Source organism: Desulfovibrio sp., assembly GCF_041907885.1.
Classification (GTDB): domain Bacteria; phylum Desulfobacterota; class Desulfovibrionia; order Desulfovibrionales; family Desulfovibrionaceae; genus Desulfovibrio.
Window position 1 is genome coordinate 57,672 of sequence record NZ_JAYRGM010000001.1, and the last position, 57,671, is coordinate 115,342.

The window sequence follows — 57,671 nt, forward strand, 5'->3', positions numbered from 1 at the left end:
AGCCGCCGTAAGCTGTACGGGCAGGGGCGAGCCGTCGGCCATGGCCAGCAGATGCGGCCAGCGGGTGGCGGCTTCGGGCTGGGCTATGGAGGCGTGGGCTTCCTTGGCAAGGCGCAGTACTTCGCGCAGCGCCCAAAAGGCGTCCACATCGGGCTGAAAGGCATGGGCACGGCTGGTTGATGCGGCGCGCAAGAGGCCGCTCACATCAGGAAAGGAGCCACCGCTAAAAACCGCTCCGCCCGGTACGGGGCGGCTGGCCCAGTCGGCGGCTTCTTCATAGATGCGGGTGGCAATGGTTACCGCTTCTGCATCTTCCAGCGGGGCAATGGCCTGCGCGCGGTCGCGCCCCACGCCAGAGAGGCACAGAGCGGCGAGGTGGTCAGCAATGCGGTGAAATTCAAGGGCATTGAGCGTGCGGGCGTGGATCATGCGGTAACTGCCTTAAAGCGTTGGGGTTGCGCGAACAAACACGCTTGCCCGTGGAGCGGTCATAAAGGTCGAAAATCGGTAGGACTCAGGCGCACACAAATACACAGCCGCCCAGCGGACGCACCAAAACATTCGGCGCACAGCCGGTCAGCCGCCCCAGAGGCGTGGTCAGTCGGTGCAAGGCTGTTGCTCCAAGACGAAACGACTCCCGCAAGATTGCATGCCAACTCAAAACGGGACACCGATGGGGGATAGCCCCCGTGGAAAAGTGGCCGAAACCTAGGGCTGCAAGCGTTTTTTGACCGCTTCAGAAAGGGCTTTGCCGTCAACACGGCCCTTGTGGCCCGCCATGATGGCAGAAATGACCTTGCCCATATCCTTGGGCGAAGTAGCGCCCACCTCAGCCACGGTGGCGTCGATGAGGGCCGCAAGTTCATCCGCCGAAAGGGGCTTGGGCATGTATTCTTTAAGAATGACAAGTTCCGCAGCTTCCTTGTCGGCCAAATCGGTACGGCCTGCCGCCGTGAACTGGTCGATGGAATCCTGCCGCTGCTTGCCTTCCTTGATGATGAGGTCAAGCATTTCCTCATCGGCAAGGCTGCCGCCGGGGCGTCTGAGATCCACCAGGCGATTTTTTACCGCCGTCTTCAGGAGGCGCAGCACGGTAAGGCGCACGCTGTCCTTGGCTTTGTAGGCCGTGATGTAGTCTTTGTCGATCTGCTCAAAAAGCGTGGTGGTGACGGTCATGGCGGTGGTGGGGTGGAGGGTGGAGAAAAGCAGAAAACGCGGGAAGCCCTGGGGGCCTCCCGCATAACTGGCCGAATGAACGGAGCGATGGCTGGCATCGCACGGCCTGCCCATTGCCGAGCTGGCTCTGCAATGGGCACAGGGCATTGCTGCCTAGGCCATGTTCATCTTCCTGATTTTTTTCATCAGCCGCTTCCGGGCGGCGGCCTTCTTCTTTTTACGCATAACGCTGGGCTTTTCGTAGTGCTGGCGCTTCTTCATTTCAGAAAGAACGCCCGCCTTTTCTACCTGCTTCTTAAAGCGGCGCAGTGCGATGTCGAAGTTATAGTCGTCGTCGTTAAGAAAAACTCCGGGCAAGAAAATCACCCCCTTCGGCGGTGGGGCATGATCAATGACCATGGCCCTCAAAATATGAACTGCACTTGTAGCCTTCGCCGGGCAAAAAGGCAAGCCCAAAGTGCGGAAAAATGAATATTTTTCCGTAACCAGGGGTGTTGCCGCGCAAATATTTGCTCCAATGCCCTGAATGCTGCTGGCGTAGGCCGCAAGGGGCGGGCAGTGGCAGCAGATTACGCAACTGGCAAAAGCAAAAGCCAACAGCCCTGCGGCAGTTGGCACAAAAAAAGCCGTTACGCCCAGCGTAACGGCTTGCAGATCAGTTCAGGGAGTCTTTAAGCATTTTGCCGGGACGGAATTTGAGAATCTTGCAGGCGGGTATGGTGAGCGTGTCACCCGTGCGGGGATTGCGGCCCTGACGGGACTTGCGGGTTTCAACCGCAAAGGTGCCAAAACCCGTGAGGGTCAGTTTGGATTCTTCAACAAGCGCTTCTTCAACAGAACCAAGAAAAGCATTAAGGGCACGCTCTGCGGCAGCCTTGGTCAGATTTGCCTTGGCGGCAATTTTTTCAACCAGATCAGCTTTAGTCATCAGCACATCCTCCTGAAAAATTTCCCCGGCTTGAGTTTTCTGCCAGCAAGCAGCGGCGGCAAGAACCGCCGCGCATAACGTTTAAAAGACAGTGGCTAAACTCAAAACTTTTTATGCATTATTGTCAAGCTGCTCGGCCCAAAAAGCGGCCAGGGCCTGAAAATCTTTGTTGGCGAGGGCTTCGGGGCGCAGGCTTGGGTCGATGCCGGTTTTTTCCAGTGCGGCCTCCAGACCTGGCTGGCCGCTGCGCCGAAAAACACCGCCAAGCTGCTTGCGGCGCTGCTGAAAGCAAACGCGCAAAAGCCGCGCAAGCACCTTGGGGTGGGCGGGCCTGTGTTCTGGCGGCAGGGGTTCAAACGACAGCACCGCAGAATCCACCTTGGGCGGCGGGCTAAAGGCCCCCGGCCCCACAATAAATTCCATGCGCGGTCGGGCGTAGCTTTGCACCCATACAGAAAGCGCGCCATAGTGGTTGGTGTTGGGTTGCGCGGCCAGCCTCTGGCCCACCTCTTTTTGCACCATGAATGCCGCACGCTTCCAGCCCGTGGCACGCGAAACTATATCCCATATGAGGGGCGAGGCCACGTTGTAGGGCAGATTGCCAATGATCTTCCACGGGTTTTGCGGGGTGATGCGCCGCCAGTCAAAGCGCAGGGCATCGGTCAGAACCGCCTGGGTGCGGGCCTCGCCGAGCCGCTGGCGTTCTGCCGCCCAGTGGTTGTCTTTTTCAAGCAGCAGCAGGCGCGCGTGGGGCTGTTCCTCTATGGCGCGTGTGAGCGCGCCGGGGCCGGGGCCGATTTCCAGCACCATGTCGTCTGGCTTGGGCAACAGCAGCATGGCAATGCGGCGGCAGATGTCCTCGCGCTTTAAAAAGTGCTGGCCGAGGCTTTTTTTTGCGCGGGGCTGGCCGTGTGTGGATTCGTGTTGCTGCATAATACCTCAGGGCAGATCAAAGCGGTCAAAGGTCATTACCAGCCCGGTGCGGCCCTGGGTGACCGAACGCAGGGAGGTGGAAAAGCCGAAGAGACGGCGCAAGGGCGCAGTGCCGCGCAGGGTTTTGCGCCCGCCGTGGTCTTCCATGTCCTCAACCTTGCCGCCGCAGGTGGTGAACATGGTGATGGACGCTCCCAAGAAGTCCTCTGGCGCGGTGATTTCCACGCGCATGACAGGCTCAAGAACCACGGGAGTGGCCGCCGCCAGGGCTTCGCGCAGGGCCTGCCCCGCCGCCATGCGGGAACCGGGAACCGTGGTCACCCCCTCTTGCCGTTCCACAGCCGTGAGGGTCACGGCCACGTCTTCCACCGGGTAGCCGGTGAGGTCGCCCGATTGCAGGGCGTCGCGCACGCCTTCAAGGGCGGCATCGAGGTAAACCCTTGGCAGTATTTTGCGGGCCTCGGCGGCATCCTGCGGCAAAAAGTCGCCCACTTCAACAGTATTGCCCGTACCTCTGGCGCGAGGTGCCACGCGCAGGGCCACGGAACCCTGATGGCGTTCCTTGCCCAGTTCCTTATCAAACACCACGGCGGCCTCGGCCTCTTTGCGCACTGTTTCGCGCAGCACCACCTGCGGATTGCCAGCGCGGGGGCTGATGCCGTATTCGCGCTTCATGCGTTCCAGCAGCACATCCAGGTGCAGCTCGCCCATGCCAGAAACATTGCGCGTGCCGGTGTCGTCGTCCATCTGTGCCAGCAGGGTGGGGTCTTCTTCGGTATATCTGGCGAGGGCCTCATCCAGAATCTTGCTTTCGTCGGCATTGCGGGGTTCAATGGCGAGAGTGATGACCGGCGCGTAGGCGTCAATGCTCTCCAGCGCCAGCTGGCGTTCGCGGGCTGTGTAGGTTTCGCCCGTGTGGGCCGAACGCAGGCCAACTACCACCACGATTTCGCCAGCCTCGGCGGTTTCCAGCTGCTCGCGCCTGTCGGCATGGGGGCGGTAGATGCGGCCAAGGCGGTCGTCCTTGCCGCTTGCGGTATTGCGCAGATTTTCGCCCTCGTGGATGCGGCCCGCGTACATTCGTACAAAGGCCAGCTTGCGGCCATTTTCCATCAGTACCTTGAAAACCAGGGCCACCGCCGGGGCATCGGGCGTTGCCTCTACCACAACATCGTTGCCGTCGGCGTCGCGGCCCACAGGCGCGGCAACATCGGCGGGCGAGGGCAGCAGGCCGCACACGGCATCGAGCACCGGCTGCACGCCCATGTTGCGCAGGGCCGAGCCGCAAAATACGGGCGTGAGCGCGCGGGCAAGGGTGGTGCGGCGCAGGGCGGCCAGAACATCGGCCAGCGTAAATGCGCCCTCAAGGTAGGAATCCACAAAGGTATCGTCGGCCTCGGCCAGCTTTTCCAGCAGGGTTTCGCGCCAGGGAGCGGCCAGGGCGGCTTCCTCTGCCGTAAAGGGCGCGCGGTGTACCGTCTGGCCCTGGTCTGCCTGATCAAAGGTCAGGGTCTGCTCATTGACGAGATCGAGCACGGCGCTGAAATTTTCACCCTGGCCCATGGGAATGGTCAGTGCCACCGCATTGGTTTTCAGGCGCTGGTGCATGGCATCGAGCACGGCCTCAAAATCTGCGCCCAGACGGTCAACCTTGTTGATAAAAGCGATTTTGGGCACGCCAAAATCTTCTGACTGCCGCCAAACGGTTTCTGACTGCGGCTCAACACCGCCCACGGCGCAAAATACGCCCACGGCCCCGTCGAGCACGCGCAGCGAGCGCTCCACCTCAATGGTAAAATCCACATGGCCGGGCGTGTCTATCAGATTGATGGTATTTTCGCCCCACTGGCAGGTGGTGCAGGCAGACATGATGGTAATGCCGCGCTCCTGCTCCTCCGGCATGTAATCCATGGTGGCTGCGCCGTCGTGTACCTCGCCCATGCGGTGGATTTTGCGGCTGTAAAAAAGCATGCGCTCTGAAAGCGTGGTTTTGCCCGCGTCGATATGGGCAATAATGCCTATGTTGCGGATATGCTTGATGCTGGGCATGGTTTTGCTCCCAAGGCGAGGTGTTCAGATGATTACAGCTGGCACAGTTGTGTGCCGGGGCGCGTTGCAGCTCACAAATGCCCGGCCTCTGCGAAAGGCTACAGCAGGCCGAAGGCCTGACGCTGCACGCGGAAAAAATCGGGCGTGAGGCCGGGATGCAGCCAGAATCCCTCGCAGCCCGGCGTGAGCGCGGGGGCGCTACAATATGGGAAGGGGCCGGTGCGCCGTTCGCGGCAATGGCCCAGAGCCGCCACGGGCGCAAGGTAGGTGGCGTCGGGGGTGAGGCGCAGGGATGTGTCGAGCGCCGTTTCCAGAGCTTCGGCCTGCGCAAAGGCCAGCGCTTCAAGGTCAAAGGCTTCAGGTTTGGGCAGGCACAGGACTGGCGAGCGCCGCTCCTCATAACAGGGCAGCTCCAGCGCCCGTGCAGCCCCGGCCACGCCGTCCAGTTCGCCCCTGTGCAGCAGCACAAGCCGCCCCGGCCCCGGCTGGGTTTCTTCCAGCAGGGTGCAGAGGCCTGCGCTGTCCATGACAAAGATATCTTCCACCCCAGCCAGTTCCAGCGTGACAAGCGCGTTGTTGCCGGGTGCGCCGCCCACGCATACGGCCCCCACAAGGGGCACGCCGCCAAGCAGGGCGGGCATGCAGGCCGCCGCCAGGCGGGCCGCAGCGGCATAGGCTGGCGTAAAGGCAATGACCGCCCAGGGCGCTGGGTGCGCGATGGAGCGCCGCCAAAAGCCCAGATGGGTATTGCGTATTTCGTTGCGCTGGCTGGTGGTGCATTCGCCAAAATGCATGTGGGCCAGCGCCAGCCCTGTTTTGACAGCGGCACGCAGGTGTGCGGGCGTGGCCTCATACGCGGCGGCGGCAAGGGCATCGTCGAGCCGTGCTTCTTCCGTCCACTGGGGCCAGCACACGGCGGCGGGGGCTTCCGCCCCCGGTTCCTGCCGGTTTTCCATATCAAACAGGGACATGGCGTTCAGCTCCGTTGTTCAGGACTAATCCTTGCCCAGAATCTGGCCAAGCCATTCGCGCATCTGTTCAAGCTGGGCTTCCACAGAACGGGGGCCCGTGCCGCCGGGAGTTTCGCGGCGGCTCACAGCAGCGGCGTATTCCAGAATCGCGTACACCGAATCTTCGATACGCGGCTCAAGAGTCTGAAGTTCGCCAAGTGTGAGGTCTTCAAGCCCCTTGCCCGCCTTTTCGGCCATGGCCACGGCCTGACCGGTGATATGGTGCGCCTCGCGGAAGGGAATACCCTTGCCCACGAGGTAGTCGGCCAGTTCGGTGGCATTGAGAAAGCCCGCCTTGCAGGCCTCGCGCATGCGGTCGGTGCGGAAGGTGAGCTCTTCAAGCATGCCGGCCATGAGGCGCAGCGAGGCTTCCACCGTGCGGTCGGCATCAAGAAAACCTTCCTTGTCTTCCTGCATGTCGCGGTTGTAGGCCAGGGGCAGGCCCTTCATGACCGTGAGCAGGCCCGTAAGCGCGCCGTAAACGCGCCCGGTCTTGCCGCGCATAAGCTCGGCAACGTCGGGATTTTTCTTTTGCGGCATGATGGACGAGCCGGTGGAATAGCCGTCTGAAAGGCGCACAAAGCCAAAGGCTGGGTTGGCCCACAGGATGATTTCTTCGCACAGGCGCGAAAGGTGCATCATGATGGCCGAGCCGTCAAAAAGGGCCTCAAGCACAAAATCGCGGTCAGACACGGCGTCCATGGAGTTGGCGTAAATTTCGGCAAAGCCCACCTCGTCGGCCACGCTCTGCGGGTCGAGGGGGTAGGTTGTTCCGGCCAGGGCTGCCGCGCCAAGGGGAGAAATACGTACCCGTTCAAGGGTGTCCTCAAGGCGCATGGCATCGCGGCGAAACATGGAGGCATAGGCCAGCAGGTGGTGGGCAAGGCTTACGGGCTGGGCGGGTTGCAGATGGGTGCAGCCGGGCAGGATATCTGCCTTGTGCGCGGCTGCCTTGTCGGCCAGCACAGAGCACAGAAAGGCCGCGCGCTGCCGCCAGGTTTCAAGCCGGTCGGCCACAAAAAGGCGAAAGGTCAGACCCACCTGATCGTTGCGGCTGCGGCCCGTGTGCAGTTTTTTGCCCACATCGCCCACAAGCTCGGTGAGCCGCGCCTCAATATTCATGTGTACGTCTTCAAGTTCCGGCTTCCACACAAAGTTGCCAGCCTCGATTTCTTCGCGCACGCGGTCAAGACCGTTGACCAGAATCCGGGCCTCGCTCTGGCTGATGACGCCCTGGCGGCCCAGCATGCGGGCATGCGCCTGCGAAGCGCGGATATCCTGGGCGTAAAGCGCCCTGTCGTAGGATTGCGAATCCGTATACTGGGCCACGGCTTCCTTGGGGCCTTCGGCAAAGCGGCCGCCCCAGCTCTGGTTGGTCTTCATGGTCTGTCCGTTTTCAGTAAAAAATGAATCGGGGGAAGCCGCGTTGCCCGTGGCAAACGCCGCTTCCCCCGGAACCTGTTCCGTCAGTTTTCCGCAAAGCGCGCGGCTTTGTCGCCAATGGCCGAACCATTACGGCACAGGCTCCGGGAAAGGCGTACCATATTCCAAAAAACCGCATGCCGCCGCACAGGTGGGCAGCATGCGGCCTTGCAAGACTACTTGCCGAGCATGCCCTGCACGGCGGCGTGCAGGCGCAGGCGCAGGCTGTTGAGGCGGATAAAGCCAGCGGCGTCCTTGTGGTCGTAGTCGCCGCCTTCAAAGGTGGCCAGGTCTTCAGAGAAGAGCGAGTTGGCCGATGTGCGGGCCAGGGGCCACACGCCGCCCTTGTAAAGTTTGGCGCGCACCGTGCCGGTAACGCTCTCCTGCGACTTGTCCATGAAAACCTGCATGGCTTCGCGTTCGGGCGAGTACCAGAAACCGTTGTACACGCACTGCGAGTAGCGCACGGCCAGCATATCGCGGATGCCGAGCAGTTCGCGGTCCATGCAGATGCCTTCAAGGTCGCGGTGCAGGGCAAACAGCAGGGTACCGGCGGGGTTTTCGTACACGCCACGGCACTTCATGCCCACAAAGCGGTTTTCAACCATGTCGTCACGGCCAATGCCGTTGCGCCCGGCGATTTCGCTGAGGGTCTTGATGATGGCGGCGGGGGAGAGGCGTTCGCCGTTTACAGCCACGGGGTTGCCGTGCTCAAAGTCAACGCTGATGATCTCTGGCGTGTCGGGCGCTTCTTCAACCGGCACGCAACGCTGGTGGCACGAGGCGTCGGGCGCGTTGCCGGGATTTTCCAGCTCGCTGCCCTCAAAGCTCGTGTGCATCATGTTGGCGTCCATGCTGTAGCGCTTGGCATCACTCGAAATGGGAATGCCGTGCTTTGCAGCAAAGGCCGTAAGGGCCGTGCGCGACATGAGATCCCATTCGCGCCAGGGGGCGATAACCTTGATGTCGGGCGCAAGGGCGCTGACGGCAAATTCAAAACGCACCTGGTCGTTGCCCTTGCCGGTGGCACCGTGGGCCACGGCATCGGCGCCTTCCTTGCGGGCGATGTCCACAAGGGCCTTGGCGATGAGCGGGCGGGCAATGGAGGTTCCCAGCAGGTAGCGGTTTTCGTAGCGAGCCGCACCGCGCATCATGGGGAACACAAAATCCTTGGCCATTTCTTCGCGCAGATCAAGCACATATGCCTTGGAAGCGCCGGTTTTGAGCGCCTTTTCTTCCACGCCGGAAAGGTCTTCGGGCTGGCCGAGGTCGGCGGTAACGGCAATGACCTCACATTTGTAGGTCTCGATGAGCCATTTAAGGATAACAGAAGTATCAAGCCCGCCCGAATAGGCGAGAACGACTTTTTTAACGTCTTGCATGTATGGAGCCCCCTTGTGGATTCAAGAGAAAAATTATTGCGCAAAAAAATGTGCGAGGCAAGGGCTTTGTGCCGCCCGTTGGCAGTGCCCGCAGGGCCCGAAGCCGCAATGCAGGCCTGGCGCGCTTGAGAGGGGTTGCCTGGGGTGGCCCGCAAGCGCGTGTATTCATTTGGTCGAATGAAAAACTTGACTTTTATACCAGCTGTGGAATAAAAACAGTCGTTTTATGCAAATCGGCGCGCCTGTGCCGCGTCATTACCTCTGATCTCCAAATCCGCAGGAAAGTTCAATGCCCAAGCGTTCGGATTTACACAAAATTCTCGTCATCGGCGCGGGCCCGATCATCATTGGCCAGGGCTGCGAGTTTGACTACTCCGGTTCACAGGCTGTGAAGGCCCTCAAGGAAGAAGGGTACGAGGTGGTGCTGGTCAATTCCAACCCGGCTACCATCATGACCGATCCGCATATGGCTGACGCCACCTATGTGGAACCCATCGAGCAGGAAACCCTTGCCGCAATCATCCGAAAAGAGCGCCCCGACGCTCTCTTGCCTACGCTTGGCGGTCAGACGGCTTTGAACGCCGCTCTTGGGCTTGCCAAGAGCGGCGTTTTGGCGGAATGCGGCGTTGAGCTTATCGGCGCACGCGCCGACGTTATCGAAAAAGCCGAAAGCCGCGAACTGTTCCGCGCGGCCATGGAACACATCGGCCTCAAGATGCCCGCCAGTGGTATTGCCCGCACCATCGAGGAAGTGCGCCAGCTCGGCAATGTGCTGCCCTTTCCCCTTATTGTGCGCCCGGCTTTTACGCTTGGCGGCACGGGCGGCGGCGTGGCCTACAACATGGAAGACCTCGAATCCATCGCCGCCAGCGGCCTTTCGGCCAGCCCCACCTCTGAAGTCATGATCGAGCAGAGCGTGCTTGGCTGGAAAGAAATTGAAATGGAAGTGATGCGTGACGCCAAGGACAACTGCGTCATCATCTGCGCCATTGAAAACTTTGATCCCATGGGCGTACACACGGGCGACTCCATCACCGTGGCCCCGGTGCAGACCCTTTCTGATGTCGAATACCAGAACATCCGCGACGCCTCCATTGCCATCATGCGCGAAATCGGCGTTGAAACGGGCGGCAGTAACGTGCAGTTCGGCATCAACCCGGCCAACGGCGAGATCGTGGTTATCGAAATGAACCCCCGCGTGTCGCGTTCGTCGGCGCTGGCCTCCAAGGCCACGGGCTTTCCCATTGCCAAAATCGCCGCCAAGCTGGCCGTGGGCTACACCCTCGACGAGCTGAACAACGACATCACCCGCGAGACCGTGGCCAGCTTCGAGCCCGCCATCGACTACTGCGTGGTGAAGATTCCGCGCTTTACCTTCGAGAAATTCCCCGGTGCCAAGGACGAGCTCACCACCTCCATGAAGAGCGTGGGCGAAGCCATGAGCATTGGCCGCACCTTTAAGGAAGCCCTGCAAAAAGGCCTGCGCTCCATGGAAATTGGCGCCACCGGCCTTGGCTACAGCTTCCGTTCCGAGCTGCCCGACCGCGAAACCATTCTCGAATCGCTGCACCGCCCCAACTCGCGGCGCATGTTTTCGCTGCGTCAGGCCCTTGTGGCCGGTATCAGCGAAGAAGAGATTTTTGCGGTTTCGGCCATCGACCCCTGGTTTATCCGCCAGGTGCGCGACATTGTTGAAATGGAAAAGCGCATCAGCAACTTTGGCCTTGCCAACGACATGACCACCGCCAACAAGGCGCTGGCCGACATGCTGCGCGAAGCCAAGGAATACGGCTTTTCCGACCGCCAGCTTGCAGAAATGTGGAAGATGGCCGAGGCCGACATTCGCCGCATGCGCAAGGAAATGGACGTGCAGCCCACCTATTATCTGGTGGATACCTGCGCTGCCGAATTTGAGGCCTACACCCCGTATTTTTACTCCACCTACGAGCGCGGCGACGAGATCAAGATCGAAGACCGCCGCAAGGTGCTCATCCTTGGCGGCGGCCCCAACCGCATCGGTCAGGGCATCGAATTTGACTACTGCTGCTGCCACGCCTCGTTTGCCCTGCGCGACGCGGGTGTGATGGCAATTATGGCAAACTCGAACCCCGAAACCGTTTCCACAGACTACGACACCTCGGACAGACTCTATTTTGAGCCGCTCACCTTCGAGGATGTGATGAACATTGTGGAAAGGGAAAAGCCCGAGGGCGTCATTGTGCAGTTTGGCGGCCAGACCCCGCTGAATCTTGCCGTGCCGCTCATGCGTGCGGGCGTGCCCATCATGGGCACGAGCCCCGATGCCATTGACCGCGCCGAAGACCGCGAGCGTTTTCAGGCACTGATTGAAAAGCTTGGGCTGCTCCAGCCGCCCAACGGCACGGCCATGAGCCTTGAAGACGCCCTGGAAGTGGCCGACCGCATCACCTATCCCGTGGTTGTGCGCCCCAGCTATGTGCTGGGTGGCCGCGCCATGGCAGTGGTGTACGACGCCGCCGAACTGAAGGATTACTTCCACAATCAGGTTCCGCAAAAGCCGGAACACCCCATCCTCATCGACAAGTTCCTTGAGCATGCGGTGGAAGTGGACGTGGACGCCCTTTCTGACGGCAAGGAAGTGTACGTGGCGGGCATTATGGAGCACATCGAAGAAGCCGGTATCCACTCTGGCGACTCTGCCTGCGTGCTGCCCCCGTATTCGCTCTCTTACGACCATGTGGCCCGCATTGCCGTGCAGGCTGAGGCTCTGGCCCAGGAACTCAAGGTCGTGGGCCTCATGAACATCCAGTTTGCCATCAAGGGCGATGATATCTATATACTGGAAGTAAACCCCCGTGCCTCGCGCACCGCGCCCTTTGTTTCAAAGGCCACGGGCGTGCCCCTGCCGTACCTGGCCACCCAGGTCATGCTGGGCAAAACCCTTGAGGAACTGGACCCCTGGAGCATGCGCAAGGGTGGGTTTACCTGCGTCAAGGAAGCAGTGCTGCCTTTCCAGCGCTTCCCCGGCGTGGACGTGATTCTTGGACCCGAAATGCATTCTACCGGCGAAGTTATGGGCATGGGCTCAAACTTTGGCGAGGCATTTCTCAAGAGCCAGCTGGGCGCTGGCCAGGTGCTGCCGCAGGGCGGCAAGCTCTTCCTTTCGGTCAACGACCGCGACAAGCCCTATCTGCCCGAAGTGGCAGACATGTTTGCCAAGCTTGGTTTCCATCTGCTGGCAACGCGCGGCACTGCCGCCGTGCTGCGTGAGCACGGGCTTGAAGTAGAAGAAGTGCTGAAGGTTTACGAAGGGCGGCCCAACATTGTGGATCTGCTCATCAACCACGAGGTTGCTCTGGTTATCAATACGGCATCGGGCAAGCATACGGCCAAGGATTCCAAGGCCATTCGTCATGCGGCCCTGACATACAAGGTTCCTTACTGCACCACCATCTCCGCAGCGCGCGCCACGGCCACGGCCATCGGTTCGCGGCGGGCAGAAATCCATGTGGAAAGTTTGCAGGAATACTACGCGCGGGAAGCGCGGGGGTAAGTTATGAAAGCATTGCTGGTGCTGGAAGACGGATTTACGCTGGAAGGCAAATCCTTTACCGGAGATTTTGAAACCGGCGGTGAAGTGATTTTCACCACGGGCATGACTGGCTATCAGGAAGTGCTCACAGACCCCTCCTACTATGGGCAGATGGTCTGCATGACCTATCCTCTGGTGGGCAACTACGGCATTTGCGAGGCTGATATGGAATCGGCCCGCGTGCATTGCAGCGCCTTTCTGGTAAAGGAATGCTGCAAGCAGCCCTCCAACTGGCAGTCTGTGATGGCCCTGCCCGCCTTTTTGCAAAAATATGATACGCCTGGCATGGAAGGGCTCGACACTCGCGCCCTTACCCGCCATCTGCGCATCAACGGGGCCATGCGCGGCATGATTTCCACCAGGGAGCTGAACCCGGCTGCCCTTAAGGAAAAAGTGCTCGCCCAGCCCACCATGAAGGGCCGCAACCTTGTGCCCTTTGTGGCTGCGCAGGAGCCTTATGCGTGGTTTGACAACCAGCCGCAAAAGATAAGCCTTGGGGCCGACGGCGCGTATGCGTGGCGTGGTACGGGGCTGCCCCTGCTGGTGTACGACTTTGGCATCAAGTGGAACATTCTGCGCCGCCTGTGCGAGGCGGGCTTTGAACCCCTTGCCGTGCCGCCCAACTTCAGCGCCGCACAGGCCAAGGCCAGCGGAGCCAAGGGCGTGTTTCTCTCCAACGGCCCCGGCGACCCGGCAACCCTTACGGCAGAGATAGCCCTTGTGCGTGAGCTTGTGGGCATGTTCCCGGTTACGGGCATCTGCCTTGGCCACCAGCTTATCGGTCACGCCCTTGGCGGCAGCACCGACAAGCTCAAGTTCGGTCACCACGGCTGCAACCACCCGGTCAAAGATCTTACCACCGGCCGTATCGAGATATCGTCGCAGAACCATGGTTTCCATGTGGTGCTCGACGGCGTGAACGATGTGGAAGCCACGCACATCAACCTGAACGACAACACGCTTGAAGGCCTGCGTCACAAGACCCTGCCTGTCATGAGCGTGCAGTACCACCCCGAAGCGGCGGCTGGACCACGTGACGGACAGTACCTGTTTGGGCGTTTCCGCCAGTTGATCGGCGAGGCCGCTGGCGCGTAAGCACTATACGATCTTGAGGCGCGCCTGGCGTGCCTGATAAAAACCGGCTGTTTGCGCAAAACAGCCGGTTTTTTCGCGCTTGATATCTCGGTGGTGTTTTGGGTAAACTATAGTAAACGGTGGGGCCAACGCCCCAGCGGCTTTGCCGCAAAGGTCTGAACCGCTCAAGGGCAAACAATCCTGCGAGCGAACATCGCAAAGGGTTACTCAACTCAAGGAGCATATCGTGAAAAAGTCGGTTTTGTGTCTGGCCCTGAGCCTTGCACTTGTCCTGGCGTTCGCTCCGGTTCGCGCTACGGAAATCATGCCTGAAGCCGATACTTCCAAGGCCAATCCTGTGGATCAGCTTACGGGTGCAGTGTGGCAAAAAACCCCCGAAGCGGAAAAACTTGCCTTTCTTTTTGGTGTGGAAACCGCAATCACCGTTGAATATTTTGTAAACGGCAAGGTTGTGGAAAAAGCGACCAAAGAAGGCAAGCGCCCGGTGTACACACTTTCGCCCTTTGAAAAAGGCTGGATGAAGGCCTTCAAGGGCGTAAGCCGCACTGAGGTCATCAAGATGGTGGACGCCTGGTATGCGGCCAACCCGCAGCGCCTTGACCGCCCGGTGATGAATGTGATCTGGCGCGAAATTATCGAGCCCCGCCTGGATGCCAAGCAATAGCAAACCGTTGACTGACGGGTTTTCGGGAGAGCAGATATGAAAAAATTGTTGATCATCACATTGCTGGCGGCCATTTTTGCCAGCGGCATCGGCTGCACAAACATGAGCAAAACCCAGCAGGGCATTGCCAGCGGTGCGGCGCTTGGCGCGCTTGGTGGCGCGGGCGTTGCCGCCATTGCGGGCGGTTCCGCAGCCTGGGGCGCTCTGGCTGGCGCAGGCGTTGGTGCGCTTGCCGGCGGCATTGTCGGGCACGAGCAAAGCAAGGGCAAAGCCTGGTAGGGCGCTGTTTATCTGCGTCACGCATGCAGCGTAGTACCGCATAAATGATATTACAGCGGGCTGTACCAACGGCCCGCTTTTTCATGAACAGGAATGGGGGAGCATATGGCCGCAAACGTTCACGCAGTATATTTCAGCCCCACGGGCAGCAGCCGTGCCATGGCGCAGGAGGTGGCCAGTGTTCTGGCGCAAGATATGTCGCTGACGCATGCCGAGGACTGGGATTGGACGTTTCCAGAGGCGCGGGCTGCGGAATACAACGTAGGCGCGGGTGATGTGCTGGTTTTTGCCTTTCCTGTTTACGCGGGGCGCATTCCGCAACTGCTGCTAGAACCGCTGGCGCGGCTTGCAGGGCAGGGCGCATACGTTGTGCCGCTGGCCGTGTACGGTAACCGGCACTACGATGATGCCCTGCTGGAGGCGGTTGAACTTTTCTTTACCCGGCAGTTTTCTGTGCTGGCCGCAGGAGCCTTTGTGGCAGAGCACAGCTATACGCACAATGTTGGTACTGGCCGTCCCGATGCACAGGACATGCAAGCCCTGAACGCATTTGCCCACAGGGCCGCCAGCCGCATAGCCCAGGGTGCGGGAGAAAGAGTGCAGGTTCCCGGCAACCGTCCCTACAAGGCCCTGCCGCCTGCGGCGGACATTCGGCCCAAAACGCTCGATGTCTGTACACAGTGCGGGCTTTGCGCCAGCGTTTGCCCCGTGCGTGTTATCAGCGAAAATGCCCCACAGCTCACAGCCCAGGGCTGCGTGCGCTGCTGTGCCTGCATTAAGATTTGCCCTGAACAGGCCAGGATTTTTGATGACCCGCTGGTGAAAAAAATCGTGGGCATGCTTGAAGCCAACTGTGTTGCCCGCCGTGAACCTGAAACATTTTTTGCGGGCAGCTAGCAGCCTCAAGTGCCCCGATCTATGGGGTCAAAAAATTGCGGGCTTGGCATGCCGCCCGCCCAAATAAGTCAGGCCAGGCAGATACGCAAAAGCGTTTCTGCCTGGCCTGAAATGTTGTTGAGCCCTGCGCTGTTTTCAGCTGCTATTCGGGATGCGGCGTGTCCACGGCCAGATCCATGTCTACCATCTGGCCGATGGTTCCAGCGCCAAAGCCCCCAAACAGCGCGTTGGCCATTTCCTGGTCATAGCGCGGGTCGTTTGCCAGCTCCTTGGCTGCCGCAAGAATGTCCTTGGCTTTTCTGAACGGTCTTTCGCAGATCATGGCCGAAAAAGAATCCGCAACGGCGCACAGGCGGCCCGGCTTGGTGGACTGGCTGCTCTTGGTGCGCTGGGGATAGCCCGAACCGTCGAGCCGCTCGTGGTGCTCAAAGCAGGCCCGCAGCAGTTCTTCAAAGGCCACGTCCATCTTTTGCATCAGCCTGACACCCACGATGGGGTGGGGGATGATTTTGTCCCTTTCTTCCTGCTTGAGTGGGCCCGCCTTGTTGAGCAAAAAGGGCGGAACCTTGCACATGCCCACATCGTGCAGCAAGAGCGCCAGGGCCATGCGGTCCAGATCCTTGCGCTTCAGTTCTCCCACATTTTGCAGCCATACCCACAGGCCCACAATCATGGTATTGATGGAGTGCCGCGCCAGATGGTTTTTGCGAAACAGGCGGCGCATAAAGGTATTTATGTGGTGTTTGTCGTTCCACAGGTATTCGGTCACTACCATAACATCGCGGTACAGTGGTTCAAACAGCGCCTTGACGGGCTGGTCAAAGAATTCTGTACAGCGCATGAGCAGGGCGCGTATGCAGATATCTGCAATTTCGGCTTCTTTCAGGTTGTTGTCCTGCAATACCAGGTCGAGCTGCTTGACGATGTGGCGCGAATAAATGGGGTGGTCAGAGCGCGAAACAAACAGATCGCCCGACGCACACAGATTTGCCACCTCTTCAACCTGCTCGCTGCTCAGGCGCGCGCCCTTGATGCAGTAGGGCGCGAGCACGGCAATATCGTCACGAAAACTGAATAGATCCACTGGTGGCCGAAACTTGGGAAAGCTCGACAGAATTTCACCACTTATCTGGTAGTATTCTTCGTTGATGTTCATGGGAACATCCAGAACTTTCCTTTGCTCTGCGGCCATGTGCTACTTCCAGTAAATTTTTACAAGGTTCGTGCCGCGAGGGGTGGCTGACGACCCCTTGACCTGACCAGCGGTAATAACAGCGCAGTCATCCGGTTCAAAATCCGGGCTGTTGTGGATAAAGCTTTCGGCCCGGATAAGATGGCTGGGTTCATCCTGCGGATTGATAACAAATATGGGTTTTACGCCCCACACAAAGTTGAGAGCCTTGATGGAAACGGGATCGGGCGTGAGCGCGTAGATGCTCTGCGGGGGGCGTCGGGCCGAAACCTGCCGGGCCGAACTGCCCGTGAGGCTGTGCGAAACAATGGCCTTGGCCGAGGCCTTGTCGGCCAGCAGGCAGGCAGAATACGCCAGAAATTCGGGAATGCCCTTGTCGCTGTCGGGTTCTTCAAGCTTGCGGTTGAGCAGCAGCAGGCGTTCGGCTTCGTCCGTAATGCGGCGCATGTAGCGCACCGTTTCAACGGGGAAGTTGCCCATGGCTGTTTCTTCCGAAAGCATCACGCAGTCGGCCCCGTCAAGCACGGCATTGGCCACGTCTGTGGTTTCTGCGCGGGTGGGGGCAGGGCTGTTGACCATGGAGAGCAGCATTTGCGTGGCCACAATAACCGGCTTGGAAGCCTTGTTGCAGGCGCTGATGATGCGCTTTTGCAGGGCGGGCAGCAGGGGCAGGGGGCATTCTACGCCAAGGTCGCCGCGCGCCACCATGACCACGTCTGTTTCGTGCAGAATCTCGGCCAGGTTATCCACCGCGCTCTGGCGTTCAAGCTTGACCACCACGGGCACGCTTTTGCCCGCAGCCGCAATAAGCTCCTTGGCTTCGCGCACATCGTCGGCAGTCTGCACATACGAGATGGCTACGGCGTCAACACCCAGTTTGAGGCCGTCGGCAAGGTCTTTTTTGTCCTTTTCGGTCAGGGCGCGCACCTTGGTGGCCTTGCCGGGCAGGGCCAGGCCCTTGCGTGAGGTGACAATGCCCGAATTGTCGGCCTGAAGCAGCACCAGACCATCGGCCCGGCATTCGGTTACCACAAACTGAAGGCCGCCGTCGGCCAGCACCATGCGGTCACCAGGTTCGAGGCTTTCAAGAATAACCTCGTGGTCAAAGGGCAGATAGGGAAAATCGTCCGTGTGGCGTTCGCTTGGGCCAAGCAGCAGCTGCATGCCCTTGGTTACCGTAATGCTGGTTTCTGGCAGTACGCCAAGACGAATCTTGGGGCCGGAAAGGTCCTGCATAATGGTAATGGGCCGCCCAAGCGCGGCTTCTACCTCGCGGATGTGCTTGATTATGGCTACAAAATCCGCTGCTCCACCGTGTGAAAAGTTGAGGCGGAATACACTGACTCCGGCTTCAGCCAATTCATATAGTTTGTCTTTGCTGTTGGAGGCGGGACCGATAGTGGCGACAATTTTCGTTCTCATATCCGTTCCTTTGGCTGAAACCGATGGCGCAAGGGCGCAGGGTAAACGATCGGCAGTTCCGGCTTGAAACAAATAGTCTTGGTTTTCCCGCATATTGTCAAGGCATTCACCCGGAATGCCCCAAACTGCGCCTGTTTTTCCACGTATAGGCTGATTTGCGTGGTGCGAACAGGGGTTGTGGCTCGTTTTTGCGGCTGCCGGTGGAAGGTTGTGGTAAATTACCACCTTTTACCACCCCGGCGCACGTTACAAAAAGCAGGAAAAAGAGTGTGGTAATTGCCATTTTAGCCGCAGATGAAGCCAATTTTGCGACATTGCTTGACACGGGGTAGGGCTTGGGGCATAAGTGGGAAAAAGTGGTAACGAGTAGTAAAAAGTGGGAAATTGTGAAAAAACTGTTCACTAAAAGCCTTTCCCGCAGCCTTGACCCCAAGGGGCGACTCATGCTGCCGCCGGAATACCGCGATGGTCTCAACGCGGACGGCGGCTCTGGCACGTTTTGGCTTACCGCTTTTTACGGAAGGCTTGTTGGGTATCTGCCCGCCGACTGGGATCTGATTACCGAGCAGCTCTGTAGCATTCCCATGCCCTCGCCCCGGCTTTCGCACTTCAAAACAAAGGTCATGGGCCTGGCCCATGAGCTCGAACCCGATGCCCAGGGCCGGGTGCGCATCCCTCAGGTGCTCATGCACGAGGCGAAACTGCACAAGGACGTAATGCTGGTGGGCATGGCGAACAAATTTGAAATCTGGGATCAGGCCAGCTTCAACGCCCTGACGTTTGAGGACGTTTCCGAAGAGCTTTCGGGGCTTGGCGTCAATCTTAGCCTATAGGCCTGTCATGACAGAAATCTTGAACCATACTGCAGAACCCGTACGGCACGTGCCGGTGCTTCCTGCTGAAACGCTGGATGCCCTTTCTCCGCACGCTGGGGGCCGGTATCTGGATGGAACCCTGGGGCTGGGCGGCCACGCCTCGGCTGTGCTTGGCACTGCCCCCGATATCGAACTGTGCGGGCTTGACCGCGATGAAGATGCCATGGCTCTGGCAAAACAGAGGCTGGCGGTTTTTGGCAAGCGCGCACATTTTTTTCACAGCAATTACAGTGACTTTGCTGGCCCGTTGGCAGAGCTTGGCTGGGACAGGATAGACGGCGCGCTGCTGGATATCGGCGTTTCGTCCTTGCAGCTTGATGAAGCGGGGCGCGGCTTCAGTTTTATTGGCGACGGCCCCCTTGATATGCGCATGGACCAGAATTCTGGTCAGCCCTCGGCCTGGCACTGGGTGAACCGCGAGAGCTTTGCCAAGCTTAAGGAATGCATAGCCATGCTGGGTGAAGAACCCCAGGCAGGCCGCATTGCCCGTGTGATTGTTGAAGCGCGCCAAAAGGCCAGCATCGACACCACCGCAGAGCTGGCCGCACTGGTTGAAAAGGCCTATCCCGCCGCCTGGCGCGCCAAGGCCCGCCGTCACCCTGCCACGCGCACCTTTCAGGCGCTGCGCATGGCCGTAAATGACGAGCTGGGCGAGCTGCGCCGTTTTCTCGATGCCATTTTGGGCTATCTGCCCATTGGCGGCAGGCTTGCGGTAATCACGTTTCATTCGCTTGAAGACCGTATGGTCAAGCAGACCATGCGCTACTGGGCAGAGGGCTGCCGCTGCCCGCGCCATGTGCCGGTATGCGTGTGCCATCACCAGCCAGAGGTGCGCATTCTGTTTAAAAAACCCGTAACGGCAACGCCGGAAGAACTGGCCGTCAACCCGCGTTCAAGCAGCGCCAAGCTGCGCGCTGTGGAAAAAATAGCCGAGGCGACCGGGTCATGAAGCGCAATAATGCCATCGGCCAGCACGGCGGCAGAGGCTGGTTGCTGGCGCTGGTGCTGGGTGTGTTGAGCTGTATGGTTATGGGCCTTGTGCTTGTATGGAGCAACATCGAGCGCATGGACACAACCTATTTTATCAATATTCAGCAAAACACCGTTCGCGAACGCCAGGCCCTGAGGGCCAAGCTTGAAGTAGAACGTGAACGGTTGCTTTCTCCTTATGAGCTGCGCCGCAAGGCAGACGAGTTCGGCATGCGCGAACCCAAGCCCGGCCAGATCAGACGCATGGAAATACAGTAAAAACTCCGGATAATCTCCATGCCTGACCCGCATCGTCAGGCCCGGAAAAAGCCCGGCGTCATCACGGCGACGCCATGGTTGGAAATGCCATGTTCAAACTCAGCTCTCGCAAACGCAACGTATCCAGCGCAGCCCCCACGCGTGCTTCCAAGCCGCAGGCCAGCCGCAATGTGTCGTCAGACAGGCTTGCCGGCCTGAAGCCAGCCTGGGTGGGCAATGTGGACTGGGGCCGGGCCCGCATCAAGATGGTTGTCACCATCTTTTGCGTGCTTTGGGTCGGCCTGTGGGGGCGCGCATGGTATCTGCAAATGATGGAAGGCCCGCGCCTGGCCGAACGTGCGCGCAGGCAGCACACCGCCACAGAGCTGGTTACAGGCCGCCGGGGCATGATTTTTGACCGTAATGGACAGGTGCTTGCACGCAGTGTGGAAGCAAAGTCTGTCTACGCCCGCCCGCAGGACATTTCTGACTTTCAGGCCATGGCCAATACTCTTGGCCCCATTCTGGGCGTGGAACCGCAAAAGCTGTACGACGAACTGGCGCAGACCAAGCGCCGTTTTGTGTGGCTGAAGCGCAAGGTTGACGACTACACCGCCGAGGCTGTGCGCAAGGCCAATATCAACGGCATTGGCCTGAGCAAGGAATACGACCGTGTGTATCCCTTCAAGCACATGGCTGGTCAGCTGCTGGGCTTTGTGGGGCTGGACGACAAGGGGCTAGAAGGTCTGGAGCGTTCGCTCGATGGGCGTCTTGGCTGCATTCCCACCCGTCAGATCGTGCAGCGCGACGCCATGGGCCGCCGTTTTTATCTGCACGAGGAAGGTCAGAGCGAGCCGGTGGGCCAGGATTTGACCCTCACAATCGACATGCAGATGCAGTTTTTTGTGGAAGAAGCCGTTGCCCGTACCGTGCGCGAATACGATGCCCGCTGGGGCGGTGCTCTGGTGGTGGATGTGGCCTCTGGCGAAATTATGGCCTGGGCGCAGTATCCTTTCTTCAACCCCAACAACTACAAAGACTTTTCGCCGCTGGTGTACCGTAACAGGCTGGCTGCCGACGCGCTGGAGCCGGGTTCTACCTTCAAACCCTTTGTGATGGCGGCTGCCATTCAGGAGCACAAGGTCACGCCCAACACTCTCATCGACTGCGAGGGCGGCAAGTGGGTGGCCAAGAACTTCACCATCCGCGATACGTCGCGTCAGGGGATTCTGCCCGCCTCCAAGGTGCTGCGGTATTCCTCCAACATCGGCATGGCCAAGATCGGTTTGTCCATGGGCGCACCAACATTTTATAAATACTTGCATGCTCTGGGCTTTGGCCAGCGTACTGGCGTGCCCGTGTCTGAAAGCCGGGGCATTCTGCGCGCTCCCCGTGACTGGAGCGAGGTCGATATCATGTCCACATCGTTTGGGCAGAGTATTTCGGTTACCGGCCTGCAAATGGCACAGGGCTACCTGACCCTGCTCAACAACGGTGTGTACAAACCCCTGCGCCTCACGCGTGAAGACGGCGTGGTGGATGAAGTGCATCCCCGCGTGTACTCCGAAACCGCCGTGCGCGAAGTCATGCATATGATGCGCGATGTTGTTGAAGAAAGCGACGGTACGGGCAAACGCGCCCGTGTGGACGGCATTGATGTGGGCGGCAAGACCGGCACGGCACAGAAGGCCGACCACAGGTCTGGCACTTACGGCAGCAAGCGTCTGGCCTCGTTTGTGGGCTTTTTCCCCGCCGAAAAACCCAAGTATTTTGTGCTGGTGATGGTCGATGAACCCACGCGCAACCAGTTTGGCGGCGTGGTGGCCGCACCAGTGTTCAAGGAAGTGGCATCGCGCATGGTGACCTACACCGGCATGTTTAACGAAACCAAGATCGCCGAGGCGGAAAAGAAGGCCGCAACGGGCGAAGCACCAGTGGTAAAAACCCGCCAGCGCGGGCTCAAACTTGCGGTGCTGGATGCCCCCTATGTTGCCGAACCCAGAAAGGTTGACGCCCCGCAGCAGGCAGACGGCATGCGCCTGCCAGGGCATCTGGCCAAGGCGAGCAGCCGTGTACCCGATGTGATGGGCAAATCGGTGCGCAATGCGGTGGAACTGTTTGCCCGCGCCGGTGTTGTGCCAGAGCTCAAAGGCTCGGGCAGCAGAGTGATAAAGCAAAGCCCGGCGCCAGGGGTTGCCTGGCCTGAAGAAGGCAAGAATATCGAATACATTCTCTGGCTCTCAGAACGGTAAAATTGTCTGGTTGCTTCCGGCTGGCGCACGCGTCGCGCGCGGGGTTGCGGGTTGATAGGCGCGCGCCGCCGGAATAATTCAAGGGGCATAAGCCCCGGTTAGGAGTGAGGTTGGTATGGAACGGGAATTTGCAGCCCTTCTTGAACAGTGCAGACTCGGCGGCATTGAAGTGCGCGTTGATTCGCGTCAGGTATCCAGCGGCGACATTTTTGTTGCCGTGCCTGGCGTTAACGAAGACGGGGCCCGTTTTATTCCCGCCGCAGTGGCAGCTGGTGCTTCCATTGTTGTATGCCGCCCCGGTGGCGCGGAAGAAGCCGCAGCCCTTGCTGGCGGGTGCCGCGTGGTTCACCATTCTGACCCGCGTGAAGCCCTGTGGCGTCTGGCCGAGGCCCGCTGGCGCACCAGCGAGCTGCCGCTCAAGATTGTGGGCGTTACGGGAACCAACGGCAAGACCACCTGCTCCTACCTTCTTGAACAGCTTTTTGCGCAGGCCGGGCACAAGCTCGGTGTTATGGGCACTGTCAGCTATCGCTGGCCGGGGCATAACGAGGCTGCGCCCCTCACCACCCCCGATGCCCTGAGCGTTCACGCCATGCTGGCCGCCATGGCAAAGGCCGGCGTTGACGTGGCAGTGATGGAGGTTTCCTCGCACGCCATCGACCAGCAGCGGGTGTGCGGTGTGCCGTTTTCTGGCGCGGCCTTCACCAATCTGACGCAGGACCATCTTGACTATCACAAGAATATGGAGAGCTATTTTCAGGTCAAGGCCCGCCTTTTTCTGGAATTGCCGCGTCCCGACAAGGCCATGGCCGTCAATGCCGACGACCCCTGGGGCCGCCGCCTGCTCGAACTTTGCCCAACGGCCCTTTCATTCGGTCTGCAAAAGGGCGCACTGAACAAGCGCCACCTCTGGGGCGAGCTGCTTTCGGCCGGTACAGAAGGCTGCCACATGCGCATGCACCTTGAGGGCAGCAAGTGGGAGCTGCGCTCGCCGCTGGTGGGCGCGTTCAACGCATCAAATCTGCTGGCAGTGCAGGCCGTAGCTCTTGAGATGGGCATTGAACCCGATGCCTTCAAATCTCTAGAAAGTTTTACTGGGGTGAGTGGCCGCCTTGAAAGGGTTGAAAATCCTCAAGGACTTAACGTGTTTGTGGATTATGCCCACACTCCGGATGCCCTCGAAAACGTTTTGCAGGCCCTGCGCGGGGCTGGATTCAAACGCGTTGTTACGGTATTTGGCTGCGGCGGCAATCGTGACCGCACCAAGCGCCCGCTCATGGGTGAGGCCGTGGCCAAGTGGTCGGATGTGGCCGTGCTCACCTCTGACAATCCGCGTTTTGAAGAGCCGGAAGCAATTTTGCAGGATGTTCTGCCCGGCCTCAAGACCGCCCGCGAGGTGGTTGTAGAGGTTGACCGCCGCGAGGCGACCATCAAGGCCCTGAAAATGCTTGGCAAGGACGATGCCTTGCTTATTGCAGGCAAGGGCCATGAGGATTATCAGATCATCCAGGGTGTCAAACACCACTACAGTGACCAGGAAGTAGTTAGGGAGTTTTTGCATTGCGCCTGACCTACAATGAAATTGCCGCCCATCTGGGCCAATCCGCACTGGAGAGCGACCTCGAGCTGACTGTTGCCGTAACAGACAGCAGGGAAGCCGCACCCGGTGCGCTGTTTGTCTGCATACCCGGCAGCAGGGTTGACGGGCACGATTTTGTGCCTGCGGCGGTGTCGCTTGGCGCTTCGGCCATTCTGGCCTCCAGAGCCTTGCCCGATGCGGGCGTGCCTGTGCTGCTGGTTGAAGATACCGTCAAGGCTCTTGGCAGCATCGCGGCCCTGTGGCGCGACAAAACCCGCGCCAAAGTTGTGGGTGTAACCGGCACTGCTGGCAAGACCACTCTCAAGGAAGTTCTGGCACAGGTGCTCTCCGTGCGGGGCAAGACCGCAAAAAATGCCCTGAACAACAACAACCAGATCGGCATGCCCCGCGCCATGCTCGCCACCGATGGCGACGAGGATTTTTGGGTCATGGAGGCTGGCATCAGCCACGAGGGCGACATGGAAGAACTTGCTTCCGTGCTGCGGCCCGATATTGGCCTTATTCTCAATGTGGGAGCGGGACACACCGAAGGGCTTGGCAAAAAAGGCGTTGCCTGGCACAAATCGCGCCTGCTCGCCAATCTGGCCCCCGGCGGCATTGGCCTAGTCTGCGCCGATTATCCCGATCTTGTGCGCGATGCCAGGGCAACCGGGGCCGAGCTGCAATTTTTCAGCGCCACGGGCAGAGCGGTGCAGTACAGGGCTTCGTATGCCGGGCCTGCACCCGCTGCCGAGTCTGTTCCGGCTGCCGAGTCTGCCACGCCGGGCACAACTGATGCGCCCGACGACCGGCGCGGCCTTTACCACCTCTGGCTTGACGGTACGCGCTGCGTGGTGACTGCCCCCTTCAGGGGCGAATACGGGGCAGAAAACGTCATTGCCGTGGCGGCGGTGGCGCATCTGCTTGGTCTCAGCAATGCCGAAATTGCCCAGGGGCTGGCACAGAGCAGCCTGCCGGTGCAGCGCTTTAACCAGACGCGCGTTGGCCAGTGGCTGTTGATTGATGATACCTACAATGCCAATCCGCTCTCCATGCGCCGCATGCTTGATGCTGCGGCAGAACGCGCCGCCGGACGGCTTTTTGTGCCTGTGCTTGGCGAAATGCTTGAGCTCGGTTCGCAGGCGGCAGAAGAGCACGAGGCCCTTGGCCGACATTTGGCAGACCTTAAGCCTGCGGCAATATTCTGGAAAGGCGGCCACGGCGAAAATATTCGCGCGGGGCTGACCTGTGGGGGCTATACAGGCCCATGGTTCGAGGTGTATGACGCTGCGGCTTTTGCATCTGAATGGGCACAACTGGTGCAGGGTGCATTTGCGGCCAACAAAACCGGTGGCGTCATGCTTTTCAAGGGTTCCCGGGGCAACAGGCTGGAATGTCTGCTGCAAACGCTTACCGGGCCGGAAGCCGTGCGGGGCTGAAGGCGATAATCGGCAGTGCTGCCTGCGGGCGGCTGGTAACACGGTCTGCGCACGACCATAAGCACGGATTAGCTGCATGTTTTATAATCTCTTTGTCCCCCTTGCGTCCGAATGGACGGTACTCAACGTTTTTCGGTACATCAGCTTCCGCTCGTTGGCCGCGCTCATCACTGCACTTGTGCTTTCCATATTCATTGGCCCACGTTTCATTGCCTGGTTGCGCAGCCTCAAGTGCGGCCAGTATATTCATGAAGACGTGGCCGCCCATGCCTGCAAGGCAGGCACGCCCACCATGGGCGGGCTGCTGATGCTGTTTACCCTTTCCATCAGCCTGCTCTTGTGGTCAGACCTTAATAATCCTTACATCTGGCAGGTATTTTTTGTTTTTGCCGGTTTTGGCGCTGTGGGTTTTTGGGACGACATGACCAAGCTGCGGCACCACAAGAACAAGGGTATTTCTGGCAAGGCAAAAATGTCCGGGCAGCTTGTCGTGGCCTGTGCCGCCATGGTGCTGCTCTATGTCAACCCCGATTACAGCAGCAAGCTGACCATTCCTTTTCTCAAGGAAGTCACGTTTGATCTTGGCTGGTTCTATCTGCCTTTTGGCGTATTTGTGATGGTGGCTTCTTCCAATGCCGTCAACCTCACAGACGGACTCGACGGGCTCGCCATTGGCCCCTCCATTGTGGCCTGCCTTGTTTTTTCGATATTTATCTATATCACCGGCAACGCCCGTTTTGCAGGGTATCTGCTGTTGCCCTACATGCCCGGCGTGGGCGAGGTAACTGTATTTTGTGCCGCCCTCGTGGGCGCAGGCCTCGGCTTTTTGTGGTTCAATGCCTATCCCGCACAGGTCTTTATGGGTGATGTGGGTTCGCTTTCGCTTGGCGGCGTGCTGGGGTATCTGGCCTTGCTGTGCAAGCAGGAGCTTGTTCTCTCTGTGGTGGGCGGCCTTTTTGTGGCCGAAACTCTCTCGGTCATCCTTCAGGTGGGGTATTTCCGCTGGTCTGGCGGCAAAAGAATTTTTCGCATGGCTCCCTTGCACCACCATTTTGAGCTCAAGGGTGTGCCCGAATCTAAAATCATCATCCGGTTCTGGATAACTTCCATCCTGTTGGGCCTTGTGGCGCTTTCTGTTCTCAAGCTGCGCTGAGGAGAAAGGATATGGCACTGGAAAAAAATCGTGGCAGGCGCATTACCCCTGGCGAACTGGCCGTTGTTGTGGGAGCAGGACGCTCTGGCATCGCGGCTGCCCGCCTGTTGAGCCGCGCCGGAGCAAAAGTTAGGCTGCTGGACAGCAACATCAAGGCCTTGGCGGGGCGAGAATCGCTCGCTACCGAGCTGGCTGCGCAGGGCATTGAAGTGCAGCTGGGCGAACACATTGCCGGTCAGTTTGCTGGGGCAGCATTTGTGGTTCCCAGCCCCGGCATGCCGGTAGCCAGGCTTGAGGGTTTGGTGGACACCCAGGTTTCGGAAATTCTGGCAGAAATGGAACTGGCCTGGCGCTATCTGGACGACGAGCCAGTGCTGGCCATAACCGGAACCAGCGGCAAAACCACCACGGCATCTCTGGCGGCAGCCATGCTGCACGAACAGGGGTATGCCGTGTTTCTAGGCGGCAATATTGGCACGCCGCTCTCAGAATATGTGCTGGGCGGCAAAAAAGCCGATGTGCTGGTGCTTGAAGTTTCGAGCTTCCAGTTGCAGTGCTGCACAACATTTTGCCCGCGTGCGGGCATACTGCTCAACATTACACCCAATCACCTCGATTACCACAAGGACATGGCCGAATACACCGAGGCCAAGTTCCGTCTTTTCCGCTGCCAGAGCGAGGAAGACCTGGCTGTGTTTGGCGAAGAGCTGCGCAGTGAGGTTGCCCATCACAACATCAAGGCGCGCAAGGTTTTTGTGCAGGCCACAGACCGTTTTTCCGGCAGCTGCCTGATGGGTTCGCATAACCGCATCAATGAAGAAGCGGCATGGCAGGCCTGCCGCCTGTTTGGAGTGACCGAAGCCAGCGCCGCCAGAGCGGTGGAGCGTTTCAAGCCCCTGCCGCACCGGCTTGAAAAAGTGGCGGAGCGCAAGGGCGTGCTGTACGTCAACGATTCCAAGTGTACCACTGTTTCGGCCCTTAAGGTGGCGCTTGAGGCTCTTGACCGCCCAGTGCGGCTGTTGTGCGGCGGCAAGTTCAAGGGCGGCGATCTGGCCGGTCTGGCTGATCTGCTGCGGGCCAAGGTGCAGGAAGTTGCGCTGTTTGGGGCCAGCCGCGAGCATTTTGAAAAGGCCTGGCAGGGTATTGTGCCCATGAGCTGGCACGAAACCATGGAACCAGCGGTGCGCTATGCCACGGCAAATGCTGCCAGTGGTGATGTGGTGCTGCTTGCTCCCGCAACCTCAAGCTACGATCTGTACAAAAACTACGAGCAGCGCGGTGATGACTTTAAGCGCATTGTGGGCCTGCTGCCATGAAGAATCTTTTGAGCGGTAAAAAGGCAACGCCCAAGGTCAACAGTGCCATGGCCAGGGCTACGGAAGAAGGGCCGTTTGCGCCTTTTGACTGGTGGCTCTTTACCATCATGCTGGTCATACTTTCCATCGGGCTTGTGATGGTGCTCTCGGCCAGCGGCATTGTGGCCGAGCAGGTCAATGGCGACAAATACTACTTTTTCAAACGGCAGGTCATCTTTGCCATGGGCGGCGGCGTGGCCCTGTGGGGTGCGGCCCTTTTGCCGAGGCACTGGCTGTACCGCATGCAGTACCCGGCCCTGTTCATAGCGCTGCTGTTGCTGCTGGTGACGCTGTCGCCGCTCACCCCCGCCATCAACGGTGCAAAGCGCTGGATTCCGCTGGGCTTTATTTCCATTCAGCCCATGGAATTCGTAAAAATCGCGCTGGCCTTGTATCTGGCCTATTTCATGAGTTCCAAGCAGGAACTTATCAAGACTTTTAGCCGGGGCGTTATTCCGCCTTTTGCCGTTACGGGGCTGTTCTGCTTTTTGCTGCTGCTGCAACCCGACTTTGGCAGCGCCGTTGTTCTGGCGAGTATTCTGTTTTTTATGTGCGTGGCCGGCGGCACGCGGTTTATCTATCTGTTTTTCTCGGTGGCGCTGGCCTGCGGCGGTGCAATGGCGCTGGCCATTTCTTCTCCCTACCGACTGCGCCGTCTGCTGGCTTTTCTTGATCCTTTTCAGGATGCCCACAACACGGGCTACCAGCTTGTGCAGTCGTTGCTGGCCATCGGTTCGGGCAGTTTTTTTGGCGTGGGCGTGGGGGCCAGCAAACAGAAGATGTTTTATCTGCCTGAAGCGCACAACGACTTTATCATGGCCGTGCTTGCAGAAGAAATGGGCTTTGTGGGCGTGAGCTTTGTGATGATTCTGTTTGCCCTGCTTTTCTGGCGCTGCTACAGAATTATTCAGGGGCAGCGCAATCTGCGCGACCGCTTTACCGCATTTGGCATCACAACCATTCTTGCCATGGGCTCGGTCATGAACCTGGCCGTGGTTATGGGTGTGGCCCCGCCCAAGGGCGTGCCCATGCCCCTTATGAGTTACGGCGGCAGTAATCTTTTGGCCACCATGCTGTGCGTGGGCCTGCTTATGAATTTTTCAAGAACGGCGGACACATGGACAACATCCTCCTGACAACCGGCGGCACTGGCGGGCATATTTTTCCGGCATTGGCTGTGGCAGAGGAATTGCGGCGTCGCAATCCCAATGCCAACTTGCTGTTTGTGGGTTCGCTGTACGGGCCTGAAGAAAGACTGATGCGTCAGGCGGGCATTCCTTTTGAAGGCCTGCCCGTGCGCGGTCTGCTGGGGCGCGGCTTCAAAGCCGTGGGCGCTGGTGCGCAAATGGCCCTGGCCGTTGCCAAGGCTGTGGGCATCATTCGCCGGTTCAAGCCCGATGTTGTGGCTGGTTTTGGCGGTTACGCCGCCTTTGCGCCCATGCTTGCGGCCCGTTTGATGGGCGTGCCGGGCGTGCTGCACGAGCAGAACGCCATTGCCGGGGCCAGTAACCGCTTTTTGGCCCGTGTAGCGCGGCGGGTGTGCATTTCGCTGCCCAACACCAGCGGTTTTGACATGAAAAAATGCGTGTTCACCGGCAATCCCGTGCGGGCTGCCGTTACAGCCGTGGGCCAGATCAGCCGTCAGCGTCAGAGCCGCCGCCTGCTTGTGGTGGGCGGTTCGCAGGGTGCGCACGCGCTCAACGCCTTTATGCTGGAAAATCTGGCTGAATTTCGTGGTGCCGGGGTGGAAATTCGCCACCAGACAGGTATCACCGACGAGGGCAGCGCGCGTGCGGCCTATATGGCTGCGGGCTATGCCCCAGAATGCGTTTCTGCCTTTATTGACGACATGGCCGGGGCCTATGCCTGGGCCGATGTGGCTTTGTGCCGCGCCGGGGCCAGCACAGTGGCGGAGCTTTGCGCTGCCGGTCTGCCCTCGGTTCTCGTTCCCTTTCCCCATGCCATTCATGACCACCAGACCCGCAACGCCGAAGTGCTGACCCGCAGCGGGGCAGCCGTGCTTGTGCCCGAGGGGCGCATGGCCGTGCAGCACATGTCGGACATTCTGTTGCGGCTTTTGACCATGCCAGGCGAACGCGAGCCCATGGCGGCGGCAGCACTTTCTGCTGCCCGGCCTGATGCGGCGGCACGTGTGGTAGCCGTTCTGGAAGAAACAGCGTAATTCAACGGACCGGGTGCAGACAGCCTGCGCCCGGCAGCGATATTTGCGGGAAAATTCAACCCTCCAAATTATCTAGACTTTTTTTAAAGGTATAGCATGAACAGCAAGATTCGGCGTATTCATATGGTTGGCATTGGCGGCGCGGGCATGAGCGGCATTGCCGAGGTTCTTCTCAATCAGGGCTACGAGGTATCTGGCTCGGATATGAGTGATTCTGCCGTGGTGCGTCATCTTCGTGAGCTTGGCGCGCATGTGGCCGTGGGCCACGCTGCGGAAAATGTGGGTGACGTGCAGGTGCTGGTAAAATCCACCGCCATCAGCGACGAAAATCCCGAGCTGGTTGAAGCCCGCCGCCGCAGCATAGCCATTATTCCGCGCGCCGAAATGCTGGCCGAACTCATGCGCCTGCGCCAGGGCATTGCCATTGCAGGCACGCACGGCAAAACCACTACCACATCCCTTACGGCCTCCATATTTGATACGGCGGGCCTCGACCCCACGGTTATCATCGGCGGCAGGCTCAACGCCTACGGAACCAACGCCCACCTTGGGCATGGCGAATATCTGATAGCCGAAGCCGACGAGTCGGACGGTTCGTTTTTGTGCCTTCTGCCCATCATCAATGTGGTCACCAATGTGGACGAAGACCACCTCGACCACTACAAAACCCGTGCGGGCATTGATGAAGCCTTTGTGGAATTCATGAACAACGTGCCCTTTTACGGCCTTAACATCGTTTGCGGCGACGACCCCGGCGTGCGCGCGCTGCTCTCGCGCGTCAAGCGCCCCGTGCTTACCTATGGCTTTGCCGAAGACAACGTGCTGCGTGCCGTGCCGCTCGAATGCGGGGTTCGCAACAATTTCGAGGTCTGGCGCAGCGGCCAAAAGCTTGGCAATGTCAGCCTGCCCCAGCCGGGGCGTCACAACATGCTCAATGCGCTTGCGGCCATTGGCGCGGCCATGGAAGTGGACATCAGTTTTGAAAAATGCATAGAGGGCCTCAACGGATTTGGCGGCGTGGGGCGTCGGTTTGAATTCAAGGGTGAAAAGGGCGGCGTAACCGTGGTTGACGACTACGGGCATCACCCGGCAGAAATCGCGGCCACGCTGGCCACGGCGCGTCAGGTTTTTCCCGGGCGGCGCATAGTGGCGGCATTTCAGCCGCACCGTTTTAGCCGCACACAGGCTCATTTTGGCGAATTCTGCAAGGTTTTTGACAATGTGGACCAGCTGCTGCTCACCGAAATTTATGCTGCTTCCGAAAAGCCCATTCCTGGTGTTTCGGGCCAAAGCCTCGCCCAGGGCATCCGCCAGGTTTCGACCACACCTGTTGAGTATTTTCAGACTCTTAGTGACGTTGCGGCAGCCTTGCACGGTATTTTGAAAGAAGGCGATGTGCTGCTTACCCTTGGCGCTGGCAGCATTACCCGCCTTGGCCCCGCATGGCTTGAAGGTCAGAGCCATGCGTGAGATGCCCGCACCCTTTCTTGCCCCCCGCACCACGCTGCGCATAGGCGGAACCGCCATTGCGGAGCTTGTGCTTGAGAGGAGGGAAGACCTTGATCTGCTACCCGATAAGCTGAAGGCTCTTGGCGGCAAGCCTCTGGTTTTGGGCGCAGGCAGCAATATTCTTGCCCAGGACGGAGAATTGCCCCTGGTGTTGATACGGCCCTTTTTCAACGATGGGCCGCAGATTGTGGGCGAGCATGAGGGAAAAATTCTTGTGCGGGCCGGGGCTGGCGTTCCCATGGCGCGGCTGTTGCGTTTTTGCGCGGTCAACGGCCTCAGCGGGCTTGAAGGGCTGGTGGGAATACCCGGCAGTGTGGGCGGGGCAGTTGCCATGAATGCGGGCTCGCACGGTACTGAAACCTGCAAGAACATTTATACTATTCAGGCATTTGTTGATAACACCATTCAACGCATCAGCGTTGATGCACTGCAATACGGCTATCGTACCCTTCGTATCAACGGGAAAAAGAATGATTTTATCGTCTTGGAAGCCACATTTGGCTTGACCGTGGGTGAAAGGGATGGCATCTGTAATTGCATGCGTCACAACTTTTTTAAGAAAAAGTCTAAACAACCTGTGACGGCCTGGAGCGCGGGGTGTGTGTTCAAAAATCCCTCGCCAGAGATATCTGCCGGAAGGCTGCTTGATGAAGCAGGTTTTAAGGGCAGAAAGCTTGGGGGGATGGCTTTTTCAACCCTGCATGCAAATTTTTTGATTAACGAAGGCAAGGGCAGCGCCACAGCCGCCCTGGCTCTGTTGCAAGAGGCCCGGGATGCTGTGCGGCAACGGTTCGGCATTGAGCTTGAGCCGGAGGTCAGGATAGTGCCATGCCCCTTGCCCTGAAAAAAAATAGCCGAAAAGCCCGCAATTCCTACACCCGGTCATCTGCCCCGGCCAAAAAAAGCGGCGGCAGCAGCAATTCTGGGATTCGGGTTGGGGGAATTCTAGCGGCGATTTTCAAGAGGCTCAGGGGTTTTAGCGGCCTCAAAAGCCTGGCGGCCCTTACGGTGCTGCTGGCCGGTTTCGGTTTGATTATTGCGGGGGTCTGCTATTCATCGCTGTGGCTCTACAACAAGGCCATAACAAGCGATTTTTTCACAACCCGCCATGTGGATGTGACAGGCAATGTGCGGCTTTCGCATGATATGGTGCTGCAATACGGTGGCATTCGCGAGGGCGACAACAGCCTTGCCGTCAGCATCGCCAAGGTTGAACGAAATTTACGCAAAACGCCCTGGGTAGAAGAAGCCTCGGTCAAGCGGCTGCTGCCCGACAGGTTTGTGATCAGGCTCAAGGAACGTTTGCCTTCATTTTGGGTTCACAAGGACGGGGTGCTCTATTACGCCAACGAGCTTGGCGAATTGATTGCCCCGGTGGAAAGCAAAAATTTTCTTTCGCTGCCCACCCTGCGTGTTGACCCGGGAGCGGAAGATGCGCTGCCTTATCTGACGCGTCTGATGAAGGGCATGCAGAGCGGTTTGTTGCCCGTTGAAGCGGGGGCTGTTTCGTCTGTTAGCGTAAGCCCCGGCAAAGGTATTGAAATTTATCTCGAAGATAGGGAAATGCGGCTTTCCATCGCTACAGACGATTGGGAAGGCAATCTTTCCCGGTTAAGTCTGACCCTGGGCGATCTGGCCCGCAGACACGAGCTGCGCAATGTACGCGAGATTCGTTCTGTTAACGGCAATGTTTGGGTTCTACTTAACCAGCCAGCGTAAAAAAACTTGCGGCATCTGCCCCAGGGCGTGCCGTTGCGACCCGGAGACAGGCGTTTTGAGGAGAATGGCATGAATAAATCCGAGCTCATCGTTGGCCTCGACATCGGCACCACAAAGATATGCGCTGTGGTGGGGGAATTGTCGGAGTCGGGTCTTGTAGATGTGGTGGGCATCGGAACCAGTGTTTCTACTGGTTTGCGCAAGGGCGTGGTGGTCAACATAGAGCAGACCGTCCAGTCCATCCGCAAGGCTGTGGAAGACGCAGAGCTCATGGCTGGCTGCGAGATTCACTCTGTGTACGTGGGCATCGCTGGCAGTCACATTATGGGTATCAACAGCCACGGTGTCATTGCCGTCAAGGGCGGCGAGGTCGCGCAGCGCGATATCGAACGTGCCCTTGATGCAGCCAGAGCTGTTGCCATTCCTGCCGACCGTGAAGTTATCCATATTCTGCCGCAGGAATATATAGTTGATAACCAGCGTGGCATTGCCGACCCGCTCGGCATGGCTGGTGTGCGCCTTGAGGTCAAGGTTCACATTGTGACCGGCGCGGTTTCTTCTGCGCAGAACATTGTGCGTTCGTGCCACCGCAGCCAGCTTGAAGTGGCCGATATTGCCCTTGAATCGCTGGCCTCTGCCAAGGCCGTGCTGACTGAAGAAGAACGCGAAATCGGCGTTGCCCTGGTTGATCTTGGCGGCGGCACCACCGATATTGCCGTTTTTGCCAACGATGCCATCAAACACACTGCTGTTTTGGCTCTTGGCGGGCAAAACCTCTCCAACGACATTGCCTTTGGCCTGCGCACACCTATTGCTTCTGCCGAAAAAATCAAGCTCAAATACGGCTGCGCGCTTGCCGACCTTGTTCGTAACGACGAATTTATCGAGGTTCCCAGTGTGGGCGGGCGCGAACCGCGCCGCCTCTCGCGCCAGGTGCTGGCCGAGATATGCGAACCCCGCATGGAAGAAATTCTCTACCTTGTTGATCAGACCCTCGTGCGCTCTGGCTACAAGGACATGATAGGCGCTGGTGTTGTGCTTACGGGCGGCACGTCGCTTATTGAAGGCTGCCAGGAACTGGGCGAGCAGATTTTTAATCTGCCCACGCGCATTGGCTACCCGCGTAACATCGGGGGGCTCAAGGATGTGGTCAACAGCCCCAAGTTTTCTACCGCTGTTGGCCTGTTGCGCTACGGTGCGGAAAAAGAACTTTCCGGGCAGAAAAAATTTACCACACGTAGCGAAAGCGGCGTTTTTGACGGCGTGCTTTCGCGCATGAAAAAGTGGTTTGCGGACATTTCATAACAACCTCAAGCGGGCATTTGAGGATAGCACAGAGGAGAGGTGCAATGGCTCAGTCTATCGTTGATGATATCGATACCTCGTTGGCCAGCAATGCCAAGATTAAAGTTATTGGCGTAGGTGGCGGCGGCGGTAACGCTGTGCAGAACATGATTGCCTCTGGCCTGCGCGGAGTGCAGTTTGTTTGCGCCAACACCGATGTGCAGGCGCTGAACAAAAACGGCGCCTCCGTAAAGGTGCAGCTGGGCGAAAAGCTTACCAAGGGTCTTGGCGCTGGTGCCAACCCCTCCATTGGCCGCGAGGCCGCTGTGGAAAGCGTGGGCAGCATTCGTGAAGCCATCGGCGATGCCGACATGGTTTTTGTTACCGCAGGCATGGGCGGCGGAACCGGCACTGGCGCGGCCCCCGTGGTTGCCCAGGCTGCCAAGGAAATGGGCGTGCTTACCGTGGGCGTTGTGACCAAGCCCTTCAGCTTTGAAGGTGCCAAGCGCAAGCGCGCTGCCGAAGCCGGGCTTGAAGAGTTCAAGCAGCATGTGGACTGCCTGATCACCATTCCCAACGACCGCCTGCTTGCCTTTGCTCCCAAGAAGGCACCTTTCTCCGAAATGCTTCAGAAGGCCAACGACGTGCTGTACTATGCCGTCAAGGGTATCTCTGACGTGATCGTGGGCGAAGGCCTCATCAACCTTGACTTTGCAGACGTGCGCACCACCATGGCCGAGGCCGGTATGGCCCTTATGGGTACTGGCATTGCCTCTGGCGAAAACCGTGCCCGCGAGGCTGCCCAGCGCGCCATCATGAGCCCGCTGCTTGAAGATGTTTCGCTCGAGAGCGCCAAGGCGGTTCTTTACAACATCACCGCGCCCACCGACATCACTGCCGACGAAATTGCCGAAATCGGCGACATCATCGGCGATGCCACGCCCGAAGAAGCCAACATCATCTTTGGTGTTGTGTTTGACGATAACATTGGTGACGAAATTCGCCTCACCGTTATTGCCACCGGTATTGATTCGCCCCAGGCCATCCAGCCCGTGCAGGCTCCTGCTGCCACGGTTACCAACTTCCGCAAGCCCGGCCCCGATGCTGTTGTTGCCGAATCGCGCCGTTCCAATTCGCGTCTTTCGCAGCAGGGCATGATGGAAGAGCAGGAGCGTATGGAATCGCGCTTGCCGCAAACTTCGCGCCGTGCGGAAGTTGAACGCTGGTATGATGAAAAAAGCAATGTTCCTACGTACTTGCAAAAGCGTGAAGTCATTGGTCAGTCGCGCCGCCGTCAGCACAATCCCGGCCACGAAGACTTCACCTATGATGAAGAAGATTTTGAAATTCCTACCTTCATCCGCACTCAGGCCGACTAGTAACTAGTTGCCTGCGTGCCGGGGACAAAAACTGTTTTGTCCACAGAAGAAGGCTCATGATTTTCAGGGCTTGCCTCTTCGGCCCTGAAATGCCCGCCGGGAGGCCCATTGGGGGCCTCCCAGAGCGGGGCGTGAATGTCCGCATTTATGCCGCAAGCCCCCGTGGATTGCGGCTTTTTTTATTGCTGATTGTGCTGCTGAGATTGCTGGCAGAAGTGTGCGTGGTGCTGGTTAATGACTCTGTTGCCGTAATTGCGGGGTGGTTTGCATGAATTTCAGGCAGGTTCTGACAATTTTGCGTGATCTGTTCATGCCCCAGCCTCGCAATTCTTGCCCGCATTGCGGCGGCATACGTTGCATCGGTGCATGCCAGTTTAACGACAAACAGCCACTGCCCGTAAATGATCTTGAAAAACCTCTGGCAGATTCCGCGCTGAAATCCGGGGCTGCTCCTCAGTCTGGGTGCGAGCCCGCTGGGAGAGATACAACGGCGGAATCAGTCAAGAATCAGAAATAGTACTGTGAATTCAGGCCAAAAAAAAGCCGCTGTGGATACAGCGGCTTTTTTTGCGGGAAATTTGTGGTCTACCAGCGGCGGGGCGCGGGGCGACGTTCTTCAGCCTGGTTGATACGCAGGGTGCGGCCGCCGAAATCAACGCCGTTCAGGGCTTCGATGGCCTTGTGGGCGTCGGCTTCGTCCATTTCGACAAAGCCAAAGCCACGGGGACGGCCCGTTTCGCGGTCCATGATGAGCTTGACGGAAAGGGGATCGCCGTAAGGGGCAAAAAGGGCTTCAACGCCTTCCTGGGTAGCGGAAAAGGGCAGGTTGCCGACATAAATGGAAACAGCCATAAAGACTCCGTTGTTGAGGTGGGTAAACTTTCCGCTTGAAGCCTTACCCACGCAAAGTCTCTGGCAAAAAGAAATACAGCACCCTATGAATAATGGCGAACACTACTGTCATGCGCCAATGTCGTCAAGGGGTATCTGCAACGGCAACTATCTTGATTGCCAAACCAATTAATACAACTGAACTACTAGTGTTATGTTGGGCTTTATAGAGCCCATGTGATTAACATGGGTTTTAACAAAAAGGCATTTAGGTATGAATTGGTTGCCTTGAACTGCAAAAGGCCGGGGTTACCGGCCTTTTTGACAGCAAGTTTTAGATGGCCTGCGTCTTTTTCTTTGCAGAGGGCTTCTTTGCCTTGGCAGGAGCCTTGGCAGAGGCCTTTTTTGCTTTGGCAGGGGCCTTGACCTTACTGGCCTTGGGCGCCTTGGTTCCACTTGCAACAGCCGGGGCAGTGTTTGCAGCATTGGCTTCAGTGCTGATCCAGCAGGGGGCGGTGATCAACGAAAGAGCCATGGCGGCCAAAAGGAGCTTTTTCATGTTATTATCCGTTTCTTCTGGTTATGCCACATTCACAACAATATGGCTGTACGTCTATGGCATGAGCTGCGACGCGACGCAATAACTAATTTGCGCCTACGCAGCCGGGCATTTGCGGGCATTTTTTACAGTGCCCTTATTACAGTTGCTTCAGGTGTTGTGCGCCTGGGATAATGTTGACAAAAATACACCTTGAATGCTCTAACAAAATGCTGTGCTGCAAGGTTTGCCAAGTTTGCTGCCGCTGGCTGCGGATGGCTTGAAGTGCCTGCCTGCTCACGGCTTGCAGCATGTTGCCACACCCTTGGCTGGGGTGCATTTTACCCACCTATTACCCAAAGAGTGGACATGGCTTTTTTTGCCTCAAGAGACGTTAAGACAACGTTAGTATGCCCAACATGCGGCGCGCCCCTGCACATAGCCCGTACCTGTCACGAGGTGTACATGCACTGCCCGGCCTGCAAGGCCCAGTTTCCGCTTCAGGATTACATTCGTCAGGCAGACGAAGCCATGGAGCATTTTTTGGAAAACGTGTACTGCAATCGCATCTAGGGCTGTCTGCCTGCGCTTTGCTGTTTCTGCCCGCAGCCAGACATATGGCGCGCAAGGGCTTTTGCGGCCACACTGCCGCTGGCCCAGGCCCAGTGCAGATTATAGCCACCCAGCAGGCCGGTAACGTCCAGCAGTTCGCCCACCACAAACAGGTTTTCCCGCACACGGCTGCGCATGGTTTTGGGGTCTACTTCGTCGGTATTAACACCGCCGCAGCAGGCCTCTGCCTTTTTGAGCCCTGCTGTGGAGCTCGGCGTTATGCTGTGCTTTTGCACTGCTTCCACAATGGCTTGCCGCGCCGCGCGCGAAAGTTCCGCTGCCTTGCGCCGTGCCCATTCCTGCGGCAGCAGGGCATCCACAAGGCGTTGCGGCAGATGCCGGGCCAGCAGGGCCCTGGGTGTCTGCTTGCCGGTCTGGGGCGCATCAAGCAGGGCAGCAATATCCAGTGAAGGTAAAAAGTTCAGTGTCAGTGCCATTTCCTGGTTCCAGTACAGTGATGCCTTGAGCGCGGCCGGGCCGCTGAGGCCATCGTGGGTAAAGAGCAGATCGTCCTGCCAATGGTGCTGGCCCAGAGTGATGCCAACCGGCAGGCTGATGCCCGTGAGGTTCAGCAGGGGCGACCCTTCGGCAAGCTTAAGCGGCGCAAGGGCGGGGCGGGGCGGAATGACGCCGTGTCCCAGTTCTGCCGCCAGCCGAAAGCCCGCACCGCTGCCGCCAGCCTGCGGCCAGGCAGGGCTGCCCAGGGCCAACACCAGCGTCTTGCCGCGCCACGTACCGCGTTCTGTCTGAACGCTGAAGCCATCGGCAAGGGGCTGCACCCCTGTTACCGCAGTGTTGCAGGCCATGTGGCAGCCGTTTTTGAGGCAGTCGTCCACCAGAGCCCGCACCAGCCGTTGTGCAGAAACTGTCAGAAACAGTTGTCCGTGTGAGCGTTCTTCAAAGGGCAGATTCCACGCACGCACAAGGCGCAGCATGTGCTCTGGCGTAAAGGCCTTGAGCGCGGGCGCGCAAAAGGCGTTGCCACTGCTGCCGTCACAACGGTAATCACGCGGGCCAACCGTGCGGTTGGTAAAATTGGCCTTGCCGCCGCCGCTTACGGCCAGCTTGCGCCCCGGCACAGGCCCACGCTCAAGCAGCACGACGCTCAGGCCGCTAGCGGCTGCTTCGCGTGCGCACATAAGCCCGGCTGCGCCTGCCCCCAGTATAAGCACATCGGCGCTTGTGGGCCCGGTATAGGCGCTGCCCCGTTGCACAGCGGGGCGCTTGCCGGGGTTTGCATCTGCGGGCGCGGCCTTGCCGGATTGGGCGGGCATGTTTGCGGCGGCTTTATGATTGCGGTCATCAGCGTTAGGGGTGGCCCGGTTGGGCTCTGCCTGGGCAAAGGCCTGGCGTGCCGGATTTGACAGAAATTTACGCGCGGCGCTATTTTGTGGGGCTTTGTTGTGCATGTGGCGAAGGTATACGAGGCTCTGGCGGCTGCCAAGCCCTGTTTGATGGCAAAATGCCCGTGTGTGCAGTCTGGTTCAAAGCGTGTGCCCATACCCTCGTGCGTGGTCTGCCAAAACATTCATTTCAACAGAGAGTAGCATGCCTGTTTTTGCTTCTTCATACAGAGCGCCGTGGTATGTGCGCAATGGTCATGCAAATACCATGTGGCCGGTTCTGTTTCGTGAGCATCCTGCTGTTGCTTCTGCAATGCAGCGGGTGCGTATTGATACGCCTGACGGCGATTTTCTCGATGTAGATCAGCATCCGGCCTGCGCTGCTGGCGGGGCAGAAAAGCCTTTTGGCCAGGGGCGCGGCATTGCAGTGGTTTCGCATGGGCTGGAGGGCAACAGCCGCCGCAAATATGTGCTTGGCATGACCAACACCCTGCGCGCCGCAGGGTTTGATGTGCTGGCCTGGAACATGCGCTCGTGCTCTGGCGAGAGCAACCGCACGGCGCGTCTGTACCACATGGGCGAAACAGAAGACCTTGCAACCGTGGTGCGCCATGCCGAACAGTTTGACAGGCCCGTGCTGCTGGTGGGTTTCAGCATGGGCGGCAACCAGATTTGCCGGTATCTGGGCCGGGGGCCCGTATCACCGCAGATAAGGGCGGCTGTGGCTGTTTCTGTACCCTGCGATCTGGCCGCTGCTGCTCCTGTGATGGATGGCCCCGCCTGCCGCATCTATATGGAGTATTTTTTGCGCACCCTGCGTAAAAAAGTGCGCGAAAAGGCCGAGCGTTTTCCTTCATATCCATCGGTGGAAGGCGTGGATAAAATCCATACATTTGCCGAATTTGACGAGCGTTTTACCGCTCCGGCCTTTGGTTTTGCCTCTGCGCGTGACTATTGGCAAAAAAACACCGTGCTGCCCGATCTGCCGCATATCTCAGTGCCAACCCTGCTGCTTATGGCAGCGGATGACCCGTTTTGCGCGCCTTCGTGTTATCCGTGGAAGGCCGCAGAGCAGAGCGCACACCTACATCTGGAAGTTGCACCGCACGGCGGGCATGTGGGATTTGTGCAGCAGAAAGGCGAGTACTACAGCGAGCAACGCGCGCGCGAGTTTGTGCAGATGCTGGTGGAACGCGGTATTTTTTAGACATCCGTGCGGCATGTCCGATGGGAACTGCGGAGCCGCGCCATGCAAAAGGCATGGGCCGGGCTGCGTTGCCGTGGCACTGTCAGTTCTTTTTCTGCTCTGCCAGCCGCTTCTTGGTCAAAACCGTGGCCGGGGCGTTGAGGGGGTCTTCCGGCCAGGGATGTTTGGGGTAACGGCCCCGCATTTCTGCGCGTACAGCGGGGTAACCGTTGCGCCAGAAATTGGCCAGGTCGCGGGTAACCTGCAAGGGGCGGCCCGCCGGTGAATTGAGGCGCAGCACCAGAGCCACGCGGTTGCTGGCTATGCGCGGCGTATCCACGCAGCCAAACAGTTCCTGCAACTTGGCCGCCAGCCACGGCCCGCCGTCTTCGCCGTACACAATGGGGCGCATGGCCCCGGAGGGAACCTGCCATTCCGTGGGGGCCTGCCGCTCAAGCGTGCGGTGCAGGCTGCCCGGCAGCAGGCCACGCAGGGCATCACGCAGCTGCGAGGGGTCAAGCGTGGCCAGAGAATTGGCGCGCGACTGTTTTTGTCCCTGCGCCGCCTCAAGCGCACGTTCCAGAGCTGGCGCAAGCCAGAGTTCTAGGTCTGCCAGCAGGGCCGCATCCGACACATCGGGCCATGTTTCGCCCTCAAGCTCACGCATAAGGCTTACCCGCGCCCGCCACTGGCGTGCAGCATCGTCCCATGGCAGACAATCCAGCCCCTTGCTCTGCACATATTCACACAGGGCCGCCGCACACTGCCCCGGCAGGGGGCGCGGCAGGGGAGTGTCTTCGAGAATCAGCGCCCCAAGCACCCTTTGACGGCGCGCGCTCACAAGCCCGGTATCTGAAACCGAGAGCTTGTCATCTGAGCTGATATCTGCGCCGAAGAGTTCTGTAATATCCTGTTCGGCAAGTGCCGCCGCAAGGCGGATGCGCCCCCTGGGGGCTGCACCGTCCACTTCTGCCACGGCAAGAAATGTCTGGCGGGCAAGGGGATCATCACTGGCAAGCTGCGCCGCACGCCCACTGCGCAGCAAAAAAGGCGTGATGGATGCCGGGCCCTTTGCGGCAGCGTTTTGCGGCCCGCCTGCAAAATTTTCTGCCAAACTTCCCACCTGGCGCATGGCTACGAGTTCTGGCCAGGCAACGGCGATGAGCCGCCCAAGGTTTGCGGCCTGGGCCAGTGCTGCGGAAAACATGCCCTCGGAGTGTTTTTGCGGTGCATGCGTGCCGCCAGCGGGGGTAGCCACACCTCGCTGCAAACTTTGTCGCATGAGGCGCTGGGCCAGCCTGCGCAGGCGTTCACGGGCCTGGTCTGCACCTTTGCCGGGGGCGGTGGGGCGGCAAAGCCAGTCGAGGCGGCGCAGCACGTCGCATCCGGCGGCAGCGTTGGCAGTACCTCCGTTGCGGCTGCCTGCGGCATGGGCAAGGGGATCGCGTTCTTCAAGCAAGGCTGCAACACAGGCTGCCAGCGCGGCAAGGGAATTTTGCCCTCCCCACAAGAGCAGCCGCGCCGTGCGCGGAGCAAGGGGCAGAGAGGCCATTTCGCGGCCAAGAGCCGTTGGCCGCAGCTGTGCGTCTATGGCTCCCATGGCTTGCAGGCTGTTGTGTGCCACAGCCATACGGGCGGCAGGCGGTGTGTCCAGCCAGGGCAGCGAACCGGCATCCGTTGCGCCCCACACTGCCAGCTGCAAGGCAAGGCCGCTCAGGTCGGCATCAAGAATTTCGGGCCGTATGTGGGGCCGCATGCCGTGTTCCTGCTCTCTGGCCCAAAGGCGGCAGCAAATACCGGATTCTGTACGGCCCGCGCGACCAGCCCTTTGCGCTGCGCCTGCCAGAGAAACCCGTTCTGTCACCAGCCGGGTGAGGCCGCTTGCCGGGTCAAAGCGCGCCAGCCGCGCAAGGCCGCTGTCCACCACCAGCCGCACGCCTTCAATGGTCAGTGAGGTTTCGGCAATGGATGTGGCAAGCACCACCTTGCGCTGCCCGGCAGGGGCGGGCGCTATGGCCGCATCCTGTTCCCTGGCCGAGAGGTTTCCGTAGAGCGGGCACAGCGCGATATCGGCGGCAAGCCTGCCCTCCAGCAGGCCAGCCAGATGGCGGATTTCGCCCGCGCCGGGCAAAAAGGCCAGCAGGCTGCCCTGTTCGGTCTGCATCAGGTGCGCGATCACATCGGCCATGTGCCGCCACAGCAGCGGGCCAGCCCCGGCGGATGCCGAACCGCCCACAAACTGCCCAGCCCGCAGCGTTGGCGGCATGTGCCGCATCTGCACCGGGTAGGTTTTGCCCTGGCAGAGCACGGATGGGCAGCCCCCCAAAAGGTCGGCCACCGCCGCTTCATCCAGCGTGGCTGACATGACAACGATCCGCAGATCGGGGCGCAGCGCCGCCTGACTCTCAAGGCAGAGGGCAAGGCCGGTGTCGGCAATGAGCGAGCGCTCGTGGAATTCGTCAAAAATCACGCAGGCAATGTCCGGCAGATCGGGGGTATCCTGCAACATGCGGGTGAGCACGCCCTCGGTAACGACCTCCACACGGGTATTGCTGCCCACATGGCTTTCGTCACGCATGCGGTAACCCACAAGGCCGCCGGGCTGTTCGCCCAGCAGGGCCGCCATATAGCGCGCCAGTGCGCGGGCGGCCACACGGCGGGGTTCAAGCAGCAGGATGCGGCGGCCCTCAAGCCAGGGCTGATCCATAAGCCACAGGGGTACGCGACTGCTCTTGCCTGCGCCGGGCAGGGCGCTGAGCACAAGATTGCGGCCCTGCGTCAGCGCCGCCAAAATTTCTGGCCGCGAAACATCAAGCGGGCAGGGCGGGATAGCACGTATGCCAGCAGGGGCGGGTATGGGCGTGGAGTGGTCGGTCATGGCAAAATGCGGCAGGGCTGAGGGTAATGCTGGGTAATAGACGCATTTTTACTGGCATTCCGATGCGTGTCAGTGTATTGACACAGGAAAGGACATGCACGCGGAGAATGCACACATGGAGTTGAATACCAGCGGCATTATCGGCCAGAGCACAAGCCTGGCTGAAGTCTTCAAGGTTCTCGGCAAGGTTGCGCCCACGGACAGCACTGTGCTTGTAACTGGTGAATCGGGAACTGGCAAGGAATTGCTGGTGCGCGCCCTTCACGCCAACAGTCGCAGGGCTGACAAGCCCTTTGTGCCCATCAACTGTGGGGCCATACCTAAAGAACTGCTTGAAAGTGAACTTTTCGGCCACGAAAAGGGCGCCTTTACGCACGCCATACGTTCGCGGCCCGGGCGGTTTGAAATGGCCGACGGCGGCACCATCTTTCTTGATGAAATTGGCGAAATGGAACTGAGCCTTCAGGTCAAGATTCTGCGCGTGCTGCAAGAAAAAGAGATCGAGCGCGTTGGCGGAACCGGCAGCAAGAAGGTGGACGTGCGCATTGTGGCGGCCACCAACCGCGATCTGGAGGCAGAAGTTGCCGCCGGGCGCTTCCGCGAAGATCTTTACTACCGGCTCAATGTAATTCCCCTGCATTTGCCCCCTCTGCGTCAGCGTGGCAACGATGTGCTGCTGCTTGCAAGGCATTTTCTCAACCATTTTTGCACCAAAAAAGACCGCCACCCCATGGGGCTTGACGAAACAACCCGGCGAATTCTGGCTGCCTACGCCTGGCCGGGCAATGTGCGCGAGCTTGTAAACTTCATGGAACGCCTGAGCATTCTTGTGGATGGCGATACCGTGTGCATGGAAGACCTGCCGCACAAGATTCTTGATCAGGTGGGTGATGTCGCGTTGTTGCCCCCGGTGGAAGAAGTTTCGCCTGTGGAGACTCAGGAGCAGCCGGCGCAGGAAACCCCAGGGCAGGAGGCCGTTGCTGCTTCCGCACAAGCGCCGATAGGTCAGGCCGTTGCTGCTGCCCCTGACGGTGTATTTGTGTGGCCCAATCTTGGTGTGCTGGCCGAGCACGGTCTGAATCTTAAAGATTTTCTTGATACGGTTGAAAGCCGCCTTATTGACGAGGCGCTGGCCAAGGCAGAAGGCGTAAAAAATCAGGCCGCTGAGCTGTTGGGCATCAAGCGTACAACGCTGATTGAGAAGCTCAAAAAACGCAGTATGTAGCGGCATAAAATTTGCATGGATTTTTGCGGCCCACCGGCCACAACTTTTCCTGCGAAGTGCAAGTGAAAACACACCTTTTCGCCGCCACGCCACGGCCTCATATTGCCGCCCGCAAGGGTGCGCCCGCCCATCCCCATCATTGCATGGGGGCTTTGTTGTTGTGCCTGTGCGTGCTGTTGTGTGCCCAGCCAGCGCTGGCCATGAGCTGGAGCTGGTCGCCGCTGGGCCAAGACGGTGAGGCCCCCGCAGCCTCTGGGGGCAACGCGGCTGGCGAGCGCCTAAGCATTACGCTGGACAACCCCGGTCAGGTGCGCAGGCTTGTGCGCAGCGGAACCAATACCTTGCTGCTGCTTCTTAATGGCGACAACCCGGTATTGCAGCGACAGGGGGCAGCCCCCGGCGCGGGTGCTCTGCTTGAAAGTGTTGGCGTTTCCAATAATCAGGTGCGCATTACTCTTTCTTCGCGGGCCATGAGCCATGTGATGCGGCGGCCTTCAGCATCTGTTCTCGACATAGAAATTTTTGCCGCTGGCTTGCAGGGCGATACTGCCGCCCGGCAGGATGCCCAGGCGCTGGCAGCGGGTGACACGGCAGCCCCCGGCGCGGCAGAGCAGGCTTCGTCACTGGGTGACAGTCTGCCCATTGATGCTGGCAAGGACTTTTTGCACTCTGCGCTGAAAATGCTGGACAATGCCCAGCAGAATGTTTTGAGCCTCTCTCCCTCCGATCTGCTGGATACCGCCAAAAACAGGCTGACAGGCTTGTTGCCCTTGTCTGTGTTTTCTACCACGGATTCTGCCGTTGCAGCCGAAGTGCCGCATGAGGCAGCCAAAGGTGAAGCAAACCGGGTTCAGGCCCCGCAGGGGCCAAGCCTGATGAGCAGGATCAATCCCGGCGGGCCGGAAGACTGGCCTGAAGACAAGGGGCTTTTTACCACTGTTCCCAGCAGGGCTGCGCCCGTGGCGGCTACGCAAACAGCCGCGCCCTCGCCGCAGCCCGCCGCACAGGTTACGACCCCGGTTGCCGCACAGCCCATTACTCAGCCCGTTGCTCAACCTGTCACGCAGCCTGTTACGCAACCCGCCGCGCAGCCAGTACAGGCCGCTCGACCCGCGCCCACATCTGCCCCGGCATCCGCGCAAGCGCCAGCCCCGGTTCAGGTTCCAGCGCAGACTCCCATGCAGGCGCAGACTCCCATGCAGGCGCAGGCTCCCGTGCAGGCGCAGGCTCCCGTGCAGGCCCCGGTGGTTGCGCCCGCGCAACCCGCCAAACCGGCTGATATCATAGGCAACGTGTCTGGCAAGGTAACGGGCGATGTGGTGGGGCTGCAAAACCAGGGCGACGGCGGCGGCCATGGTGGCGGCGGTGGCGGCGGTGGGCATGGAGCAAAGGAAGAGCCCGCACGGCCTGTGGTTTACGTGGACGAGCAGGGCAACCCGGTTGAAAAGCCCGTTGATCCGCAAAAAATGATGGAAGAAGCGGAGCGGCTCATCAAGGAACGCAAGTTCGTCGAAGCCTTGCCGCAGCTGGAAAAACTGAAGGAAATGCCCACGCTCAGTGCCGAAATGCGTGAAAAAACGCTGTACTACATCAGCGACTGCGTGTGGTCCAGATATTCCGACAATCCCCTGGCGGGCTTTGAGCCCATTGTTTCTGCCACCAGTGAGGCCATGAATTTTGACCTTCGGTCGCCGCGCGTGCCAGAGGCCTTGCTGCGCCTGGGGCTGGTAAACGTGAACGTGGGCAATCTTGTGGATGCCGGGGGCTATATTGTGGCCATGTACCGGCGGTATCCCGATTATCCCGGCGTGGCGCAGGGTTTTACGGCCCTGGGCAAGGCACAGCTCAAGCGTCATATGGATGCGCAGGCCGAGCAGTCATTTTCCATTGTGCTCGACAAATATCCAGAATCGTCCTTTTTGCAGGAGGCGTCGGTCGGTCTTGCCCAGGCTTTGAGCAACCAGCGCAAATATCCCAATGCCCAGGTCATCCTCGACTTTATCAGCAAGCGTTGGCCCCGGTATTATATTGAAGATCCGACGTTTCTCTTTTTGCAGGGGGCCAACGACGAGGCTCTTAACCGGCCCATGGAAGCCCTGACACTGTACTGGCTGTATTTTAACCTGTTGCCGGGGCAAAAGGGCAACGACGAGCTGCTTTTCAAGATGGGCGACATGTACACCCGCCTTGGCAACAGGCTTGCGGCCGACTTTTTGTACAACTACGTTACCCGGCACTATGAGGGAACCCAGTCGGCAAAAATGTCCAGCCTGCGGCTTATTGAGGGCGGAATTTATGATGCGCCCATCAATTATGAAGGCATGAGCCAGGTTTTTGCCAGAGCTGCCAGCAACAATCTGCAAAAGGTTTACGCCGATCTTGCAGCTGCATCGCGCACCGCACCCGAATCGGTTGCAGCGCGCCTCAAGGAGGCCATGTGGCTTTACTGGAGCAAGCGTTATACCGAGGCCATGGGCAAGGCTGCTGAATTTATTGACGGTTACCCCGAAAACGGCAATGTGGCCCAGGCGCGCGACATCATCTGGCTGTCGTTTCAGAAAGAACTTGCCAACTCCATGGCCGAAAAAAACTATGGTCGCATTCTTCTTTTGTGGAATGGTTTTCCGCTGGTGCGCGAGCGCTACGGTGCAATTGACCCACGCATGCGCTTTGCTCTTTCGCAGGGCATGCTTGAGCGCGGCGATGACGACGCGGCCCTTGGCATGCTGGCAGAATTTCTCAAGTCGCCCATGAACCCGGAATACGGTGAAGCCGCCTTTACGGAATTTTTTAACCGTTATCTCAAGGCCGGGGCCTGGGCCAAGATTCTTGATCTTGGCAGGCTTGTTTCTGGCTGGCCCCTCAAGCCGCAGCTGCGCAACCAGCTTGATTACGCCATGGCTCTCTCGGCCCAGAATCTCAATCTGGCCGGGCCCGCGCTTGCCATGTGGCAAAACCTTGCAGACCGGCAGGAGATTCCGCTGTATCAGCGGGCTTACGCCACCTATTTTCTGGCGCGTGATGCCGAGCAGCGCAAGGATATACGCAATTCCTACACCTTGAACCGCAAGGTGATAGAGCTCTTTACCCAGTTGCAGGACGAGCGTTCGGACAAGGCTGACCCGCAGCGCATCAAGGATGCCATGCTTTCACTTATGGATATCTGCGAGGTGGGCAACCGTGTGCCCGAAGCGCTGGAGTGGCTGGCGCGCTACAATGCCTTTGTTCCGCAGAATTCGCCCGAATACCCTGGCCTGCGTTTTCGCGAGGCCCGTCTGTACCGCAAGCTGGGCGATGCCACGCGTGCTCAGGCTCTGCTTGAAGACATTGTTCGCAATTATGCCGATTCGCCCTTTGCCAGGGCCGCCACGGCAGAGCTGCGCACCTTTGAAGTTTCACGCGATCTGCAAAACTACCTGCCTGGCGGGGCAGGAACCCAGGCCGCGCCAGCGGGCAAGCCCGCCGGTACTCCCTAGCCTGTCTTTTGGCTGCGGTGGCAGAGCTGCCGCAAATAATCTTCGCTTCTTCCTTGCATTGTAGTGCCTCAATACTTATTTTGTCTTTGCAGATATGCAGAGGCATGCTGCATTGCGTGCAGATACGCCTTGGAATATAATGCCAAATAATGGATGTACCGCCCCTGTCAATGGGCAATGTCTCCCAGTTTTATTCCCTCCCCTCGGATATCATGTGGTTCAATTGCATCATCACATCCAGATGTATTTTGAGCCTTCAGCCAGGAGGTACATATGAACAGAGTGCTATTTTTCGCCACTCTATGTTTGCTTGCCGTGATGGCCGGTTGCACGGGTGCGCAGCAAAGGGGCATGCAGGGCAATGCCTATGTTTCCACCGCCCGCCCGGCCATCAGCATGCAGGCAGTAAACATGCCCCTGATTACCGCTGGCGAGGGAAGTGTCAAACTTGACGGAACAGGCGTTCTTGGCGGCCTTTCACTCAACGCATGGCTTGCCGTATACGGCAAGGGCGATGCGCAAAGCCCTCTGGCCATTGTGGCCATGGCCGAGGTGCCGCACGGCTGGTATTGGGATAGCGACGGCCAGCGCCCTTTTAGCGTGGACAAGGGCGTTGAGGTTTATAATAATGTTGGGTATGCCGCCTGCACCTATATTGTTGACAGCAAAAAAGACCCCTTTGCAGCCGTGGCAGGGCTTAAGGACGAGTCCAAACCAATGCGCTGGCTGGTGCGCGGCTATGACGCCAGATACAATTTTAATGACACCAAGGCGGTCATGGAGTACAGGGAACCCCTGCCGGAAAATCTGGCCGGTCAGGTTACCCTTACCGAAAGCATGACAGACCAGCTCAAGGCCTTTGAGCAGCGAGCCAGCGCCGTATTTGCAGTGGCGGCAGTTCCGCAAAATACTTCTGGTATAGCGCGTGGTTATGCAAAGAATGTTTACTGGCAATATCTTGATCAACGCTTTTGGGGTACAGTATCAAAGTATGAGATATTTGACACAAAGTAGCTTGTGTTAATGGCAATCTGTCATGTTACAGGTTTGCCGCAAAGGTGGTCATTTGAGAAGTTTTTATCAAATGGCCACCTTCAGTTTTATATTTGTTGCGCGTGCAGCGACTCCTTCAAACTGTAACAAGTTATTTCATTCTGGATTAATGTTTATGTACAATTTGCAGTGGAATTTTATATTCTAGGGTATAGTACATTGACGAAACAATAGCTGCTGTGTATGTTCTCCCAATCAGGATGGGATGGTGACTGACTGTTCTGGCAGTGAACCAATCAGGCGGGTTCGCAGCGCGTCAGATTGAGTATGTTGAAGACATAAAAGGGGTTGTTATGGACGATTATCTGAAAGAAGCGCTGGAAATTACCAGAGCGCAAGCTGGCGTTCGCGTAATGAGTGAAGAAGAAATAGCCGCCTTTATCCAGAAAGTGGCGCAGGGGATTAAGGCCGTTGCCGAAGGGGAAACGCCTGTTGAGCTCGACAGCGGTGAAATGGCTGTTGAGGCCCGCAAGTCTGTCAAAGAAAAGTCCGTTACCTGCCTTGAATGTGGCAAGAGCTTTAAAATTCTTACCAAGCGTCATCTGGCCAGCCACGGCATGACCTCTGGCGAATACCGCGAAAAGTGGGGCTTCAAAAAAGACGCACCCCTTGTGTGCAAAGCCCTTCAGCGCGAGCGCCGCAAAAAGATGAAAGACATGAAGCTGTGGGAAAAGCGCCGCAAGGTTGTTGCCCCCTAGAGGAAAACAGGTGCAGGCTGCGGCTTTGCCGCGCTGTTAGACAACTGGTTTCCGAGCGTTTGTTGTAAAGTCCGCCCTTGTGGCGGGCTTTTTTTTTCGGCAAAAAAGTGGCATGTTGCCTCCCTGAACGGCGGTAAGGCTGCCTGTCAGAGCGGCCTCGGCCAGCAAATATCTGTTTTTGTTCTGCACCATCGTTTTTTCAGGGTTGTGAAATGACCGAATCACTGGCGGCTGCAACGCCCGCCCAGGCGCTGGCCCTGCTTTCCCTGCCACAGGAAGAGCTTTTTGCCAGCGCCACAGCGCTGCGCGAGGCGGCCTTTGGCCGCAACGTTGTTTTGTGCGCCATCATCAACGCCAAGAGCGGCAACTGCTCCATGGACTGCCGTTTCTGTTCCCAGAGCAGGCATAACCACACACCCATTGAGGTTTTTCCTCTGCTGCCCGATGCAGAACTGCGCGAACGCATACTGCAACTGGCAGCCTTGCCCGTGGCCCGCATAGGCGTTGTTACCAGTGGTTCGGCCCTGAGCGGCAGCGAGTTGCAGCGGCTTGCCAATGTGATTGCTGCTCTGCCAGAAGATGTGCGCCCGCGTGTGTGCGCCTCGCTGGGCAAACTTGCAAGGCAGGATTTTGCCAGCCTCTCGCAGGCCGGACTTACGCGGTTTCACCACAATCTTGAAACAGCGCGCGGCTATTATGCCAGTGTGTGTACCACCCAAACCTGGGATCAAAGGCGAGAAACCGTGCTGCGTGCCTGCGAAGCGGGCATGAGCGTTTGTTCTGGCGGGCTCTTTGGCCTGGGCGAAAGCTGGGAAGACCGCGTAAACTTTGCCTTCAGCCTCAGGGAACTTGGCGTGGCCCATGTGCCCATGAACTTTCTGCATCCGCACCCAGAAACCCCCCTTGCCGGGCAAAAACCCCTTACAGCAGGCGATGCGCTTACGCTCATAGCCGTGTTCAGGCATATACTGCCCACGGCAACCCTGCGTATCTGCGGGGGCAGGCCGTTGGTGCTGGGTGACAGGCAGGGTGAGATTTTTGCCGCAGGGGCCAACGCCCTGATGACCGGCGATTATCTGACAACCCATGGACAAAGCATTGCGCGTGATCTTGAGATGATCGCAGCCCTTGGGCTTGAGGTGCGTTGTGATGCCAGCTGCTGAGGTCAGGCGAGAGCCGGTGTTGCGGCCCCTTGACGGGGTTTTCATCGCCGGTTCTGGCACAGATGTGGGCAAGACAGTAGTTACGGCGGCCCTGCTGCGGGCCCTGCTGCTGGCCGGGGCGAGGGCACAGGCCCTCAAGGCGGTGCAGACAGGCGTTGCGCCAGCCGAGGCGCACACCGCGCCTCTGGCCGATGCCCGCGTATACGCCAGTGCGGTTGCGGGCTTGCCTCAGGGGGCAGAAGCATTGCCCGCCACAGCGCTGCACTGTTTTTCACTGCCCGCATCGCCGCATCTGGCAGCAGCGCGTGATGGAGTACGTTTGAGTTGCGCACATCTGCATGCCGATATTGAACGCCACTGGCAGGCGGGCAATGCAGAACTGCTGCTGCTTGAGGGCGCTGGCGGGCTGCGTGTGCCGCTCAACGAGCGTGAGGACATGCTTGACCTTATGGCAGCGGTGGGCCTGCCCGTGCTGCTTGTGGGCGGCAATTATCTGGGCGGCCTCAACCATATTTTGCTGTCGCTCGATGCCTTGCGACATAACGGCCTGCAACTGGCAGGGGTGGTGCTTGTGCCCGCCGCTGACCCTGCGGCGGGTTGCCCTGGTGTGGATGTGCAGGCCATGCTTGCCGATAATGCCGCCATGCTGCGCCTGCGCATGCGCCAGCAGGGCATGGATGCCCCCCTTGTGGAAATGCCCCGGCTTGCCACGCTTGACGCAACCGGCTGGCAGACACTGGCCGGGCATCTGGAGCCATTGGCCCGGCATCTGCTGTCGGCTGAACATGGCGCAGAGCAGGGGACAGAGGAGCAGGCTGCGGCCCATGACAGGGCACTTGTGGCCCGCGACCACCAGACCGTATGGCATCCCTATGCCTCTGCCTCGCAGCCGCCGCTGCTCAGCGCGGTAAGCCGCACGCGGGCCAACCGCATTGTGCTGGCCGAGGGCAGGGAACTTGTGGACGGCATGTCATCGTGGTGGGCAGCCGTACACGGCTATAACCATCCACGTCTTATGGAAGCCCTGCACAGCCAGGCCGGGCGCATGCCCCATGTGATGTTTGGCGGTTTGACGCACGAGCCTGCGGTGGCTTTGGCCGAGAGGCTGCTGCGCCTCATGCCTGCGGGGCTGGAGCGCGTGTTTTTTGCCGATTCCGGCTCTGTGGCTGTAGAGGTAGCGCTGAAGATGGCGCTGCAATACCAGCAGGGCAGAGGGGCAGGCGGGCGCACCAGATTTTTGACCCCGCGCGGCGGCTATCACGGTGATACCTTTGGCGCCATGTCTGTGTGCGACCCGGTTACGGGCATGCACAGCCTTTTTAGCGCCATGCTGCCCCAGCAGATTTTTATGGAGCGCCCCTCCTGCCGTTTTGATCAGCCCTTTGATCCGGCAAGTCTTGACGATGCCCGGCGTATTTTTGCGCAGCGCGGGTCTGAAATTGCGGCGGTTATTCTGGAGCCGGTGGTGCAGGGCGCTGGTGGCATGTGGTTTTACCACCCTGAATATCTGCGCGGGCTTGCCCGGTTGTGCCGCGAGGCCGGAGCTCTGCTGATATTTGACGAAATTGCCACCGGTTTTGGCCGCACGGGCAAGATGTTTGCCGCTGAGTGGGCAGGCGTGTCGCCCGACATACTGTGTTGCGGCAAGGCGCTTACGGGCGGGGTGCTTACCTTGGCGGCCACGGCCTGCACGGGCAGTGTGGCCCGGGGCATTTGCGCCGGGGGCAATGTGTTTATGCACGGCCCCACCTTTATGGCCAATGCCCTGGCATGCGCCGTTGCCTGCGCAAGTCTTGATCTGCTTGAAGAAGAAAACTGGCAGCAGTGCGTGGCGCAGCTGGAAACAGGCCTGCGCGAGGGGCTTGCCCCCTGCGCCGGGCTTGAGGGCGTGGCCGATGTGCGCGTTCTTGGCGGCATTGGCGTGGTGGAAACATGCGAGCCCGTCAATACCCAGGCCTTGCAACGGTATTTTGTGCAGCACGGGGTATGGATCAGGCCATTCAACCGCCTTGTGTATCTGATGCCGCCCTATATTACCCCCGCCGGGGATGTGGCGCAGCTCTGCTCTGTGGTGGCCGGGGCTTTGCGGGCCAGAGCGCATCTGCTGCCCTGACGCCACCGGCCCCGAGGCAACGGGTTAGTTGTCCGTTGGCGGCGGCGGAACAGGCAGGCCTTTGAAAATGAGCCTGGTGGCGGCGGCATCGGCCAGCTCGGCAACATCCATGAGCTTTTCGAGCAGTTCAAGCAGATAGAAGCGGTCATTTTCGCAGCCGTCCTTAAAGTCTGCTTCAAGCTCGCCGCTGCGGATGTAGTTTTCCAGCTCTGTGAGTTCGTTTACCGTAAGCATTCTGGATCCTTTTTAAGTGCAGAAATGCAGCGTTGGGTGAGGTCTTGCACCATCTGTTCGACCTGTGCAATTTCTGCACGGGTGATGTTGTCGTAATGGATGCCCGCGCTGACACACACGGCGCAGTGCAATGACTGGGAGATAGATTGGGCCATGCGCAGGGCGAGGGCGTCTTCCTTGTGACCGGGCAGGGCCAGCAGGCGGGCCTCTGTCTGCCCCGGCTGTGCCGCATGGTCTGCCTGCGCGTGCTGCCCCTGTTGCAGCTCGTACACTTGTGCGGGCGCGGCAAGGGCCACAGCGCCGATATGGCTTGCACCGCCGCCGCAGAGCACTTGCAGGTCACGCCCAAGGCGAAATACCTTCAGGTATATGTTCAGGCGGCCTTGCCGGGCGGTAAATTGCATGCTGGCTCCTGCTGCATGATAGGCAGCGCGCAGTGGTTATCGACCTGTTGCCAAATTTTTTGCCAGCTGGTTTCAGCGGCAAGCCCGCCCGCACGCGTGGCGGAACTGTAGTGATATATATAATGCGGTCTACTGCCGCAAGGCCGCAGGTCTGGCCCCTGTTTCAGGCTTGACGCCCCTGCTGGCGGCCCGTAACATTTTGCCAATTCTATGTTGTATGGAGAACTCATGACTCTTGATCCAACCAAGCACCCAGACTGGCAGATTGCCCTGGATGCCGAAAAAAATATGAAAACCTTCGAGGCCCTGACCGCTGAAATGGGCCTTGAGCCTTCAGAAGTGCTGCCCTACGGGCGCTACATGGGCAAGATTGAGCAGCAGGATGTGCTGAACCGTCTGGCAGACCGCCCCAACGGCAAATATGTGGACGTTACCGCCATTACGCCCACCCCGCTTGGCGAAGGCAAATCCACCACCACCATTGGTCTGGTGCAGGGGCTTGCGCGCCGTGGCCTGCGTTCTTCTGCGGCCATTCGCCAGCCATCGGGCGGCCCCACCATGGGCATGAAGGGCTCCGCCGCTGGTGGCGGTCTTTCGCAGTGCATTCCGCTTACGCCGTATTCGCTCAACTTTACGGGCGATATCCACGCTGTGGGCGCTGCGCACAATCTTGCCATGACTGCTCTCACCGCCCGCATGCAGCACGAGCGCAACTATGACGACGCCACACTTGAGCGGCTGTCTGGCATGCGCCGTCTGGATATTGACCCCACGCGCGTCAGCACTGGCTGGGTGATGGACTTTTGCGCCCAGGCCCTGCGTAACGTGGTTATAGGTATGGAAGGCGACGGCAGGCGCAACGACGGTTTCATGATGCGTTCGCATTTTGATATCACGGTGGCCTCCGAGGTCATGTCCATTCTTTCTGTTGCGCGCGATCTGGCCGATCTGCGCCAGCGCATGGGCCGTATGGTTCTGGCCCTCGACCGCAACGGCAGGCCCGTCACCACCGCCGATCTTGAAGTGGACGGCGCCATGACCGCCTGGCTTGTGGAGGCCATCAAGCCCAATCTTATCCAGACAATCGAGGGCCAGCCCGTGCTGGTACACACCGGCCCCTTTGGCAACATCGCCCTGGGCCAGAGCTCGGTTATCGCCGACAGGGTGGGCCTGAAGCTGGGCGACATCCACGTGACGGAATCTGGCTTTGCCTCTGAAATGGGCTACGAAAAATTCTGGAACCTCAAGTGCCGCTACAGCGGCCTTGCGCCCGATGCGGCGGTGATTGTGGCCACCGTGCGGGCTCTCAAGCACCACGGCGGCGCGCCCCAGCCCCGCCCCGGCCAGCCCCTGCCCGAAGAATATCTGCGTGAGGATGTGGGCCTTGTGGAAGCCGGGTGCATCAATCTGCTGCACCACATTGGCATTGTGCGCCGTTCTGGCGTGCCTTCTGTGGTGTGCATCAACAAGTTTTATACCGACAAGCCCGCTGAGATTGCCGCTATCCGCCGTATCTGCGAAAAGGCGGGGGCCAGCGTGGCCGTTTCGGAACACTGGGAAAAAGGCGGCGAAGGCGCGCTGGAACTGGCCGATGCCGTTATGGACGCCTGCAATTCGGGCAAGCGCAACTTCCGCCCTCTCTACGACTGGAAGCTGCCCATTGCAGAGCGCATTGTCTGCATTGCCCGCGAGGTGTACGGGGCTGACGGGGTGGATTTTGAACCCATGGCGGCCCAGCGGCTCAAAACGCTTCAGGAACGCCCCGATGCGGACGAACTGGGCGTTTGTATGGTCAAAACCCAGTACTCGCTCTCCGACGACCCCAAACGCCGGGGTGTGCCTGCCTCGTGGCGGCTGCACGTGCGCGATGTGTTGCTTTTTGGCGGGGCCGGGCTTGTTGCACCGGTGGCGGGCGATATCAGCCTCATGCCGGGTACGGGCTCCAAGCCTTCGTTCCGCAACATTGATGTGGATGTAACTACAGGCCGCGTCACTGGCGTGTTCTAGAAAAAGTGCTGCGAAATGGCGTTATCCCGCTGTGTAGGGGGATAACGCCATTATTGCTTTTCATGATTAAAATTATTTTAATAAAGCATAATTTCAGGTAATATACTTTATTCATGGGAAATTTTTTTAGGGGCTATCAGATACATCTAATTGGCTGACTTGAAATAACTGCCAGATATCATAATATTAAAAGGTAAATTACCTTAATGCCAGATATTGGGAGGCACCATGGAAGTTGTGCTCAGAGGCGTGCGGGGCAGTATCGCTGTGCCGGCTCCGGCCATGTCTTTTTATGGTGGCAACACCTCGTGTGTAGAACTGCGCTCCGATTCCGGGGCGCTTGTTTTTTTTGACGCAGGAACAGGCCTGCGCGAGGCGGGCGAAAACCTGCCGGAAAGCGGAACCTGTCATCTCTTTATTTCGCACGGGCATACAGACCACATTCAGGGGCTGGGGTTCTTTCGGCCCCTGCATTCGCCCAGATGGACCACCCATATCTACATTCCCGCCTGGCTCGAAAACGTGCTGGACGACCATTTTGCCCACGGCATGTTTCCCATTCCTTTCAGCGATTTTGGCGGCAATGTGGTGCGTCACTGCCTGGAGGCGGGCGACGAGGTCAGCCCTGCGGCAGATGTTTCTGTTTCGGCCATTGCCGCCAATCACCCCGGCGGCGCATTGTCGTACAAGGTGCGCGCCGACAGTGCCGTATTTTTGTACACGGGTGATTACGAAATCACCCAGGCCCCCAATGTGCGCAAGGCTGCACGCGAAATGCTTGAGGGCGTGGATCTTGCCGTTGTGGACAGCATGTACAGCAAATCAAGCTATATGGAAGGGTGGGGGCATTCGTGCTGGGAAGACTGGCGCGATCTGGCGCAGGATGTGGGGCCGGGCTGCATTGTGCTTTCGCACCATTCGCCCGATATGACAGACAAACAGATTGACGAATTGCAGCGCGAGGCCTTGCAGAGTTGCCACTTACAGGGTCTGCATTTGTGCTTTGCGCGAGAGGGCATGCGTTTTAGCCTGCCCATGGTCAAGGAGCGCTCTTGCACGGATTGCGGGCTGGTGCAGTACAGCGACTGGCTCGACAGGTTTCTTGACGGTCTGTTGCAGTATCAGGACGAAAATACGCTGCTTGACCGCATACTTGCCAAGGCACGCGAAATTACAAGGGCAGATGCGGGAACAATCTTTCTGGTGGATGGCGAAGACCTGCTTTTTGCCTATACCCACAACGACAGCCTGTTCTCTGTCAACACCGCCTCAAAGTTTGCCTATTCCTCGGCGCGGCTGCCCATCAATCCCCATTCCATTGCTGGCTACGCTGCCTTTACCGGCGAAATGCTCAACCTTGCCGATGTGCGTGCTTTGCCGCCCGGCATGCCTTTTTCTTTCCGCGAAGATTTCGACAAAGCCACGGGCTACCACACAGAATCCATGCTGGTTGTGCCTTTTCATGACCATGCAGGACGCGTTTCGGGCGTGATGCAGCTCATCAACAGTCTTGATCCGCGCACGGGCAAACCCCGCAAGTTTACGCATGATATGGAAAGACACATCCGTGTGCTGGCCCGCGAGATTGCCAATATCCTTGAGCGCAGCCATCTGGTGCGGGCAAGCATCAACAGGCTTATCAGGCTGGCATCGGTACACGACCCGCTGGAAACCGGCCCCCATGCCGAGCGTGTGGGAGCCATCGCCGCCGAAATGTACCAGATCAGGGCCAACCAGCTAAACCTGGACCCCGACGTCACCCTGCATGTGAAAAGCCAGATACGCCTTGCCGCCATGCTGCACGACATTGGCAAGGTGGGCGTGAGTGATCTGCTGATAAAAAAACCGGGCAAGCTCACTGACGAAGAAATGGCGGTCATGCGCTCGCATACCATGATTGGCGCGGGAATACTGGAGGCAGAGGCACAAAGCGGCGG

47 protein-coding genes (2 of these 47 cut by a window edge) are annotated in these 57,671 nt (G+C 58.9%); 31 read left to right on the plus strand and 16 right to left on the minus strand.

The features are described from left to right. From ACE3NW_RS00225 to ACE3NW_RS00265, 9 genes are all read right to left on the minus strand, one after another. Positions 1 to 429 carry the 5' end (the start) of an endonuclease MutS2 gene (locus tag ACE3NW_RS00225; protein WP_374279368.1) on the minus strand. It extends 1,986 nt beyond the left edge of the window, so 429 of the gene's 2,415 nt are visible here — the first part of the coding sequence; its start codon is at positions 427 to 429; its stop codon lies beyond the left edge, outside the window. Between the two features lie 279 nt (positions 430 to 708). Beyond that, positions 709 to 1,176, minus strand: a complete 468-nt coding sequence (locus tag ACE3NW_RS00230) for a GatB/YqeY domain-containing protein (protein ID WP_374279614.1) — start codon at positions 1,174 to 1,176, stop codon at positions 709 to 711. Positions 1,177 to 1,329: 153 nt separating this feature from the next. Further along, positions 1,330 to 1,533 carry a 30S ribosomal protein S21 gene (rpsU, locus tag ACE3NW_RS00235; RefSeq protein ID WP_183718206.1) on the minus strand — a complete coding sequence of 68 codons (204 nt, stop codon included), beginning with the start codon at positions 1,531 to 1,533 and terminating at the stop codon, positions 1,330 to 1,332. 298 nt (positions 1,534 to 1,831) lie between these two features. Beyond that, on the minus strand, positions 1,832 to 2,104 hold the full coding sequence (locus ACE3NW_RS00240; RefSeq protein ID WP_374279369.1) for an HU family DNA-binding protein: 273 nt from the start codon (positions 2,102 to 2,104) through the stop codon (positions 1,832 to 1,834). A 111-nt stretch (positions 2,105 to 2,215) separates the two neighbouring features. Then, positions 2,216 to 3,037, minus strand: coding sequence for a 16S rRNA (adenine(1518)-N(6)/adenine(1519)-N(6))-dimethyltransferase RsmA (gene rsmA / locus ACE3NW_RS00245; RefSeq protein WP_374279370.1), 822 nt, complete (start codon positions 3,035 to 3,037; stop codon positions 2,216 to 2,218). Positions 3,038 to 3,043: 6 nt separating this feature from the next. Next, entirely contained in the window at positions 3,044 to 5,086 is a 2,043-nt protein-coding gene (gene fusA, locus ACE3NW_RS00250; RefSeq protein ID WP_374279371.1) for an elongation factor G, read from the minus strand. Positions 5,087 to 5,184: 98 nt separating this feature from the next. After that, positions 5,185 to 6,057, minus strand: coding sequence for a hypothetical protein (locus ACE3NW_RS00255; protein ID WP_374279372.1), 873 nt, complete (start codon positions 6,055 to 6,057; stop codon positions 5,185 to 5,187). Positions 6,058 to 6,081: 24 nt separating this feature from the next. Continuing rightward, complete coding sequence (argH, locus tag ACE3NW_RS00260) at positions 6,082 to 7,479, minus strand: argininosuccinate lyase (protein ID WP_374279373.1); 1,398 nt, start codon at positions 7,477 to 7,479, stop codon at positions 6,082 to 6,084. 215 nt (positions 7,480 to 7,694) lie between these two features. Beyond that, positions 7,695 to 8,900, minus strand: coding sequence for an argininosuccinate synthase (locus ACE3NW_RS00265; protein WP_374279374.1), 1,206 nt, complete (start codon positions 8,898 to 8,900; stop codon positions 7,695 to 7,697). Positions 8,901 to 9,189: 289 nt separating this feature from the next. Here ACE3NW_RS00265 and carB point away from each other — a divergent pair, with 289 nt between their 5' ends. The 5 genes from carB to ACE3NW_RS00290 all read left to right on the plus strand — a co-directional run bounded on the left by carB (position 9,190) and on the right by ACE3NW_RS00290 (position 15,406). Then, the gene (gene carB / locus ACE3NW_RS00270; RefSeq protein ID WP_374279376.1) at positions 9,190 to 12,432 is read left to right on the plus strand and encodes a carbamoyl-phosphate synthase large subunit; all 3,243 of its coding nucleotides are present in this window, start codon (positions 9,190 to 9,192) and stop codon (positions 12,430 to 12,432) included. Positions 12,433 to 12,435: 3 nt separating this feature from the next. Further along, entirely contained in the window at positions 12,436 to 13,566 is a 1,131-nt protein-coding gene (gene carA, locus ACE3NW_RS00275; protein WP_374279377.1) for a glutamine-hydrolyzing carbamoyl-phosphate synthase small subunit, read from the plus strand. Positions 13,567 to 13,792: 226 nt separating this feature from the next. Then, on the plus strand, positions 13,793 to 14,230 hold the full coding sequence (locus tag ACE3NW_RS00280) for a hypothetical protein (RefSeq protein ID WP_374279378.1): 438 nt from the start codon (positions 13,793 to 13,795) through the stop codon (positions 14,228 to 14,230). A 36-nt stretch (positions 14,231 to 14,266) separates the two neighbouring features. Continuing rightward, a complete protein-coding gene (locus tag ACE3NW_RS00285) occupies positions 14,267 to 14,509 on the plus strand; it encodes a cell envelope biogenesis protein OmpA (protein ID WP_374279379.1) in 243 nt (80 codons plus the stop codon). A gap of 105 nt (positions 14,510 to 14,614) precedes the next feature. Further along, complete coding sequence (locus ACE3NW_RS00290; protein ID WP_374279380.1) at positions 14,615 to 15,406, plus strand: 4Fe-4S binding protein; 792 nt, start codon at positions 14,615 to 14,617, stop codon at positions 15,404 to 15,406. Positions 15,407 to 15,548: 142 nt separating this feature from the next. On the opposite strand, the gene ACE3NW_RS00295 is transcribed toward ACE3NW_RS00290, so the two are convergent. Both ACE3NW_RS00295 and pyk read right to left on the minus strand, forming a co-directional pair. Further along, entirely contained in the window at positions 15,549 to 16,598 is a 1,050-nt protein-coding gene (locus tag ACE3NW_RS00295) for an HD-GYP domain-containing protein (protein WP_374279381.1), read from the minus strand. A gap of 3 nt (positions 16,599 to 16,601) precedes the next feature. Continuing rightward, the gene (gene pyk / locus ACE3NW_RS00300) at positions 16,602 to 18,020 is read right to left on the minus strand and encodes a pyruvate kinase (protein WP_374279382.1); all 1,419 of its coding nucleotides are present in this window, start codon (positions 18,018 to 18,020) and stop codon (positions 16,602 to 16,604) included. 386 nt (positions 18,021 to 18,406) lie between these two features. On the opposite strand from pyk, the gene ACE3NW_RS00305 reads away from it, so the two are divergent. The 15 genes from ACE3NW_RS00305 to ftsZ all read left to right on the plus strand — a co-directional run bounded on the left by ACE3NW_RS00305 (position 18,407) and on the right by ftsZ (position 35,973). Then, positions 18,407 to 18,853: a division/cell wall cluster transcriptional repressor MraZ gene (locus tag ACE3NW_RS00305; RefSeq protein ID WP_374279383.1), complete on the plus strand. Its 447-nt coding sequence runs from the start codon at positions 18,407 to 18,409 to the stop codon at positions 18,851 to 18,853. Positions 18,854 to 18,860: 7 nt separating this feature from the next. Then, complete coding sequence (rsmH, locus tag ACE3NW_RS00310) at positions 18,861 to 19,844, plus strand: 16S rRNA (cytosine(1402)-N(4))-methyltransferase RsmH (RefSeq protein ID WP_374279384.1); 984 nt, start codon at positions 18,861 to 18,863, stop codon at positions 19,842 to 19,844. Continuing rightward, a complete protein-coding gene (locus ACE3NW_RS00315) occupies positions 19,841 to 20,143 on the plus strand; it encodes a hypothetical protein (protein WP_374279385.1) in 303 nt (100 codons plus the stop codon). Before rsmH ends, ACE3NW_RS00315 begins: the two co-directional genes overlap by 4 nt. 89 nt (positions 20,144 to 20,232) lie before the next feature. Further along, positions 20,233 to 22,374, plus strand: coding sequence for a penicillin-binding transpeptidase domain-containing protein (locus ACE3NW_RS00320; protein WP_374279386.1), 2,142 nt, complete (start codon positions 20,233 to 20,235; stop codon positions 22,372 to 22,374). A 115-nt stretch (positions 22,375 to 22,489) separates the two neighbouring features. Then, complete coding sequence (locus ACE3NW_RS00325; RefSeq protein ID WP_374279387.1) at positions 22,490 to 23,944, plus strand: UDP-N-acetylmuramoyl-L-alanyl-D-glutamate--2,6-diaminopimelate ligase; 1,455 nt, start codon at positions 22,490 to 22,492, stop codon at positions 23,942 to 23,944. Beyond that, positions 23,935 to 25,392 (plus strand): UDP-N-acetylmuramoyl-tripeptide--D-alanyl-D-alanine ligase, encoded by a 1,458-nt coding sequence (gene murF / locus ACE3NW_RS00330; RefSeq protein ID WP_374279388.1) that lies wholly within the window; start codon positions 23,935 to 23,937, stop codon positions 25,390 to 25,392. The genes ACE3NW_RS00325 and murF overlap by 10 nt, the downstream gene beginning before the upstream one ends. 76 nt (positions 25,393 to 25,468) lie before the next feature. Continuing rightward, positions 25,469 to 26,545: a phospho-N-acetylmuramoyl-pentapeptide-transferase gene (gene mraY, locus ACE3NW_RS00335; protein WP_374279389.1), complete on the plus strand. Its 1,077-nt coding sequence runs from the start codon at positions 25,469 to 25,471 to the stop codon at positions 26,543 to 26,545. An 11-nt stretch (positions 26,546 to 26,556) separates the two neighbouring features. Beyond that, entirely contained in the window at positions 26,557 to 27,861 is a 1,305-nt protein-coding gene (gene murD, locus ACE3NW_RS00340; protein ID WP_374279390.1) for a UDP-N-acetylmuramoyl-L-alanine--D-glutamate ligase, read from the plus strand. Then, positions 27,858 to 29,036 (plus strand): putative lipid II flippase FtsW, encoded by a 1,179-nt coding sequence (gene ftsW, locus ACE3NW_RS00345; protein ID WP_374279391.1) that lies wholly within the window; start codon positions 27,858 to 27,860, stop codon positions 29,034 to 29,036. The genes murD and ftsW overlap by 4 nt, the downstream gene beginning before the upstream one ends. After that, the gene (murG, locus tag ACE3NW_RS00350) at positions 29,018 to 30,082 is read left to right on the plus strand and encodes an undecaprenyldiphospho-muramoylpentapeptide beta-N-acetylglucosaminyltransferase (protein ID WP_374279392.1); all 1,065 of its coding nucleotides are present in this window, start codon (positions 29,018 to 29,020) and stop codon (positions 30,080 to 30,082) included. Before ftsW ends, murG begins: the two co-directional genes overlap by 19 nt. Positions 30,083 to 30,178: 96 nt before the next feature. Beyond that, complete coding sequence (murC, locus tag ACE3NW_RS00355; protein ID WP_374279393.1) at positions 30,179 to 31,552, plus strand: UDP-N-acetylmuramate--L-alanine ligase; 1,374 nt, start codon at positions 30,179 to 30,181, stop codon at positions 31,550 to 31,552. Beyond that, positions 31,545 to 32,435: a UDP-N-acetylmuramate dehydrogenase gene (gene murB, locus ACE3NW_RS00360; protein WP_374279394.1), complete on the plus strand. Its 891-nt coding sequence runs from the start codon at positions 31,545 to 31,547 to the stop codon at positions 32,433 to 32,435. The genes murC and murB overlap by 8 nt, the downstream gene beginning before the upstream one ends. Then, positions 32,420 to 33,310: a cell division protein FtsQ/DivIB gene (locus tag ACE3NW_RS00365; RefSeq protein ID WP_374279395.1), complete on the plus strand. Its 891-nt coding sequence runs from the start codon at positions 32,420 to 32,422 to the stop codon at positions 33,308 to 33,310. The genes murB and ACE3NW_RS00365 overlap by 16 nt, the downstream gene beginning before the upstream one ends. Before the next feature lie 69 nt (positions 33,311 to 33,379). Continuing rightward, positions 33,380 to 34,615 carry a cell division protein FtsA gene (gene ftsA, locus ACE3NW_RS00370; RefSeq protein ID WP_374279396.1) on the plus strand — a complete coding sequence of 412 codons (1,236 nt, stop codon included), beginning with the start codon at positions 33,380 to 33,382 and terminating at the stop codon, positions 34,613 to 34,615. 44 nt (positions 34,616 to 34,659) lie between these two features. Then, positions 34,660 to 35,973 carry a cell division protein FtsZ gene (gene ftsZ / locus ACE3NW_RS00375; RefSeq protein WP_374279397.1) on the plus strand — a complete coding sequence of 438 codons (1,314 nt, stop codon included), beginning with the start codon at positions 34,660 to 34,662 and terminating at the stop codon, positions 35,971 to 35,973. Positions 35,974 to 36,558: 585 nt separating this feature from the next. Here the strand turns inward: ftsZ and ACE3NW_RS00380 are convergent. Continuing rightward, positions 36,559 to 36,825 carry an RNA recognition motif domain-containing protein gene (locus ACE3NW_RS00380; RefSeq protein WP_374279398.1) on the minus strand — a complete coding sequence of 89 codons (267 nt, stop codon included), beginning with the start codon at positions 36,823 to 36,825 and terminating at the stop codon, positions 36,559 to 36,561. A 317-nt stretch (positions 36,826 to 37,142) separates the two neighbouring features. Between ACE3NW_RS00380 and ACE3NW_RS00385 the strand changes: the two genes are divergently transcribed. Together ACE3NW_RS00385 and ACE3NW_RS00390 are read left to right on the plus strand one after the other, a co-directional pair. Beyond that, the gene (locus tag ACE3NW_RS00385; protein WP_374279399.1) at positions 37,143 to 37,448 is read left to right on the plus strand and encodes a hypothetical protein; all 306 of its coding nucleotides are present in this window, start codon (positions 37,143 to 37,145) and stop codon (positions 37,446 to 37,448) included. Between the two features lie 263 nt (positions 37,449 to 37,711). Beyond that, entirely contained in the window at positions 37,712 to 37,915 is a 204-nt protein-coding gene (locus tag ACE3NW_RS00390; RefSeq protein ID WP_374279400.1) for a dual CXXC motif small (seleno)protein, read from the plus strand. Here ACE3NW_RS00390 and ACE3NW_RS00395 read toward each other — a convergent pair. Then, entirely contained in the window at positions 37,912 to 39,228 is a 1,317-nt protein-coding gene (locus ACE3NW_RS00395) for an NAD(P)/FAD-dependent oxidoreductase (RefSeq protein ID WP_374279401.1), read from the minus strand. The genes ACE3NW_RS00390 and ACE3NW_RS00395 overlap by 4 nt on opposite strands. Before the next feature lie 274 nt (positions 39,229 to 39,502). Between ACE3NW_RS00395 and ACE3NW_RS00400 the strand changes: the two genes are divergently transcribed. Beyond that, entirely contained in the window at positions 39,503 to 40,504 is a 1,002-nt protein-coding gene (locus ACE3NW_RS00400; RefSeq protein WP_374279402.1) for a YheT family hydrolase, read from the plus strand. A gap of 82 nt (positions 40,505 to 40,586) precedes the next feature. Here ACE3NW_RS00400 and hrpB read toward each other — a convergent pair whose 3' ends face one another. Next, entirely contained in the window at positions 40,587 to 43,361 is a 2,775-nt protein-coding gene (gene hrpB / locus ACE3NW_RS00405) for an ATP-dependent helicase HrpB (RefSeq protein ID WP_374279403.1), read from the minus strand. Between the two features lie 115 nt (positions 43,362 to 43,476). On the opposite strand from hrpB, the gene ACE3NW_RS00410 reads away from it, so the two are divergent. From ACE3NW_RS00410 to bioA, 6 genes are all read left to right on the plus strand, one after another. Then, positions 43,477 to 44,586: a sigma-54 interaction domain-containing protein gene (locus ACE3NW_RS00410; RefSeq protein ID WP_374279404.1), complete on the plus strand. Its 1,110-nt coding sequence runs from the start codon at positions 43,477 to 43,479 to the stop codon at positions 44,584 to 44,586. A gap of 62 nt (positions 44,587 to 44,648) precedes the next feature. Beyond that, positions 44,649 to 48,062: a tetratricopeptide repeat protein gene (locus ACE3NW_RS00415; protein ID WP_374279405.1), complete on the plus strand. Its 3,414-nt coding sequence runs from the start codon at positions 44,649 to 44,651 to the stop codon at positions 48,060 to 48,062. Between the two features lie 273 nt (positions 48,063 to 48,335). After that, positions 48,336 to 49,076 carry a DUF4851 domain-containing protein gene (locus tag ACE3NW_RS00420; RefSeq protein ID WP_374279406.1) on the plus strand — a complete coding sequence of 247 codons (741 nt, stop codon included), beginning with the start codon at positions 48,336 to 48,338 and terminating at the stop codon, positions 49,074 to 49,076. A 332-nt stretch (positions 49,077 to 49,408) separates the two neighbouring features. Next, positions 49,409 to 49,813 carry a MucR family transcriptional regulator gene (locus ACE3NW_RS00425; protein WP_374279407.1) on the plus strand — a complete coding sequence of 135 codons (405 nt, stop codon included), beginning with the start codon at positions 49,409 to 49,411 and terminating at the stop codon, positions 49,811 to 49,813. A 212-nt stretch (positions 49,814 to 50,025) separates the two neighbouring features. Beyond that, a complete protein-coding gene (gene bioB / locus ACE3NW_RS00430; RefSeq protein ID WP_374279408.1) occupies positions 50,026 to 50,976 on the plus strand; it encodes a biotin synthase BioB in 951 nt (316 codons plus the stop codon). Next, entirely contained in the window at positions 50,963 to 53,089 is a 2,127-nt protein-coding gene (gene bioA, locus ACE3NW_RS00435) for an adenosylmethionine--8-amino-7-oxononanoate transaminase (protein ID WP_374279409.1), read from the plus strand. The genes bioB and bioA overlap by 14 nt, the downstream gene beginning before the upstream one ends. A gap of 24 nt (positions 53,090 to 53,113) precedes the next feature. On the opposite strand, the gene ACE3NW_RS00440 is transcribed toward bioA, so the two are convergent. Together ACE3NW_RS00440 and ACE3NW_RS00445 are read right to left on the minus strand one after the other, a co-directional pair. After that, positions 53,114 to 53,323: a hypothetical protein gene (locus tag ACE3NW_RS00440; RefSeq protein ID WP_374279410.1), complete on the minus strand. Its 210-nt coding sequence runs from the start codon at positions 53,321 to 53,323 to the stop codon at positions 53,114 to 53,116. Next, on the minus strand, positions 53,311 to 53,727 hold the full coding sequence (locus ACE3NW_RS00445) for a hypothetical protein (protein ID WP_374279411.1): 417 nt from the start codon (positions 53,725 to 53,727) through the stop codon (positions 53,311 to 53,313). The genes ACE3NW_RS00440 and ACE3NW_RS00445 overlap by 13 nt, the downstream gene beginning before the upstream one ends. Before the next feature lie 228 nt (positions 53,728 to 53,955). Here ACE3NW_RS00445 and ACE3NW_RS00450 point away from each other — a divergent pair, with 228 nt between their 5' ends. Together ACE3NW_RS00450 and ACE3NW_RS00455 are read left to right on the plus strand one after the other, a co-directional pair. Continuing rightward, entirely contained in the window at positions 53,956 to 55,734 is a 1,779-nt protein-coding gene (locus tag ACE3NW_RS00450; protein ID WP_374279412.1) for a formate--tetrahydrofolate ligase, read from the plus strand. Positions 55,735 to 55,962: 228 nt separating this feature from the next. After that, positions 55,963 to 57,671 carry the 5' portion of an HD domain-containing phosphohydrolase gene (locus ACE3NW_RS00455; RefSeq protein WP_374279413.1) on the plus strand. The gene runs 346 nt beyond the window's last position, so only the first 1,709 of its 2,055 coding nucleotides appear in the window; it begins with the start codon at positions 55,963 to 55,965; its stop codon lies off the right edge, out of view.

Excerpts from the sequence above, each read along its gene's own strand:
- bioA (WP_374279409.1), top strand. The coding sequence starts at position 50,963 with ATGCCAGCTGCTGAGGTCAGGCGAGAGCCGGTGTTGCGGCCCCTTGAC.
- ACE3NW_RS00290 (WP_374279380.1), top strand. The coding sequence starts at position 14,615 with ATGGCCGCAAACGTTCACGCAGTATATTTCAGCCCCACGGGCAGCAGC.
- fusA (WP_374279371.1), bottom strand. The coding sequence starts at position 5,086 with ATGCCCAGCATCAAGCATATCCGCAACATAGGCATTATTGCCCATATC.
- ACE3NW_RS00420 (WP_374279406.1), top strand. The coding sequence starts at position 48,336 with ATGAACAGAGTGCTATTTTTCGCCACTCTATGTTTGCTTGCCGTGATG.
- ACE3NW_RS00380 (WP_374279398.1), bottom strand. The coding sequence starts at position 36,825 with ATGGCTGTTTCCATTTATGTCGGCAACCTGCCCTTTTCCGCTACCCAG.
- pyk (WP_374279382.1), bottom strand. The coding sequence starts at position 18,020 with ATGAGAACGAAAATTGTCGCCACTATCGGTCCCGCCTCCAACAGCAAA.
- ACE3NW_RS00325 (WP_374279387.1), top strand. The coding sequence starts at position 22,490 with ATGGAACGGGAATTTGCAGCCCTTCTTGAACAGTGCAGACTCGGCGGC.
- ftsW (WP_374279391.1), top strand. The coding sequence starts at position 27,858 with ATGAAGAATCTTTTGAGCGGTAAAAAGGCAACGCCCAAGGTCAACAGT.
- carB (WP_374279376.1), top strand. The coding sequence starts at position 9,190 with ATGCCCAAGCGTTCGGATTTACACAAAATTCTCGTCATCGGCGCGGGC.
- ACE3NW_RS00385 (WP_374279399.1), top strand. The coding sequence starts at position 37,143 with ATGGCCTGCGTCTTTTTCTTTGCAGAGGGCTTCTTTGCCTTGGCAGGA.
- ACE3NW_RS00240 (WP_374279369.1), bottom strand. The coding sequence starts at position 2,104 with ATGACTAAAGCTGATCTGGTTGAAAAAATTGCCGCCAAGGCAAATCTG.
- ACE3NW_RS00265 (WP_374279374.1), bottom strand. The coding sequence starts at position 8,900 with ATGCAAGACGTTAAAAAAGTCGTTCTCGCCTATTCGGGCGGGCTTGAT.
- carA (WP_374279377.1), top strand. The coding sequence starts at position 12,436 with ATGAAAGCATTGCTGGTGCTGGAAGACGGATTTACGCTGGAAGGCAAA.
- rsmA (WP_374279370.1), bottom strand. The coding sequence starts at position 3,037 with ATGCAGCAACACGAATCCACACACGGCCAGCCCCGCGCAAAAAAAAGC.
- argH (WP_374279373.1), bottom strand. The coding sequence starts at position 7,479 with ATGAAGACCAACCAGAGCTGGGGCGGCCGCTTTGCCGAAGGCCCCAAG.
- ACE3NW_RS00395 (WP_374279401.1), bottom strand. The coding sequence starts at position 39,228 with ATGCCCGCCCAATCCGGCAAGGCCGCGCCCGCAGATGCAAACCCCGGC.
- ACE3NW_RS00320 (WP_374279386.1), top strand. The coding sequence starts at position 20,233 with ATGTTCAAACTCAGCTCTCGCAAACGCAACGTATCCAGCGCAGCCCCC.
- murC (WP_374279393.1), top strand. The coding sequence starts at position 30,179 with ATGAACAGCAAGATTCGGCGTATTCATATGGTTGGCATTGGCGGCGCG.
- ACE3NW_RS00450 (WP_374279412.1), top strand. The coding sequence starts at position 53,956 with ATGACTCTTGATCCAACCAAGCACCCAGACTGGCAGATTGCCCTGGAT.
- rsmH (WP_374279384.1), top strand. The coding sequence starts at position 18,861 with ATGACAGAAATCTTGAACCATACTGCAGAACCCGTACGGCACGTGCCG.
- murG (WP_374279392.1), top strand. The coding sequence starts at position 29,018 with ATGGACAACATCCTCCTGACAACCGGCGGCACTGGCGGGCATATTTTT.
- ACE3NW_RS00425 (WP_374279407.1), top strand. The coding sequence starts at position 49,409 with ATGGACGATTATCTGAAAGAAGCGCTGGAAATTACCAGAGCGCAAGCT.
- ACE3NW_RS00390 (WP_374279400.1), top strand. The coding sequence starts at position 37,712 with ATGGCTTTTTTTGCCTCAAGAGACGTTAAGACAACGTTAGTATGCCCA.
- ftsA (WP_374279396.1), top strand. The coding sequence starts at position 33,380 with ATGAATAAATCCGAGCTCATCGTTGGCCTCGACATCGGCACCACAAAG.
- ACE3NW_RS00315 (WP_374279385.1), top strand. The coding sequence starts at position 19,841 with ATGAAGCGCAATAATGCCATCGGCCAGCACGGCGGCAGAGGCTGGTTG.
- bioB (WP_374279408.1), top strand. The coding sequence starts at position 50,026 with ATGACCGAATCACTGGCGGCTGCAACGCCCGCCCAGGCGCTGGCCCTG.
- ACE3NW_RS00440 (WP_374279410.1), bottom strand. The coding sequence starts at position 53,323 with ATGCTTACGGTAAACGAACTCACAGAGCTGGAAAACTACATCCGCAGC.
- hrpB (WP_374279403.1), bottom strand. The coding sequence starts at position 43,361 with ATGACCGACCACTCCACGCCCATACCCGCCCCTGCTGGCATACGTGCT.
- murB (WP_374279394.1), top strand. The coding sequence starts at position 31,545 with ATGCGTGAGATGCCCGCACCCTTTCTTGCCCCCCGCACCACGCTGCGC.
- ACE3NW_RS00445 (WP_374279411.1), bottom strand. The coding sequence starts at position 53,727 with ATGCAATTTACCGCCCGGCAAGGCCGCCTGAACATATACCTGAAGGTA.
- ftsZ (WP_374279397.1), top strand. The coding sequence starts at position 34,660 with ATGGCTCAGTCTATCGTTGATGATATCGATACCTCGTTGGCCAGCAAT.
- ACE3NW_RS00365 (WP_374279395.1), top strand. The coding sequence starts at position 32,420 with ATGCCCCTTGCCCTGAAAAAAAATAGCCGAAAAGCCCGCAATTCCTAC.
- ACE3NW_RS00410 (WP_374279404.1), top strand. The coding sequence starts at position 43,477 with ATGGAGTTGAATACCAGCGGCATTATCGGCCAGAGCACAAGCCTGGCT.
- ACE3NW_RS00295 (WP_374279381.1), bottom strand. The coding sequence starts at position 16,598 with ATGGCCGCAGAGCAAAGGAAAGTTCTGGATGTTCCCATGAACATCAAC.
- ACE3NW_RS00230 (WP_374279614.1), bottom strand. The coding sequence starts at position 1,176 with ATGACCGTCACCACCACGCTTTTTGAGCAGATCGACAAAGACTACATC.
- ACE3NW_RS00285 (WP_374279379.1), top strand. The coding sequence starts at position 14,267 with ATGAAAAAATTGTTGATCATCACATTGCTGGCGGCCATTTTTGCCAGC.
- ACE3NW_RS00255 (WP_374279372.1), bottom strand. The coding sequence starts at position 6,057 with ATGTCCCTGTTTGATATGGAAAACCGGCAGGAACCGGGGGCGGAAGCC.
- ACE3NW_RS00400 (WP_374279402.1), top strand. The coding sequence starts at position 39,503 with ATGCCTGTTTTTGCTTCTTCATACAGAGCGCCGTGGTATGTGCGCAAT.
- mraY (WP_374279389.1), top strand. The coding sequence starts at position 25,469 with ATGTTTTATAATCTCTTTGTCCCCCTTGCGTCCGAATGGACGGTACTC.
- murD (WP_374279390.1), top strand. The coding sequence starts at position 26,557 with ATGGCACTGGAAAAAAATCGTGGCAGGCGCATTACCCCTGGCGAACTG.